This window comes from Deinococcus sp. YIM 77859 (genome assembly GCF_000745175.1).
GTDB lineage: Bacteria > Deinococcota > Deinococci > Deinococcales > Deinococcaceae > Deinococcus.
In genome coordinates, this window is the sequence record NZ_JQNI01000004.1 from 300,001 (window position 1) to 356,225 (window position 56,225).

Annotated in this window: 53 protein-coding genes and 1 pseudogene (2 of these 54 only partly in view); 21 read left to right on the forward strand and 33 right to left on the reverse strand. The window is 67.8% G+C overall.

What is annotated here, in order from left to right:
• The 8 genes from EI73_RS15735 to EI73_RS14615 all read left to right on the forward strand — a co-directional run.
• A protein-coding gene (locus EI73_RS15735; protein WP_051935660.1) for a GAF domain-containing protein crosses the window boundary here: on the forward strand, positions 1-2,276 show its 3' portion. The gene continues 496 nt to the left of window position 1, outside the view; 2,276 of the gene's 2,772 nt are visible here — the last part of the coding sequence; the start codon falls outside the window, past its left edge; its stop codon occupies positions 2,274-2,276.
• 86 nt (positions 2,277-2,362) lie between these two features.
• Positions 2,363-3,811 carry an NAD-dependent succinate-semialdehyde dehydrogenase gene (locus EI73_RS14585; protein WP_034388836.1) on the forward strand — a complete coding sequence of 483 codons (1,449 nt, stop codon included), beginning with the start codon at positions 2,363-2,365 and terminating at the stop codon, positions 3,809-3,811.
• A gap of 139 nt (positions 3,812-3,950) precedes the next feature.
• Complete coding sequence (locus EI73_RS14590; RefSeq protein ID WP_034388838.1) at positions 3,951-5,162, forward strand: 3-dehydroquinate synthase; 1,212 nt, start codon at positions 3,951-3,953, stop codon at positions 5,160-5,162.
• Positions 5,132-5,452, forward strand: a complete 321-nt coding sequence (locus EI73_RS14595; protein ID WP_034388840.1) for a hypothetical protein — start codon at positions 5,132-5,134, stop codon at positions 5,450-5,452. The genes EI73_RS14590 and EI73_RS14595 overlap by 31 nt, the downstream gene beginning before the upstream one ends.
• 136 nt (positions 5,453-5,588) lie before the next feature.
• Complete coding sequence (locus tag EI73_RS14600) at positions 5,589-6,425, forward strand: TatD family hydrolase (protein WP_034388842.1); 837 nt, start codon at positions 5,589-5,591, stop codon at positions 6,423-6,425.
• Positions 6,422-7,624, forward strand: a complete 1,203-nt coding sequence (eboE, locus tag EI73_RS14605; RefSeq protein WP_034388844.1) for a metabolite traffic protein EboE — start codon at positions 6,422-6,424, stop codon at positions 7,622-7,624. The genes EI73_RS14600 and eboE overlap by 4 nt, the downstream gene beginning before the upstream one ends.
• The gene (locus tag EI73_RS14610) at positions 7,614-8,483 is read left to right on the forward strand and encodes a UbiA family prenyltransferase (RefSeq protein WP_034388846.1); all 870 of its coding nucleotides are present in this window, start codon (positions 7,614-7,616) and stop codon (positions 8,481-8,483) included. Before eboE ends, EI73_RS14610 begins: the two co-directional genes overlap by 11 nt.
• 1 nt (position 8,484) lies before the next feature.
• On the forward strand, positions 8,485-9,945 hold the full coding sequence (locus tag EI73_RS14615) for an alkaline phosphatase family protein (RefSeq protein WP_051935661.1): 1,461 nt from the start codon (positions 8,485-8,487) through the stop codon (positions 9,943-9,945).
• On the opposite strand, the gene EI73_RS14620 is transcribed toward EI73_RS14615, so the two are convergent.
• Genes EI73_RS14620 through EI73_RS14630 form a run of 3 tightly spaced genes read right to left on the reverse strand, consistent with a single transcriptional unit; the run spans position 9,872 to position 12,230 of the window.
• Positions 9,872-11,092 carry a zinc-dependent alcohol dehydrogenase gene (locus EI73_RS14620; RefSeq protein WP_034388848.1) on the reverse strand — a complete coding sequence of 407 codons (1,221 nt, stop codon included), beginning with the start codon at positions 11,090-11,092 and terminating at the stop codon, positions 9,872-9,874. The two genes, EI73_RS14615 and EI73_RS14620, sit on opposite strands and share 74 nt — an antisense overlap.
• Entirely contained in the window at positions 11,089-11,829 is a 741-nt protein-coding gene (locus EI73_RS14625; protein ID WP_034388851.1) for an SRPBCC family protein, read from the reverse strand. Before EI73_RS14625 ends, EI73_RS14620 begins: the two co-directional genes overlap by 4 nt.
• Complete coding sequence (locus EI73_RS14630) at positions 11,829-12,230, reverse strand: hypothetical protein (protein WP_034388853.1); 402 nt, start codon at positions 12,228-12,230, stop codon at positions 11,829-11,831. Before EI73_RS14630 ends, EI73_RS14625 begins: the two co-directional genes overlap by 1 nt.
• A 337-nt stretch (positions 12,231-12,567) precedes the next feature.
• Between EI73_RS14630 and EI73_RS14635 the strand changes: the two genes are divergently transcribed.
• Both EI73_RS14635 and EI73_RS14640 read left to right on the forward strand, forming a co-directional pair.
• Positions 12,568-13,302, forward strand: coding sequence for an ABC transporter permease (locus tag EI73_RS14635; RefSeq protein ID WP_034388855.1), 735 nt, complete (start codon positions 12,568-12,570; stop codon positions 13,300-13,302).
• 31 nt (positions 13,303-13,333) lie between these two features.
• The gene (locus EI73_RS14640; RefSeq protein ID WP_034388857.1) at positions 13,334-13,960 is read left to right on the forward strand and encodes a DsbA family protein; all 627 of its coding nucleotides are present in this window, start codon (positions 13,334-13,336) and stop codon (positions 13,958-13,960) included.
• 72 nt (positions 13,961-14,032) lie between these two features.
• Here EI73_RS14640 and EI73_RS14645 read toward each other — a convergent pair whose 3' ends face one another.
• On the reverse strand, positions 14,033-15,451 hold the full coding sequence (locus EI73_RS14645) for a replication initiator protein A (protein ID WP_034388859.1): 1,419 nt from the start codon (positions 15,449-15,451) through the stop codon (positions 14,033-14,035).
• Between the two features lie 678 nt (positions 15,452-16,129).
• Between EI73_RS14645 and EI73_RS14650 the strand changes: the two genes are divergently transcribed.
• From EI73_RS14650 to EI73_RS14660, 3 genes are all read left to right on the forward strand, one after another.
• Complete coding sequence (locus tag EI73_RS14650) at positions 16,130-16,906, forward strand: ParA family protein (protein ID WP_034388861.1); 777 nt, start codon at positions 16,130-16,132, stop codon at positions 16,904-16,906.
• Positions 16,903-17,787 (forward strand): ParB/RepB/Spo0J family partition protein, encoded by an 885-nt coding sequence (locus EI73_RS14655; protein ID WP_034388862.1) that lies wholly within the window; start codon positions 16,903-16,905, stop codon positions 17,785-17,787. The genes EI73_RS14650 and EI73_RS14655 overlap by 4 nt, the downstream gene beginning before the upstream one ends.
• Positions 17,788-17,883: 96 nt before the next feature.
• Positions 17,884-19,032, forward strand: a complete 1,149-nt coding sequence (locus EI73_RS14660) for a diguanylate cyclase (RefSeq protein WP_051935662.1) — start codon at positions 17,884-17,886, stop codon at positions 19,030-19,032.
• A gap of 39 nt (positions 19,033-19,071) precedes the next feature.
• Here the strand turns inward: EI73_RS14660 and EI73_RS14665 are convergent, their stop codons facing one another.
• Both EI73_RS14665 and EI73_RS14670 read right to left on the reverse strand, forming a co-directional pair.
• Positions 19,072-19,764: an MBL fold metallo-hydrolase gene (locus EI73_RS14665; RefSeq protein WP_051935663.1), complete on the reverse strand. Its 693-nt coding sequence runs from the start codon at positions 19,762-19,764 to the stop codon at positions 19,072-19,074.
• A complete protein-coding gene (locus tag EI73_RS14670; RefSeq protein WP_034388864.1) occupies positions 19,761-20,471 on the reverse strand; it encodes a hypothetical protein in 711 nt (236 codons plus the stop codon). Before EI73_RS14670 ends, EI73_RS14665 begins: the two co-directional genes overlap by 4 nt.
• 114 nt (positions 20,472-20,585) lie before the next feature.
• On the opposite strand from EI73_RS14670, the gene EI73_RS14675 reads away from it, so the two are divergent.
• Positions 20,586-21,503 carry an SPFH domain-containing protein gene (locus EI73_RS14675; RefSeq protein ID WP_081909113.1) on the forward strand — a complete coding sequence of 306 codons (918 nt, stop codon included), beginning with the start codon at positions 20,586-20,588 and terminating at the stop codon, positions 21,501-21,503.
• Positions 21,504-21,521: 18 nt separating this feature from the next.
• Positions 21,522-21,713, forward strand: a complete 192-nt coding sequence (locus EI73_RS14680; RefSeq protein WP_034388866.1) for a hypothetical protein — start codon at positions 21,522-21,524, stop codon at positions 21,711-21,713.
• 41 nt (positions 21,714-21,754) lie between these two features.
• On the opposite strand, the gene hutH is transcribed toward EI73_RS14680, so the two are convergent.
• From hutH to hutU, 4 genes are read right to left on the reverse strand one after another with little or no spacing between them, the layout of a single operon-like run.
• Positions 21,755-23,263 (reverse strand): histidine ammonia-lyase, encoded by a 1,509-nt coding sequence (gene hutH / locus EI73_RS14685; RefSeq protein WP_034388868.1) that lies wholly within the window; start codon positions 23,261-23,263, stop codon positions 21,755-21,757.
• A complete protein-coding gene (gene hutI, locus EI73_RS14690) occupies positions 23,260-24,486 on the reverse strand; it encodes an imidazolonepropionase (RefSeq protein ID WP_034388870.1) in 1,227 nt (408 codons plus the stop codon). Before hutI ends, hutH begins: the two co-directional genes overlap by 4 nt.
• On the reverse strand, positions 24,479-25,405 hold the full coding sequence (locus EI73_RS14695; protein ID WP_034388872.1) for an arginase family protein: 927 nt from the start codon (positions 25,403-25,405) through the stop codon (positions 24,479-24,481). Before EI73_RS14695 ends, hutI begins: the two co-directional genes overlap by 8 nt.
• Positions 25,405-27,105, reverse strand: coding sequence for a urocanate hydratase (gene hutU / locus EI73_RS14700; RefSeq protein ID WP_034388874.1), 1,701 nt, complete (start codon positions 27,103-27,105; stop codon positions 25,405-25,407). Before hutU ends, EI73_RS14695 begins: the two co-directional genes overlap by 1 nt.
• A 112-nt stretch (positions 27,106-27,217) precedes the next feature.
• On the opposite strand from hutU, the gene EI73_RS14705 reads away from it, so the two are divergent.
• Positions 27,218-27,952, forward strand: a complete 735-nt coding sequence (locus EI73_RS14705) for an IclR family transcriptional regulator (RefSeq protein WP_034388876.1) — start codon at positions 27,218-27,220, stop codon at positions 27,950-27,952.
• Positions 27,953-28,003: 51 nt separating this feature from the next.
• Here EI73_RS14705 and hpaI read toward each other — a convergent pair whose 3' ends face one another.
• From hpaI to EI73_RS14750, 9 genes are read right to left on the reverse strand one after another with little or no spacing between them, the layout of a single operon-like run.
• Entirely contained in the window at positions 28,004-28,783 is a 780-nt protein-coding gene (hpaI, locus tag EI73_RS14710; RefSeq protein WP_034388879.1) for a 4-hydroxy-2-oxoheptanedioate aldolase, read from the reverse strand.
• A complete protein-coding gene (hpaH, locus tag EI73_RS14715) occupies positions 28,773-29,642 on the reverse strand; it encodes a 2-oxo-hept-4-ene-1,7-dioate hydratase (RefSeq protein ID WP_051935665.1) in 870 nt (289 codons plus the stop codon). The genes hpaI and hpaH overlap by 11 nt, the downstream gene beginning before the upstream one ends.
• Positions 29,632-30,609 (reverse strand): 3,4-dihydroxyphenylacetate 2,3-dioxygenase, encoded by a 978-nt coding sequence (gene hpaD, locus EI73_RS14720; protein ID WP_034388881.1) that lies wholly within the window; start codon positions 30,607-30,609, stop codon positions 29,632-29,634. The genes hpaH and hpaD overlap by 11 nt, the downstream gene beginning before the upstream one ends.
• Positions 30,606-32,093, reverse strand: a complete 1,488-nt coding sequence (hpaB, locus tag EI73_RS14725) for a 4-hydroxyphenylacetate 3-monooxygenase, oxygenase component (RefSeq protein WP_034388883.1) — start codon at positions 32,091-32,093, stop codon at positions 30,606-30,608. Before hpaB ends, hpaD begins: the two co-directional genes overlap by 4 nt.
• A gap of 11 nt (positions 32,094-32,104) precedes the next feature.
• Complete coding sequence (locus tag EI73_RS14730; RefSeq protein WP_034388885.1) at positions 32,105-32,647, reverse strand: hypothetical protein; 543 nt, start codon at positions 32,645-32,647, stop codon at positions 32,105-32,107.
• A complete protein-coding gene (locus EI73_RS14735) occupies positions 32,622-33,461 on the reverse strand; it encodes an NAD(P)-dependent oxidoreductase (RefSeq protein ID WP_034388887.1) in 840 nt (279 codons plus the stop codon). The genes EI73_RS14730 and EI73_RS14735 overlap by 26 nt, the downstream gene beginning before the upstream one ends.
• On the reverse strand, positions 33,458-35,014 hold the full coding sequence (gene hpaE / locus EI73_RS14740) for a 5-carboxymethyl-2-hydroxymuconate semialdehyde dehydrogenase (RefSeq protein ID WP_034388889.1): 1,557 nt from the start codon (positions 35,012-35,014) through the stop codon (positions 33,458-33,460). Before hpaE ends, EI73_RS14735 begins: the two co-directional genes overlap by 4 nt.
• Positions 35,011-35,808 carry a hypothetical protein gene (locus EI73_RS14745; protein ID WP_156103625.1) on the reverse strand — a complete coding sequence of 266 codons (798 nt, stop codon included), beginning with the start codon at positions 35,806-35,808 and terminating at the stop codon, positions 35,011-35,013. Before EI73_RS14745 ends, hpaE begins: the two co-directional genes overlap by 4 nt.
• Positions 35,809-35,861: 53 nt before the next feature.
• A complete protein-coding gene (locus EI73_RS14750; RefSeq protein ID WP_034389151.1) occupies positions 35,862-36,662 on the reverse strand; it encodes a fumarylacetoacetate hydrolase family protein in 801 nt (266 codons plus the stop codon).
• A gap of 184 nt (positions 36,663-36,846) precedes the next feature.
• Between EI73_RS14750 and EI73_RS14755 the strand changes: the two genes are divergently transcribed.
• Positions 36,847-37,803 carry a serine hydrolase gene (locus tag EI73_RS14755; protein WP_034388893.1) on the forward strand — a complete coding sequence of 319 codons (957 nt, stop codon included), beginning with the start codon at positions 36,847-36,849 and terminating at the stop codon, positions 37,801-37,803.
• A gap of 9 nt (positions 37,804-37,812) precedes the next feature.
• Here EI73_RS14755 and EI73_RS14760 read toward each other — a convergent pair whose 3' ends face one another.
• The 10 genes from EI73_RS14760 to EI73_RS14805 are packed head-to-tail and all read right to left on the reverse strand — an operon-like array spanning position 37,813 to position 47,838.
• Positions 37,813-38,883 (reverse strand): glycosyltransferase family 9 protein, encoded by a 1,071-nt coding sequence (locus EI73_RS14760; RefSeq protein WP_197050795.1) that lies wholly within the window; start codon positions 38,881-38,883, stop codon positions 37,813-37,815.
• On the reverse strand, positions 38,880-39,680 hold the full coding sequence (locus EI73_RS14765) for a glycosyltransferase family A protein (protein WP_034388895.1): 801 nt from the start codon (positions 39,678-39,680) through the stop codon (positions 38,880-38,882). The genes EI73_RS14760 and EI73_RS14765 overlap by 4 nt, the downstream gene beginning before the upstream one ends.
• A complete protein-coding gene (gene waaF / locus EI73_RS14770) occupies positions 39,677-40,759 on the reverse strand; it encodes a lipopolysaccharide heptosyltransferase II (protein ID WP_034388897.1) in 1,083 nt (360 codons plus the stop codon). Before waaF ends, EI73_RS14765 begins: the two co-directional genes overlap by 4 nt.
• The gene (gene rfaE2 / locus EI73_RS14775; protein ID WP_034388899.1) at positions 40,759-42,222 is read right to left on the reverse strand and encodes a D-glycero-beta-D-manno-heptose 1-phosphate adenylyltransferase; all 1,464 of its coding nucleotides are present in this window, start codon (positions 42,220-42,222) and stop codon (positions 40,759-40,761) included. Before rfaE2 ends, waaF begins: the two co-directional genes overlap by 1 nt.
• Positions 42,203-42,793: an HAD-IIIA family hydrolase gene (locus tag EI73_RS16610; RefSeq protein WP_034388901.1), complete on the reverse strand. Its 591-nt coding sequence runs from the start codon at positions 42,791-42,793 to the stop codon at positions 42,203-42,205. The genes rfaE2 and EI73_RS16610 overlap by 20 nt, the downstream gene beginning before the upstream one ends.
• A complete protein-coding gene (locus EI73_RS16615; RefSeq protein ID WP_081909114.1) occupies positions 42,790-43,560 on the reverse strand; it encodes an SDR family oxidoreductase in 771 nt (256 codons plus the stop codon). The genes EI73_RS16610 and EI73_RS16615 overlap by 4 nt, the downstream gene beginning before the upstream one ends.
• Positions 43,557-45,482: a glycosyltransferase gene (locus tag EI73_RS16090; RefSeq protein WP_081909115.1), complete on the reverse strand. Its 1,926-nt coding sequence runs from the start codon at positions 45,480-45,482 to the stop codon at positions 43,557-43,559. The genes EI73_RS16615 and EI73_RS16090 overlap by 4 nt, the downstream gene beginning before the upstream one ends.
• Positions 45,479-46,447: a glycosyltransferase gene (locus EI73_RS14795; RefSeq protein ID WP_034388903.1), complete on the reverse strand. Its 969-nt coding sequence runs from the start codon at positions 46,445-46,447 to the stop codon at positions 45,479-45,481. The genes EI73_RS16090 and EI73_RS14795 overlap by 4 nt, the downstream gene beginning before the upstream one ends.
• A gap of 1 nt (position 46,448) precedes the next feature.
• Entirely contained in the window at positions 46,449-46,853 is a 405-nt protein-coding gene (locus EI73_RS14800) for a hypothetical protein (RefSeq protein ID WP_034388905.1), read from the reverse strand.
• Complete coding sequence (locus EI73_RS14805; protein ID WP_034388906.1) at positions 46,843-47,838, reverse strand: glycosyltransferase family 9 protein; 996 nt, start codon at positions 47,836-47,838, stop codon at positions 46,843-46,845. Before EI73_RS14805 ends, EI73_RS14800 begins: the two co-directional genes overlap by 11 nt.
• A 479-nt stretch (positions 47,839-48,317) precedes the next feature.
• On the opposite strand from EI73_RS14805, the gene EI73_RS14815 reads away from it, so the two are divergent.
• Both EI73_RS14815 and EI73_RS14820 read left to right on the forward strand, forming a co-directional pair.
• Entirely contained in the window at positions 48,318-49,838 is a 1,521-nt protein-coding gene (locus tag EI73_RS14815) for an NAD(P)/FAD-dependent oxidoreductase (RefSeq protein WP_051935666.1), read from the forward strand.
• Positions 49,839-50,040: 202 nt separating this feature from the next.
• A pseudogene (locus EI73_RS14820) lies at positions 50,041-50,373 on the forward strand (transposase family protein); the annotation flags it as partial.
• Between the two features lie 29 nt (positions 50,374-50,402).
• Here EI73_RS14820 and EI73_RS16780 read toward each other — a convergent pair.
• Entirely contained in the window at positions 50,403-50,678 is a 276-nt protein-coding gene (locus EI73_RS16780; protein ID WP_231557373.1) for a hypothetical protein, read from the reverse strand.
• 30 nt (positions 50,679-50,708) lie between these two features.
• Positions 50,709-50,960, reverse strand: a complete 252-nt coding sequence (locus EI73_RS17025) for a globin domain-containing protein (protein WP_369699478.1) — start codon at positions 50,958-50,960, stop codon at positions 50,709-50,711.
• Between the two features lie 152 nt (positions 50,961-51,112).
• Between EI73_RS17025 and EI73_RS14830 the strand changes: the two genes are divergently transcribed.
• Positions 51,113-52,621, forward strand: coding sequence for a serine hydrolase (locus EI73_RS14830; RefSeq protein ID WP_034388909.1), 1,509 nt, complete (start codon positions 51,113-51,115; stop codon positions 52,619-52,621).
• Positions 52,622-52,623: 2 nt separating this feature from the next.
• Here EI73_RS14830 and EI73_RS14835 read toward each other — a convergent pair whose 3' ends face one another.
• The gene (locus EI73_RS14835; protein ID WP_051935667.1) at positions 52,624-54,612 is read right to left on the reverse strand and encodes a GMC family oxidoreductase; all 1,989 of its coding nucleotides are present in this window, start codon (positions 54,610-54,612) and stop codon (positions 52,624-52,626) included.
• Positions 54,613-54,729: 117 nt separating this feature from the next.
• On the reverse strand, positions 54,730-55,515 hold the full coding sequence (locus EI73_RS14840; protein WP_034388910.1) for a helix-turn-helix domain-containing protein: 786 nt from the start codon (positions 55,513-55,515) through the stop codon (positions 54,730-54,732).
• A 117-nt stretch (positions 55,516-55,632) separates the two neighbouring features.
• Here EI73_RS14840 and EI73_RS14845 point away from each other — a divergent pair, with 117 nt between their 5' ends.
• On the forward strand, positions 55,633-56,225 hold the 5' end (the start) of the coding sequence (locus EI73_RS14845) for a glycoside hydrolase family 2 protein (RefSeq protein WP_034388911.1). It continues 1,285 nt past the right edge of the window; 593 of the gene's 1,878 nt are visible here — the first part of the coding sequence; it begins with the start codon at positions 55,633-55,635; its stop codon lies off the right edge, out of view.

Below are 56,225 nucleotides of genomic sequence, written 5' to 3' on the forward strand. Positions count from 1 at the left end.
CGGCCCTGCACATCGGTGCGGCGGGCAGCCTTCAGGCCACACTGGAGGTCATCACCAAGCAGGCCCGCGACCTGATCGGCGCGCACCAGGCGGTTGTGAGCCTGACGGTCGGCGAGGACTGGGCGCAGGCGATTACCAGCGTCTCGCTGAGTGACCGGTACGCCGCGTGGCGAGAGTACGACGCGCTGCCGGACGGCAGCGGCATCTACGCGCTGGTGTGCCGTATGAACGCGCCCATGCGCCTGACCCAGGCCGAGCTGGAAGCGCACCCGGCGTGGCGCGGCTTCGGCCAGCAGGCGGGCAAGCACCCGCCCTTGCGCGGCTGGCTGGCCGTCCCGCTGGTGGGGGGCGACGGAACGAATATCGGCCTGATTCAACTCAGCGACAAGGAAGGGGGCGAATTCACCGCCGAGGACGAAAGCGTGTTGGTGCAGCTCGCGCAGTTCGCGGCGGGCAGCGTAGAAAAGGCGCGCCTGTACGAGACGGCCCAGACCGAGCTCGTGCAGCGCCAGCAGGCCGAGCGGGAGCTGCGCGAACTCAACGCCTCGCTCGAAACGCGGGTCGAGGAGCGCACCCGCGAGCTGGAGGCCGCTCGCTCGCGGGCCGAAGTGCTCGCCGCCCTGGGCGACGCCCTCCAGGGGGCCACGACGCCCGAGCAGGTCGCCGAGCTCGCCCTCGCCCGGCTGGGGGACGCGCTGGGGGCCAGCCGCGCGCTGGTTGTGCAGTGCTCGGGGGACGTCATCCGAATCCCCGTGGTCTGGGGCGAGGGGACAACTCCACTGCACCCCGTGCAGCCGCCGGGCGAGCGGCTGGAGGACTTTCCCCTCCTCGCCGAGTGCGTCCGCAGCGGAACAGCCGGGTACTACGCGGCCGACCCCACGGCACACGGCGATCCCCGGGAGCCTCCTGCCCGCGCCTTTGCCGTAGAACCCATCCGCACACCAGACGGCGAGCGGGCGGGCTTGTTGGCCGTGTGGCGCCCGGCGCGAGACGTGGCCTGGCCGGAGGGTGACCGGGACCTGCTGCGGCGGGCCGCGAGCACCCTGGGCCTGGCGCTTGAACGGGCCGCCACCACACAGGTGCTGCAGGAGCGAACAGCGGCCCTCGACGCGTTTGTCGCGTTCACCGAGCAGGTGGGCGGCGAGACGGATCCGCACGCTCTGGTGACCCGCGCCTTTGGCGTGCTCAGCGCCGTGCTCGGTGAGGTCAGCGTGGCGTACTACGAGCCGGAAGGCGACCGGTGGCAGGTGCGGGCGTGGGCCGGCAACATTCGGCCCGACTTCCTGGCCCGGATGCACGCGGGCTTTCCGCAGGACGCGCCGCCCCTGGCTGCGGCCATTCAGACGCGGCAGGCACACTTCGTGCAGCACTGGACCCCACCGCATCCGGCGTGCCCCGCGCTTCCCTACAGCGCGCTGGCCACCTACCCGTACCTCGAGGGCGACACGCCGCGCGGCCTGCTGTCGGTGGGATCAGTGCAGCAGCGGACCTGGACCGAACGCGAGCGGGCCGTAATCCGCGCGGTGGGCCGCAGCTTCGGCCTGGCGCTTGAACGGGCGCGGGGTGTCACCCAACTGGCCGAGGAGCAGCGCAAGCTGAGCGCTGCCAACGAGGAACTCGAAGCCTTTGCCTACAGCGTCTCGCATGACCTGCGCACACCGGTGCGGCATATTCGCAGCTTCAATCACCTTCTGCACAAGGAGCTGGGGGGTCACCTCGACGCCAAGGCCGCGCGTTACCTCAGGGTGGTGGACGAGGCAGCAGCGCGCATGAATACCCTGATCGACGCGATGCTCGACCTCTCGCGCACCTCCCGGCTGCCCCTGCACCCCGGCCCGCTGGATTTGGGTCTGTTGGTCGACAGCGTGCGTGCGGAGCTGGAGGCGGACGCGCTGGGCCGACACGTTGAATGGGTGATCGCGCCCCTCCCGCTGGTGACGGGCGACGCCGAGACGCTCCGTCAGGTGATGGTCAACCTCCTCGGCAACGCCCTGAAGTACACCCGGACCCGCGAGCAGGCCCGGATCGAGGTGTGGGCCGAGGAACGCCCCCAAGAGTGGGCCATTCTGGTCCGCGACAACGGGGTAGGTTTCGACCCGCGCTACGGGGGCAAATTGTTCGGCGTGTTCCAGCGCCTGCACCGCCACGACGAGTTCGAAGGAACTGGCGTGGGGCTGGCCAACGTGCGGCGCATCATCGCCCGGCACGGCGGCACGGTCTTTGCCCAGGGTGCGGTAGGCGAGGGGGCAACCTTCGGCTTCACGCTGCCGCGCTGAGCGCAAGCCCGCCTCATGAACGGAAAGCCTGCGGCCAGGGGCGCCCGTTCTCATGCCTCTGCACCGGTTCGCTGGAGAATCGGGCTATGACCGTCCACAACCCCCATCCCCACAAGACCGACAGCGACTCCGCCCACCGGCCCTTTGCGACCGTCAATCCCGCGACGGGCGAACAGCTGCGCGAGTTTCCCTTTCTCGACTCTTCCGAGGTCCCCGCGGTGATCGAGCGGGCGCACGAGGCGTTCGGGGCCTGGCGGCGGCGACCGGTCGAGGAGCGCGCAGCCGTCGTGCGCCGGGCCGGAGAGCTGCTGCTGGAGCGCCGTGACGAGTTCGCCCGGCTGGTCACGCTGGAGATGGGGAAGCTGATTCGCGAAAGCCATTTTGAGGTCAAGCTGGCCGCCAGCATCCTCACGTACTACGGAGAAAAGGGACCAGAACTGCTGGCCCCGCAACGCCTCCCGGTGAAGGGGGGCGAGGCTGTCCTCGTCAACGAGCCGCTGGGCGTCCTGCTGGGCATTCAGCCGTGGAACTTCCCGCTCTACCAGGTGGCCCGCTTTGCCGCGCCGTATCTGGTGGTTGGCAACAGCATCCTGCTCAAGCACGCCGAGATCTGCCCGCAGTCGGCCCTCGCGCTGGAGCAGCTCTTTCATGACGCGGGTGTGCCGGAAGGGGTATACACCAACGTCTTCCTCAAGATCGCGGATGTCGAAGGGGTGATCGCGCACCCCGCTGTGCAGGGCGTCTCGCTGACGGGGAGCGAGCGCGCGGGCGCCAGTGTCGCGCAGATCGCCGGGCGACACCTGAAACGCTGCGTCCTCGAACTGGGCGGCAGTGATCCCTTGATCATCCTCGACGCGCCGGACCTCGCCCAGACCATTCAGGCCGCCGCAACCGGCCGCCTGGCCAACACCGGGCAAAGCTGCGTGGCGGCCAAACGGTTGATCGTGCCGAACGAGCTGTACGAACCCTTCGTGGCTGGGCTGGCACAGGTCTTTGCGGGCCTGACGCCCGGTGACCCGATGGACCCGGCGACCACGCTGGGGCCACTCTCCTCCGAGCGAGCAGCGCGCGACCTCCTGGCGCAGGTGCAAGACGCCCTGGACAAGGGGGCTACGCTCATCACGGGGGGCGGGCGGCCGGACCTCCCCGGTGCCTTTGTAGACGCCACCATCCTGACGGACGTGAAGCCGGGCATGCGCGCCTACTCAGAGGAGCTGTTTGGGCCGGTCGCGGTCGTCTACCGCGTCTCCAGTGACGATGAGGCCGTTGCGCTCGCCAACTCGTCCCCCTACGGGCTGGGCGGAGCGGTGTTCTGTAGTGATCTTGAGCGGGCCCGTGCGGTGGCAGACCGGCTGGAGAGCGGGATGGTCTGGATCAACCACCCGACCTCCTCGCAAGCGGACCTACCGTTCGGCGGCATCAAACGCTCGGGCTTTGGCCGGGAACTGGGTCACCTGGGCCTCTTCGAGTTCACCAACCGCAAGCTCATCCGCACTCTGCCCGCGAAGACGGGGAGCGCCCAGGTGGCAGGCTAAACAGCCTGGAGATCAAGGGCTCGTGTTGCGGGTTCCGCGTTAGCGATCCGTTGATGCCCCCCGCTACAGACTGCCCCCATGACAGTCAGGCAGCGAAGCAAGGCGCGCAGTCCGCGCCTCCGCATCAAAGGGGGAAGCCGTGACCCGCGTGCTTGAGCAGACCGTTCCGGTCACGTTCCGCTACGCCGTTCACTTTACGCACGGGCTGTTTCAGGCGCACAACCCGGTGCTGTGCACGGCGCTGGCAAGCGCGACTGGAGAGCCCGCGAAAGTGCTGTGCGTCCTCGACGGGGGCGTCTCACAAGCGTTTCCTGACCTGGGGGCGCGGGTCGCAGCGTACTTCGCCGCGCACGCGGACGCGCTGCACCTTGTCGCGCCGCCCCTGACCGTGCCGGGCGGCGAGCGCGTCAAACAGGAGGCCGGATGGGTGCGGGCCGTGCAGGACGCCATTCACATGCACGGCATCGACCGGCATTCCTATGTGGTTGTGGTGGGCGGCGGCGCGGTGCTTGACATGGTGGGCTTTGCGGCGGCGACCGCGCACCGTGGCGTGCGGCTGGTGCGGGTCCCCACCACGGTTCTCGCACAGAACGACTCGGGCGTAGGCGTCAAAAACAGCGTGAACGCCTACGGCAAGAAGAACTGGCTGGGCACCTTTGCGCCGCCGTACGCGGTGCTCAATGATCTCACCTTTCTGACTGCCCTAGAGGACCGCGACTGGCTGGGTGGCCTGGCCGAGGCGGTCAAGGTGGCCCTTCTCAAGGACGCGGCCTTTTTCGCCTGGCTGGAAGAGCAGGCCGGAGCGCTGGTGGCCCGTGACCTGGAGGCGATGGAATACGCCGTGTACCGCTGCGCCGAGCTGCATCTGGCGCACATCGCGGGGGCGGGCGATCCCTTCGAGCTGGGGTCTTCCCGGCCACTTGACTTCGGGCACTGGGCGGCACACAAGCTCGAAAGCCTCACCGGCTACGCGCTGCGGCACGGGGAGGCAGTGGCCGTGGGGCTGGCACTCGACTGTACGTACGGGGCCCTCCAGGGCATGTTGCCGGAGACCGACTGGCAGCGTGTCCTGCGCCTGCTGCTCGCCCTGAAGCTGCCCGTCTACGTCCCCGAACTGGGCACCTCGGCCCAAGATCCGGCCGACCCGCGAGGCGTGCTGAGCGGGCTGAATGAGTTCCGCGAGCACCTGGGCGGACGCCTCACCATCCCGCTGCTGACGGCCATCGGCCACGCCACCGAAGTGCACGCGATGGACGCTGACGTGCTGCGCCGCAGCGTCGAGCTTCTGCGTGACCTCCACGACCAACCCCGAGGAGCATCATGGCTGCCCACACCAACACTGGCCTCCTGACCCAGACGCAACTGCTCGACCTTTACTTTATGGAGCACCGCGCGGGTCTGCTCGCGCTGGCGGCCTTTCTGGACCGGCTGGACCGAGCACAGGGAGCAGATCAGGCCGCAGAGGATTTTCGCCTGCGGGCCCTGCGCGAAGCCCTGCACGAGCTGACCTCGCCCGAGCCGGGGCGGGTGAAGCGCGCGCAGCTGCGGCTGAGTGACCAAACTCTGGACCTCCTCGACCTACGCGACTCGCAGAGTGCCTTTGGCGCGCCTGCGAGGCCGAAGGCGGAGGCGGAGCCATGAGACGGATGCCGCTTCATTCCGGACTTCCTGGGAAAACGCCCGAACGTCCTTTATTCCGCGAACCCCGTCCTCTTTCTCTCGCCTTCTCCCTCCGGTCAGGACAGAGCCGTGAGATGCGGCTCTTCGGGGAGGACCTGTGAACTACATCGACCTCCACGCGCACATGATCTCGCGCACCACCGACGACTACCACCGAATGGCGCTGACCGGTTGCCTCGCCGTCACCGAGCCGGCCTTTTGGTCGGGCCGGGACCGGCTGGGACCGCAGGCGTTCGCGGACTACTTCGACCACCTCACCACCTTTGAACCGGCGCGGGCAGCCCAGTACGGCATTGCCCACTACACCTGGCTGTGTCTGAACCCCAAGGAGGGCGAGGACCGCGAACTCGCCCGGCAGGTGCTCGCGCTTATTCCTGGCTTCCTCGACCGGCCCAACGTGCTGGGGATTGGGGAGATCGGCCTCAACCGCGTCACGCGCAACGAACTGGCCACCTTCCTCGACCATGTCGAACTCGCGCTGGAGCACAGCCAGCTCATCCACATCCACACGCCGCACCTCGAAGACAAGTACAAGGGCACGCGGGTGATCGTGGAGGCGCTGACCCAAGACCCGCGCATCGACCCGAACCGGGTGATGATCGACCACGCCGAGGAACATACGGTCGAAATGATCCTGGGAAACGGCTTTTGGACGGGCCTGACCCTCTACCCGAAGACCAAGGCGTCCCCCGCGCGGGCGATCGACATGATCGAGCTGCACGGCGCAGACCGGCTGATCGTCGCCTCTGCCTGCGACTGGGGTCCCAGCGACCCCCTGGCGGTGCCGGAATTCGTGCTCGAGGCCCGGCGGCGCGGCCACGACGACGCCCTGATTCAGCGGATTGTGCTGGACAACCCGGCGCAGTTCCTGGGTCAGTCACCCAAGTTCGTCCCTGTCAAGACGGGCCGCGCGCCCGTGGCGGCAGACGGATGAAGCTCGGCAGCGGCGTGCAGCTCACGTACTGCACCAATATTCACCCTTCCCGCGGCCTCGGGGAGGTGCGGGACAGCCTGGAGCGGTACGCCGTGCCGCTCAAAGCCCGGCTCTCTCCGGACGCCCCCTTCGGCATTGGCCTGCGGCTCTCTGGGCACGAGAGCGCAGAACTGCTCGAGGGAAGAGCCCTCGCGGACTTCCGGGCTCTATTGGAGGAACGGGGGCTCTACGTCTTCACCATGAACGGCTTTCCCTACGGTCCCTTTCACGGTCAGCCGGTCAAGGCCCAGGTTCACGCACCCGACTGGCGGGACGAGGAACGGGTGGCCTACACCCGGCGCCTGGCACAGATTCTGGCCTTTCTGCTGCCCCGGGGCGAAGAGGGCGGCATCTCGACCAGTCCGCTCTCGTACCGCGCCTGGGTGGATACCGGGGATGCACAGGCGTGGGCGCAGCTGACCCGCAACGTGGTGCGGGTGGTGAAGACGTTGGTGGACCTGCGGCGGACGCGGGGCCGGTTCATCCACCTCGACATCGAACCCGAGCCGGACGGGCTACTTCAGTGCAGTGACGACCTGGCGCGCTTCTTCAGAGAGCACCTGCAAGAGGGCGGCGCGCGGGAACTGGCGGCACGGCTGGGAGGAAGCGTGGAGGAGGCGCGGGAACTCCTGCGGGACCACGTGCAGGTCTGCTTCGATACCTGCCATGTCGCCGTGATGTACGAGGACCCGGCGCAAGCCCTGAACACCTACCGGCGGGCAGGAATGCGCATCGGCAAGATCCAGATCAGCTCGGCCCTGCGGGTGCTCCTGCCGCCCGATCCCGAGGCACGGCTCGACGTCGCCCGTGCCCTTGCCCCCTTCGCCGAGGAGACGTACCTGCATCAGGTGATCGCCCGGGGCGAGGGCGGACAGACCGTGCAGTACCCGGACCTGCCCCAGGCGCTGCCCCACGTCTCTGACCCACGGGTGAACGAGTGGCGGGTGCATTTTCACGTGCCCGTCTTTCTCGGGGAAGCGGGCCTCTTTGCCTCTACCCAGCGGGAGATCGTGCAGACACTCGCGCTGCTGCGCGAAGAGCCCTTCACCCGGCACCTGGAAATCGAAACGTACACCTGGGACGTGTTGCCAGACGAGCTGAAGCGGCCGCTCCTCGACTCCATCGAGCGGGAATACCGCTGGGTGCAGGATGTCCTCTAGTACGCTGCGTTCCCCGTGGTCCCGGCGCCTGCATGGCCACCTATCGCTCGCCCGTATCTCCAATAGTCCCACGGTCGTCAGCAACGTGCTCGCCGGGGCGGCGCTGGCGGGCGGAGGCGGCCCGGCCCTGCTGCCCCTCGCCGCGGCGATGGTGCTGTTCTACACGGCCGGGATGTACCTCAACGACCTGCTCGACCTCGGTGTAGACCGCCGCGAGCGCCCCGAGCGGCCCCTTCCCTCGGGCCTCATCCCCCTGGGTGAAGCCTGGGCCGTCGCCGTTGGGCTCTTCATCCTGGGCGGCCTGCTGCTCCTGCTCGCCGGAGGGGCGGCCTTTGTCAGCGGGCTGTTGCTGGTGGCCCTCATCGTCTTCTACGACGCCTGGCACAAGACCAATCCCCTCAGTCCGGTCGTCATGGCGGCGACACGGGCGATGGTGTACGTCACCGCCGCTGCGGCTTTTCTGCCGCACCTGACGGCACCGCTGCTGGTCTGGGCCGGGCTGCTCGCGCTCTATGTGACGGGGCTCACCTATGTCGCCAAGACCGAGAACCGCCGGGGCACGGCGCGCTTCTGGCCGGTCGTGCTGGTGCTTGCCCCCGCCGTCTGGGCACTCGCTGGCGGCTTCGGCTGGCCGGTGTGGCTGCTGGCCCTGCTGTTCGCCGCCTGGGTGGTCCGCAGCCTGAGCTTCGTGTACGGCGGCCGGCGCCACATCGGTGCCGCGGTGGGGCGGCTGATCGCCGGAATCTCCCTGCTCGACGCGCTGGCACTGGGGGTGGCAGGCGCGTGGTCCCTGCTGCCCTGGGCCTTTGCCGCCTTTCTCCTGACCTGCTGGTGGCAGGGGCACATCAAAGGAACCTGATATGCAACGCACCGCTGTGATCAACGTCGTCGGCCTCAGCCCAGAGCTTTTGGGGCCTCAGCTGCCGCGCCTCACCGCCTTTGCCACGCGGGGAAAGATGGTGCCCGTCCAGGCCATGCTGCCCGCCGTCACCTGCTCGGTGCAGGCCACCTACCTGACCGGCAAGTGGCCGAGCGAACACGGCATCGTGGGCAACGGCTGGTACTTCCGCGATGAGTGCGAGATCAAGTTCTGGCGGCAGTCCAACAGGTTGATCGAGGCGCCCAAGCTCTGGGACGTACTACACGCGCAGGACCCAGCGGCGACCGTCGCCAACATCTGCTGGTGGTACAACATGTACTCGGACGCCGACTTCACGGTCACCCCACGCCCGATGTACCCCGCCGACGGCCGCAAGCTGCCCGACTGCTACACGCAGCCTTCGGAGCTGCGAGACGAGCTCCAAGCCCGCTTCGGCACCTTTCCCCTCTTCACCTACTGGGGACCGAACGCGGGCATCACATCGAGCCGCTGGATCGCGAATGCCGCTCGGTACGTGGAAGAGAAACACGCCCCCACCTTGAACCTGGTGTACCTGCCCCACCTCGATTACGGCCTGCAAAAGTACGGCCCGGACCCGGGGGCGGTCGCCGCTGACCTCGCGGCCATCGACGAGGTGGCGGGAGAGTTGATCGACTTCTACGAGCGGCGCGGCGTGACTGTCCTTGTCGTCTCCGAGTACGGGATCGAGCGGGTCTGGCGGCCCGTTCACCTCAACCGCGTGCTGCGCGAAGCGGGCCTGCTCAAGGTGCGCGAGGAACTGGGCCGCGAACTGCTGGACGCGGGCGCGAGTGCCGCCTTTGCGGTGGCAGACCATCAGATCGCGCACGTGTATGTTCAGGACCGTACCCGAATGGATGAGGTACGGGCGCTGCTGGAGACCCTGCCCGGCGTCGCCGAGGTGCTCGGTGAGGAGGGCAAGCGCCGCCAGCATCTCGACCATCCCCGCGCGGGCGAGTTCGTGGTGGTGGCCGAGCCCGGCGCCTGGTTCACCTACTACCACTGGCTGGAGGACGAACGCGCTCCCGATTTCGCGCGAACGGTTGATATTCACCGCAAACCCGGCTACGACCCGGTGGAACTGTTCCTGGACCCCCACTCGCCCGCAAAGCTCAAGGCGGCCCGGGCCCTCATCAAAAAGAAGCTGGGCTTCCGCTCCCTTCTCGACGTCATCGGCTTGGATGCCAAGCTCGTCCGGGGCTCGCACGGCCGCATTCCCGACGGTCCCCACAGCGGCCCGCTGCTCATCACCTCGCAGCCGCAGTTGCTTGCGCAAGACTGGCTGGCTCCCACCGACGTCTTCGGGGTGATTCTGGGGCACGTCGGCGGGAAGACCCCTGCGGCGCAGATCAACCCTGAGCGGGGGACGCTTTCACCGGCTCGTGCGCCCGAGGATCGGCCCAAGGGTCGAGCACACACTTGATGCAGCCGTCGTGCTTGTGCTTAAAGATCTGGTAGGCGTGCGGAGCCTCGTCAAGGCTGAGGCGGTGGGTGATGATTCGGGTAGGGTCTAGCTCGCCGCGCTCGATGTGGCGGGTCAGCGTGTCGAGGTAGCGGTGTACATGCGTCTGCCCAGACTTCAGGGTGAGCGCCTTGTTCATCAAGGCCCCCACCGGGATCTTGTCGGCCAAGCCGCCATACACGCCGGGCACGCTCACGGTGCCGCCCTTGCGGCAGGCCATGATGGCCGAGCGGAGGGCATGCGGCCGGTCACTTTCCAACACGCGTGTGGTCTGCTTGACAGCGTCGGCAATTCCGCCTAGCCCAGTGCCGTGCGACTCGAGGCCCACGGCATCCACCACGCTGTCGGGGCCGCGTCCACCGGTGAGCTGCTTGAGGCGCTCGAAGACCTCTTCCTCCTCGTAGTTGACAGTCTCGGCCCCCAGTGCCCGGGCCAGGGCTAGGCGTTCGTCGAAGCGGTCGATGGCAATCACGCGTCCCGCGCCCAACAAAAAGGCACTCATGATGGTGAAGAGACCCACCGGTCCAGCCCCGAACACGGCGACCACGTCTTCCGGCCGAATGTCGCAGTGTTCGGCGGCCATGTATCCGGTCGGCAGGATATCCGTGAGGAACAGTACCTGCTCGTCGGTCAAGCCCTCGGGTACCCTATAGAGGTTGGTGTCCGCGAAGACCGTGCGAGCAAACTGCGCCTGCCCGCCCGCGTACCCGCCCGTGATGTGCGAGTAGCCATAGATGCCGGCCCCAGCGTAGCCCCACAGGGTTTCTGCCAGCTTGGGATTCGGGTTGGAGTTGTCACACAGTGAGGTCAGGCCCTGCTCGCAGTACCAGCATTTTCCGCAGGCGATGGGAAAGGGCACAATCACCCGGTCACCCACCTTCACCCTGCGAACTTCAGAACCGACCTCCACGACCTCGCCCATGAACTCGTGGCCCAAGATGTCCCCGTGGACCATGCTGGGCACGTACCCATCGAGCAGGTGCAGGTCTGAGCCGCAGATGGCTGTGGCAGTCACGCGCACGATGGCGTCGGTGGGCTGGAGAAGCTGCGGGTCGGGCACCTGTTCGACACTCACCCGGTTGATGCCCTGCCAAACGACGGCCTTCACGAGGTCCTCCGGTTGTCGTACATCTTCGCCTCCGCTTTGCCCAGCGCGCTCTTGCGGCCACTGGGCTGACCCTCGGTCGTGGGCTCCTGACCAACTTCCAGCAGGCGCTTGAGCCGGCGCAGATCCTCCGTCACCTGAGTGGCGGGCTCCTCACCCAGCAGTCGGGCGATGGCCGCGCCCAGCGTGCCCCCCGGCGGGCGGTAGGTGAGTGACACATGTACCTCGGTCCCCCGGTCGCCGGGCGCGGGGCGGAAGTCCACGTGGCCCTCATTCGGAATCTGCGAGCCTTCCAGGGTGCGCCAGGCGAGGCGCTCACCCGGCACGTCCTCGGTGATCTCGGCGTCCCACTCGACCTGCATTCCCGCGGGAGCTTTGGCGACCCAGTGGGAGCGGGCACCTCCCTCCTGCACGCGCACCTCCTGCAGGTGGTTCATGAAGCGCGGCAGGTTCTCGAAGTTGCGCCAGAAGTCATACAGTTCCCGCGCCGGTACACCGATGGTGATCGCCCGCTCCACCGCGATGGTGTCTTGGGGCGTGCGCTCTATACCGACGAGTGCGTCTCCCACCCCGCGCCCCATGGCAGCCCCCGCGAGGAGCAGGGCGCCGCCCGTACCCAACAGCACGCCGCCCTGTCCCCGCTGGCGCAGGCTCAGGAGAATCAGACCCAGGCCGATCCCGCCAAACAGCAGCCGCTCGTTGGGGCTGGCGTTTTGCGGGCTGAGTTCTTGTTCTGGCATCAGTGTCTCCCCTTTCCAAAACGGCGCCCTGCGAGGGTTGGCGGCTCTGCCAGAGCGAGCGCCCGCGCACACAGCACATCCACCACGGTGATCGCCGTGAGCATGGCCAGCGTATTGGCGGTGCGCTTGCGCCCGTCTGCCCCCTTCGGCCGCGCCCTGCCCAGCGTGCCCAGGTCGAGGACATCCCCCACCACCCGTGCCCAGACCCAACCCGCCGCTGCCCCCGGCTGCGTGAGCAGACCCAGACCGGTTAGGAGCTCGCGAACGCCGTAGGCCCGGACCAACGTGTCTTTTTCCTGCACCCCGAGAAAACGCGTCAGCCTGCTCGGCGCAGCCACCTCCAACACGCCGATTCCCAGGCTGAACCACCCCAGTCCACGCGCCACCTGTTGTGCCTTCATCTCTCGCCTCCCTGCCAGCGGGCAGTTCGCGTTTGGCTGCGTCCCTTTCACCAAGAACCTTTGGCTTCCCCAGATTGCCGAACGGCAGCGGCTTCCCCCTGTGAGATGCTTTAAGCCCGCTTCACGTAACCCCTGCCCCCCTGCTCGTCACGTGACGAGCAAGTCCTGATCCTCCTGACAGCGTTGACGCCCTGTTCGCAAGAGGCTAGGGTTCAGGCATGTCCTGGTCGCCGCGCTCGCCTGTGAAGGGGCAGCTCATCCTGCCGCAGTGGGGGTTCCTGTTCGCCCCGTAGCGCCTTCCCGTCCCCACCCGGTCCCGGTCACGCTCAGCCTGTTGATGGCGACTTTTCTGCTCCTCCCCGTGCTGGTGCTGCTCGGACGGGGCCTAGACACGCACGTTCTGGAGACCCTTCGTGCACCGGCGGTGCTCGCTGCCCTGCGGGTGAGTGCGGTCACCACGGGCACGGCCCTGACGGTTACCCTCCTGCTGGGCACGCCGGTGGCCTACCTGCTCGCGCGGCGGCGTTTTCCGGGACGTACCCTGCTGGACGCGCTGCTGGACCTGCCCATGGTGCTCCCCCCCGTCGTAGCGGGTGTGGCGCTCCTGCTGACTTTCGGCCGCACCGGCCTGCTGGGCCGCCCGCTGGAACTGGCCGGAATCGAACTCGCCTTTACACCCGCTGCGGTGGTCCTGGCACAGGTTTTTACCAGCGCACCCTTTTATGTGCGGGCCGCTAAGGCAGGCTTTCTCGCCTTTGACCCGGACGTGGAGGCCGCCGCGCGTGTCGACGGAGCGGGGTCGTGGCAGACCTTTAGGCGGGTCACGCTGCCGCTGGCGTTCCCCTTCCTGCTGGAGGGCGCCGTGCTGGCCTGGGCGCGCTCGCTGGGCGAATTCGGCGCCACGCTGCTGTTTGCCGGAAGTCTCCAGGGGGAGACGCGCACCGTGCCCCTGGCGATCTACAACGCGATGGAAAGCGCTCTCGCGCCCGCCCTGATCCTGAGCGCGATCATGGTGGTGCTGGCGTTCGGCGTGCTGCTCACCCTGCGCCTGATCGCGGGGCGGCGGCCCTAAGGGAGCGGGAGCAGCGTGCTAGCGTCCGGGCATGACCCTCCCCACGACGGACCTGTACCTCGACTTTCTGTGTCCCTTCGCCTGGCGCGGCGTGGAGCTTGCGGACGTGCTGCGCCGTGAGCGTGGTCTCCCCTTCCACCTGCGTCACTTCTCGCTCGTGCAGGGCAACCACCCAGAAAACGTCGACCGCAAAGCCCCTACCTGGTGGCTGCACGAGCAGGCGGCGGAGGCGGGGAACGCGCCCCAGCAGACCAGCCTGCGCGCCTTCCTCGCAGCGCAGGCGGCAGCCCGGCAGGGAGAGGAAGCCGCCTGGGCCTTCACGCTCGCCCTCTTTCGTGCCCGGCACGAGCGGAACGCTGAACTGAATAGCGCGACGATCAACGGAGCTGCCCAGGAGGCCCGACTGGACCTCACCCGCTTCGCAGCAGACCTCGCGAACGACCGAGAGTTGCGTGAACGCCTCGCCGCTGATCTGCGGGACGCCGCTGTCCTCGGCGTGTTCGGTACGCCGACCTTCGTCTTGCCGAGCGGGAACGCGGCCTATCTGCGCTTTTCACGCCTGATCCGTGACCCCGAAAAAGCGCAGGCCGTCTGGGAGCTCTATGGGAGCGTGTTGCACTCCGAAGCGGGCATCGAGACGATCAAGCGGCCGCGTTAAGGAGCCAGGAGGCGAGTACGTCCCCTCTCGAGGTCCGACTCACTCCTTTGATGAGTAAAATGAGAAAAGGGGTCACTCCTCTTGAGGAGGCGCGGGCACCAGGCTGAGGCGAGCGCGCAGGTCACGGATCATCGCGGCCTTTTGTCCGCTGCTGATCGCGCGCAGCACCCAGGCTTTGACGTCGAGGGGATCTTCTAGACCCTCGTCGAGGGCAAGCCGCAGCGTATCCAGTTCGGCAAGCTTCAAGTCGTTGCGAAGCAGGAAGGTGAGGGTCCGCATCACTTCCTCGACCCGCTGCTCGGGTGAGAGGGCCTGCAAGCCAGCATTCCCCTCTTCCCCTTCTTCGCTCTGTAAGGGCCGTGAAGGCCCCTCGGGACTCCTCCCCGCCCTCTTCCCCCTCTTAGAGGTCTGCAAAGCCTTCTTGGGGCCTTCTGAGGGCAAGGAGGCCCCTTCGGGCACCTGGTACTTGGTTGGGTTCTTCAAGAGATCCACAAAGAAGGCGGGACGGCTGCGGGGTTTGTAGCCACCCGCAATGATGCTCTGGTAACGCAGCAGCGTGTCCTCCACCAGAGCCTCACCATGTTCCCGAACGAGCTGCAGCACGCGGGTATAGGTGACTCCAATCTCCGCCAGGCGCTGTACCAGCAGCGGGTCGGGGGGAATAAAGGCTTCCCCGAAGGTGTAGCGCAGAACTTTTTTCTTGCCGCGCCCCAGATACTCGACACTCTTGAGAAACCCCTTGTCGAGGAGTTCCTCATGGGCAGCGTCTAGGGTGCGCTGCGCCAGGCTAGGCCGGTCGGTCACGATCTTGCAGGCTTCGGCCCATTCCATCAGGCCTACCTCGTACGACATCGCCACCACCTCCGGGTTCTCCGGGTCGCGGCGCTGTGAGTCAAGCAGGCGGTACAGGGCGCGGGTTGGCGGCCGCTTGAGGGTCTGCATAAAGCTCAGGTCCAGCGGCTTGATGTATCCAGAGCGAACGCTGCGTGCGATTTCTTGCGGCAGTGTGATTCTGAGGATGCTGCTCGCGTCCAGCCGCTCAGCCTCGCCGGAGGAGAACTCCAAGCGGTCGATGTACCGGAAATTCACGTTCGTCCAGCGTTTGCGGGGGTGGTCGCGCCAGCCCTCCGCAATGAAGTAGTTGGTGGTCAACAGGCGCTTGAGGCTCTCTTCCAACGCCGCGTAGTAGCGCCCGCTGGTATCCAGTCCTGCCATTCGGAGGAGCTGGTACGGCGTGCAGGTCACGCTGCCATCCAGCGGTGACCCCTGGTCGATGTACAGGTTCACCAAGGCCGCGCTGATGTCTGTGTCGATCCCGTGTGGTACCCCGTACTCAGGCATAGCCTGACACGTGACGCGGTACCGGCGGTCACCGTCTTCCAGTTCCACGCTCCATTCCCGGTAACCCTGGGGGATGCGTTCCTGAACGCTGATGAGGCTCAACCGAGCAATGTTGAGTTCGTCGAAGCGTTTGATCTCTTTTTCGGACACGGCCCCCCCTGTTGTTGTTTTTTTAGATCTTTTTATCTTTTAAAAGATATATGTTGATCAACAACACGCGGCGGCTCGGCGAGCGTGCTGGACGGTGTTTTCGCCCCCAAACGGCGCAAGTTGTCCGATAGTTTGGCGCAAGTTGTCCGATACTTTTGGGGGTCAAACGGCGCAAGTTGTCCGATAGCAGGGGGTCAAACGGCGCAAGTTGTCCGATAGTTTGGCGCAAGTTGTCCGATACTTTTGGGGGTCAAACGGCGCAAGTTGTCCGATACTCCTCGCCCCAAACGGCGCAAGTTGTCCGAGGATTTGCCCCCAAACGGCGCAAGTTGTCCGATACCCTCATGTGCCGAAGTCTGAAGCAAAAAAAGAGCGTCTAGGAAAGCCTCGTCGAAAAAACGGCGCAAGTTGTCCGATAGGGTGCCTGGCGAAAACGGCGCAAGTTGTCCGATAGTCGCTTTTTTCGCTAATTACAGAATAAAAGGCTTCTTTTATGCAAGAAGGAGACTAAAACTGACCCTCGGTCAGTCATCCTTGAGGAGGCGCAGGGAGGGCGGGTCGTCTTGGATGTTCAGCCGGATGGACTGCTCTGATCCCCAAACGGCACAAGTTGTCCGATACCAAATCTGCTCGTCATGTGACGAGCAAGTGGGGCCGCTTCGGGGTAGGCTAGGGGCAATGCGGACGCTGACGTTCTTCAACCACGCGGGCGGGGTGATGAAGTCTAGCCTCACTCGTGACGTGGGCCACACCTTCTCGCAGGCGGGGCTGCGTGTCTTGGTGATAGACCTTGACCCACAGGCGAATCTCACCGATTGGCTAGGCGTATCGGACGTCGCACCCGAGCAGACGGTGTACGGCACGGCCACGCGCGGCGAGCCTCTCCCCTCCCCTGCCTCGGCCCATGGTCTTCACCTCATTCCTAGCGACGTGTCGTTGGCACTGGCCGAGGGGCAGATGATGGGGGTGGTGGGAGCACACCTGCATCTGCGCCAGGCGCTTCAGGCAGTAACGGATCAGTACGATCTGGTGTTGATCGACAGCCCGCCGAGCCTAGGGCAGCTCTCCATTCTGGGTGCGCTCGCGGCCGATCACCTCATCGTGCCGGTGCCCACCCGTCAGAAAGGCATGAATGCCCTCGCCGGGCTGTCAGAGGCGATGGCGACCTACCGCAAGCTGCGCCCGGACCTCACGGTCGCCCTGTACGTCCCGACCCTCTATGACGCTCGGCGGTCCCATGATCGTGAGGCGCTCGCCGCGCTGCGGGGCATGTTGCGTCCCCTTGCCAGTCCCATTCCTGACCGTGGTGCCGTATGGAATGACAGCGCAAGCGCGGGTCAGCCGGTGGGCGTGTACGCTCCCGGCTCGCCTGTTCATCAGGACGTGCTGCGGGTCACGGCGGAGATCGCACGAGCCGTTCACCTGAACGTAGACCTTCCTGGGGTGAACGCATGACTCGCAAGGTACGTCCTGTCATCGGTGCCCGCCTGAGTGGACTGGTGGAAGGTGTGGAAGCCTTAGGGCAACCCGCTGCAACCACCCTGCCGGTACAAGACCTTCAGCCGGGGACATTTCAGCCGCGCGTCCACTTCGACCAGCAAGCCTTACAGGAGCTCGCCCACAGCATCCGTGAGCAGGGAGTTCTTCAGCCTCTGCTCGTGCGGCCGCTTGGAAATGGGCGGTACGAGATCGTGGCGGGCGAGCGCCGGTGGCGGGCGGCGCAGATGGCGGGTCTGACGGAAGTGCCCGTGCTGCTGCGCGAACTGACGGATGCGCAGGCGCAGCTTGCGGCCGCGGTCGAGAACCTGCAACGCGAGGACTTGAATGTTCTAGAGGAGGTGCGTGCCCGTCTCCAGGTGGTGGCCGCCACACTAGGGGTACCGCCTCAGGAGGCAGTCGCGCGGCTCTTTGCGCTGGACCGTCGCCCGGAGGACGACCCGGAGGCTGTCGCTCGCCTCGATGCTGTCTTTGGAGCGCTGGGCCGGGAAACGTGGCGCAGCTTTGTGAAGAACCGGGCCGCCCTGCTGAATCTGCCGCAGGACGTACAGGCCGCCGTTCAGCGGGGATTAGACTACCGCAAGGCCCTGGTCGTGGGGCGCCTGTCCGATCCGGAAGCGCGCGCAGAGCTGTTGCAGCTGGCCTGGAACGGAGCGACGGTCCAAGCCCTGCGTGAACGGGTGGCCCCAGCGCAGGGGAAAGCCCCCGATCCCGTACAGACCCTCGCTCGCCGGTTGGCTGACCGCCGAACCCTAGCCGCCCTCGATGCGGCACGCCGCCGCCGGGTGGAACGGTTGCTGCGTCAGATCGCCGAACTGCTGGACGAGACAGAGACCTAGGGCGGCCTGAGGTTTCCTTTCTCAAGGCTACCGTAGCGCTTGATAAAGCGGGAACCAGCGTTTCTTATGGCCGATCACGGTAGCGGGAAGCACCGGATGGACTACCCTGTGGTTCCCCACCTGGTCATGTCGACGGTCTTGCCGAGCTTCTCCATCTTCACGGAAGAGTATATCCGTTCACTCGTTCGTGTCTTCCGGCGCATCTGCCCTGCCATGGGACTGGCTGAGGTGATCCGCGCCGTGCTGGGGTGGCAGACCCATCCGCTCGACGCCCGGCTGAACGCAGCCTTTGCCCTGGTTTTTCTGACTGCGGCACTGGCCCTGTGGTGGGGGAGGCGGCCACTGTTGGTCATTCGTCTGGGGTTTCTGGCCGCAGCGCTCATCGCCCTGTGTTTTGACCTGTGGGCGTACGCACTGCTGCCCCCTGGCCTTTCCCCGGGCGACACGGCCTATATCGTGACAGGGCGCTCTATGTACCTGCCTTTTGTGCTGATGCTGCTGTCCTGGCTGCTCTTTCCAGCGCCCTGGGCAGGACGGCTTGCCCTGGGCATCTACCTGTTGAGTCTGGGCCTCGCGGTGCTCGCGGGTGGACAGGCGCTGGCGCAGGGCCGCAGCACCTGGGACGGCCTGCTCAACTTCTTTGTGCACCACGCGTTTGTTGGCGGAAGCTTCTACCTGTTGCTTCAGGTCTTTATGGCGGTCTATGCCCGGCAGGCCCACTTGGAACGCGAACGCGCGCAGTTTCAGCGGGATGCCCTCCATGACCCCCTGACCGGTCTGGCCAACCGCCGCGCGTTCGATGAGGTACTTGAACGGGAGATTGCCCAGGCGCACGCTTCCGGTCAGCTGCTCAGCCTGGTGGCCTTTGATCTGGACCACTTCAAGCGGGTGAACGACACGTACGGGCATGACCTGGGCGATCAGGTGCTTGTGCAGGTCGCTGCCTTGCTGCGAAACCTGAGCCGACCGGGTGACCTGCCGGCTCGTTGGGGCGGAGAGGAGTTCGTATGGTTGTTGCCGGGAACGTCCCTCCTCACCGCCAAAGGACTCGCCGAGGATCTGCGCTCGGCCGTCGAGACCTTTCCCTTCCCCGGCGGCTCCCTCACCATCAGTTTGGGGATAGCCGCTCTGACTCCAGGGGAGGATGCGAGCAGCCTGTTTGTTCGGGCTGACCAGGCGCTCTACTGGGCCAAGCGTGGGGGACGTAACCAGGTGCGGCTGGCCGAAACCCCGGCCCAGGGCTAGGGCAGATGCCGCGTGTCGCCCCACCCCCGCTTTCTAGGGCTAACGTGGCAACGGCTGGAGTTGCTCGTCACGTGACGAGCAGGTGAGGACGTTCCTTCCAGCCTCCTCACGCCGCGCTCTTCGCCAGACCTTTTCCGGGGTAAGCGGCTTGCCATGACCCGGCAGAACGGCCTTCAGGTCCATGTTGGCGATGGCATGCAACGTCTGCACGGCCGCCTGCTGGTCTTCGTTGTAGGCGGTCTTGGGGAGGTGAGCGCCATCTCTCCCGCCGATCAGCGCGTCACCAACAACCAGCACACCGTCTCGCAGCAGGCCGGTTTGCCCCAGCGTATGACCGGGAAGGGGAATGACTTCCCAGCCATAGACCCGCTCGCCGGGGAAGACGGGGTGCAGGGCGCGGGACTGTACCTTGGGGTGCAGGCGCGAGATCAGCTGGCCGACCTGCGGGTAGCCCGCCGGATAGGGGAGATGGTGTTTCTGCCCGGTGAGAAACGCATGCTCTAGCGGATGCGCGAGGATGGGGATCCCCAGCCTGCCCGCCAGAAAGGCCCCGCCGGTATGGTCAACGTGGTGGTGTGTCAGGAATAGGGCGTTCGGCTGGAAGGCTCGCAACAGGCGCAGGTACTGGCCTACGTGTGTCACCGCTCCTGCGTCCACCATCAGCCGTCCTTGGGGGGTCTGTAGGAGGTAGACATTCGCGTAGAGCGTCCTGACCCCGATGTTCAGCGTCATCTGTCCTCTCCCAGTTCTGCTTGGTCGAGAAAGGCCAGCGCCGCGCCCAGCACGGGTCCCTCACCGGGTGTGAGGGCGTAGTCACACAGCGCCAGAAAGGCTGCATCCGAGGCGAAAGCGCTCACGCCCAGCGTCAACTCCGGCTCCTGTAGGTGCTCCAGTACGTAGTGAACGGCGCTTTCGGGGTTCACCTCGCGGGGCAGCAGGGTCAGGCTGTCCCCGCGCTCGATCAGACGCAGTTGTCCCCGAAAGGGGCCCTCATCTAGCCAGGTGCGCCACTCCCGTGCCGCTGTCTCCAGGGGAGGCAGGAGACCGTGGGGATGCCGCAGGGTCACCATCAGGGGTAGACCTTGCCGCTCGTGCAACTCTGCCTCGGTGCCCAGTTGACCCAACCAGCCGATATGCTGCGCGGCCTGAAAGGCCAGCCGCAGGGCCTCGGCGCGTTCGTGCAGCGTTTCGCGGGTCAGGCGGCGCCACGCCGGGTCCTCCTCGCCGTCGGGATTCAGGACAACCGCGCCGTGACGCAGAATCTGCCAGGACGTGAACGCCGCTGGAACGTTGAGCAGCTCCTCCTCGTCTAGGCCGGTGACGGGGATCAGCTCGGCCGAGGCCAGCAGCGTCGAGAGCGCAACCTGTGCCGCCGCTGGGTCCTGTGCGGGGTCCTGGGGCATCAGCACGCCGCTCGGGTTAACGAAAGCTACGATCATGCCCGCACTCTAGAGCGTGTTTTGGGAGGTGGACGTGCTTTCGGCTGCTCTCCCCACCCTCTTCAAGCTTGATCGCCTGCTTTCAGAGTGATATCATTTTGATAGGAGGTTACTATGAGCAAGCTGGAAAAGGCTCCCATAACCGTCGGTCCGCAAGGCGGCGTTTCCCCCAGCAGCCGGGTGGCGAGCGTGGAGCGCGCGGCCTTTGGCCTGCCCGGTGTGCCTGCGGTCCTGCTCTGGCTGGTCGGCGCTGCCGCCGCAGGATGGCTGCTCTTTGGGGCGGGGCTGTTTGTCCCCGCTCTGCTCCTAGGAGGACTGCTTCTCTTTGCCCTGTTCGGGTTTTTCATCGTGCAGCCCAATCAGGCGAAGGTGCTCACACTGTTCGGGCGGTATGTGGGTACCGAGCGCCGCAACGGGTTCTACTGGACCAACCCCTTTACTGTGCGCCAGAACGTCTCTTTGCGCATCCGCAACTTCAACTCCGAACGGCTCAAGGTCAACGACCAGGCCGGAAATCCCATCGAGATCGCCGCCGTGATCGTGTGGCGTGTGGTGGACACGGCGCGTGCCGTCTTCGATGTGGAGGATTACGCCGAGTTTGTCGCCATCCAGGCCGAGACCGCCCTGCGTCACCTCGCCGCGCAGTACCCCTATGACGAGTACGATGGCCACGGCCTCTCCCTGCGCGGTCACCCGGATGAGGTGGCCGAGGCTCTGGCCCGGGAGCTGGCCGCTCGCCTGCAACATGCGGGCGTGGAGGTGCTCGAAGCCCGCCTCTCGCACCTCGCCTACTCTCCCGAGATCGCAGGGGCGATGCTGCAACGGCAGCAGGCGAGCGCGATCATCGCTGCTCGGCAGCAGATTGTGCAGGGCGCGGTGGGCATGGTGGAGATGGCCCTGACCCAGCTCTCCGAGCAGGACATCGTGCAGCTCGACGAGGAGCGCAAGGCGCAGATGGTGAGTAACCTTCTCGTCGTGCTGACCAGCGAGCGCGGCACCCAGCCCGTTCTCAATGCCGGCAGCCTGTACTGACGGCGAGCGCAAGAAGGTATGGCCCCCCGCAAGAACTATCCCCTGCGCATCAGCCCCGAGCTGTATGCCGCCCTAGAACGCTGGGCTGCCGACGAACTGCGCAGCGTCAACGCGCAGATCGAGTACCTCCTGACCCAGAGCGTTCGTCAGGCGGGCCGTCTGAAAACGGCATCAGAAGCGGCAGAAAGCGAGAAGGAAGAGAAGGACTGAATGTGCTCGTCACGTGACGAGCAGAGGGCGAAGGCTTGCCTTCAGGCCTCCCGTGCCACCCTCAGCAGTTCCCCGCTCACGACCAGCTCTTGCAGCGCCAGCAGATCGGGGCGGGAGTACCGGTCCTGCTCCAGGGGAGGAATGACCTCGCGGATGCGCTCATAGGCTGCCTGTACGCCCCGCCCAGCCCGCAGCGGCTGGAAGTCGAGCGCCTGGGCGGCGCACAGCAGCTCGATGCTCAGGACGTTCTGCACGTTCCTCAGGATCTGCCGCAGTTGCCGCGCCCCGTGTGCGCCCATGCTGACATGGTCCTCCTGATTGGCGCTGGTGGGGATAGAGTCCACACTGGCCGGGTGAGCCAACACCTTGTTCTCGCTCACGAGGGCGGCGGCGGTGTACTGCGCGATCATGTACCCGCTGTTGAGCCCCCCTTCGCGTGCCAAGAAAGCCGGGAGGCCCGACAGCGCCGGGTTGAGCAGTTGCTCGACGCGCCGCTCGCTGATGCTCGCGAGCTCTGCGACAGCAACCTTCAGCGTGTCTGCGATGAGGGCGAGCGGCTGCCCGTGGAAGTTCCCGCCCGAGATCACCTCGCCTTCCCCGCCGCCTCCGGGGAAGATCAGCGGGTTATCGGTGACCGAGGCGAACTCGACCGCCAACACACGCCCTGCCTGCGTCAACGCGTCCAGACTGGCCCCGTGGACCTGGGGCACGGCGCGCAGGCTGTAGGCGTCCTGCACCTTGCCGCAGCGGGCGTGGGCGGGGGCGATCTCGGAGCCGCGCAGGAAGTGGCGCAGGTCGCTGGCAACCACCAGGGCACCGGGGTGGGGCCGCAGGGACACGACGCCTTCCGAGAAGGGTCGGTGGCTGCCGGAGAGGGCCTCGACCGTCATGGCCGCAGCCAGGTTCGCTGTGTGCAGCAGCGTCAGGGCGTCATGCAGCGCAAGGGCCAGCAGGCTACCCATGAGCTGGGTCCCGTTGATGAGCGCCAGCCCTTCTTTCGCGGCCAGCGTGAGCGGCGTGAGGCCCAGTTCGGCCAGCACCTCGCGGGCAGGCCGAACTGCTCCCCGGAACTCGATCTCTCCCAGCCCGACCAGCGCCAGCGCGAGATGGGCGAGCGGGGCGAGGTCGCCCGATGCACCTACGCTGCCCTGCGCGGGCACGACGGGATGTGCCTCCGCGTTCAGCAGCGCCAGCAGCAGTTCGACGACCGCAGGCCGCACGCCGGAATGCCCGAGCGCGAGCGATTGCGCGCGCAGCAGCATCATCCCGCGCACCACCTCGGCGGGCAGCGCGTCCCCCACGCCGATTGCGTGGGAAACGATCAGGTTGTGTTGCAGCTGGGCCAGTGCCTCGCGGGGGATCCGTACGGCAGCGAACTTGCCAAAGCCGGTGTTCACGCCGTACACCGCCTCCTGGCCGTCCACGATGCGCTCGACCACCGCCCGCGCCTTCAGGATGCGTTCCCGCGCCGCTTCCGAGAGGATCACCGGTTCGCCGCCCCGCACCACACGGATGAACCCTTCAAGGGTCAATTGCCGGTCCAGAATCACGAGTGTATCTCCTTGAGGGCCTGCCCGCCCACGAACACAGTGCGAATGGGGTTGGCGCCAAGTGTGTATGCCAGGTCGCGCCAGTCTGCCGAGTGCAAGGCCAAGAAGTCCGCCCGTTGGCCCACGGCGAGGGCTCCCCGGTCCCTCAAGCCCAGGGCGGCGGCCGCATTCACGGTGCTGGCCGTCAGCGCCTCGGCGGGCGTCAGGCCGTTGAGCCGCACGGCGAGGGCCAGGGCGAGCGGCACGCTGAAGAGGGGAGAGCTGCCCGGGTTCAGGTCCGTTCCGATGGCCACGCACGCGCCCGCATCGATCAGGCTGCGGGCAGGCGCGGCGGGGAGGCCCAGGTGCAGCGTTACACCGGGAAGGACGGTCGCCACCGTGCTCGACGCGGCCAGCGCCTTGATCTGCGGCGCACCGCTCGCCTCCAGGTGATCCACGCTCAGCGCCCCGAGTTCGCAAGCGAGTTCGGTGCCCCCGATCGCGTGAAACTGGTCGGCGTGCACCTTCACCCGCAACCCATGTGCTCGGGCCGCCGTAAGAATGGCGCGGGCTTCTTCTCCCTGAAAGGCTTCGCGCTCGCAGAACACGTCCACGGCGGTGGCGAGCGGTGGCCGGGTGCGCGCAACCTTGGGAATCAGCTCCTCGCAAACGCCGCGCACATACGCTTCGCGGCCTTCCGTCGGCGGGACGTGAATCAGCAGGGTGGGGAGCAGCGTCACGGGCAGGAGCGTTTGCAACGTGCGCACTGCCTCCAGCATTCGCACCTCCGCCTCAAAGGCAAGCCCGTACCCGCTTTTGACCTCGATGGTGGTCGCCCCGCTTTGCGCCAGGGCCCACAGGCGCGGCCGAGCAAGGCGTACGAGTTCCGTCACGTCCGCCCCCGCTGTCGCCCGCATCGTGGAACGAATCCCGCCCCCCCGTGCCAGCATCTCCTCGTAGGGCACCCCTTCCACCCGCGCCTCGAAATCGGCCAGACGGTCACCCGCCCAGACCGCGTGGGTGTGCGGGTCGGTCAGGCCGGGAACGACCGCCACGCCGCCCAGGTCGTGCGTGTGCTCTGCTCGGGGGGCCTCCTTCTCGTGGCCCATCCACGCGATCACACCATCACGGACAAGAAGCGCCGCGTCCTTGAGCGCCGTCAGCTGCCGCATGGCCGCGCCGCGTTGCGGGCCAGGAGCGGGCGTCACCAGCTGGGCGATGCCCGTGAAGAGCGTCTCAGCCACCAAACACCTCCCCCAGCGTCTCCATGACCAGCCGCGCGCCGATCAGGCTGCTGCGGCCGGTCGGGTCGAGGTTTGGAGCGAGTTCCACCAGGTCCATCCCAACAAGCGAATGCCGCCGCACAACCTCACGAATGACCCGTAGGGCGAGGGCGTAGCTGAAGCCGTCTGGCTCGGGACTGCTGGTGCCCGGCAGCACGGCGGGGTCAAAGGCATCCGCGTCCACGCTGAGGTAGACCGAACTTCCGGGGGGCAGGGCCGTCACCGCCTCGCTCAGCCTTTCCTCCACCTCCTCCATGGGCACCAGGGTGTGCCCACGCGCTCGGGCCGCCGCCACCGCCTCCGGATCGAAACGCAGGCCGCGCAGGCCCAGCGTGGTGATGTGCACCAGGTTGGGAAGCTCTTCGGCTGCCCGGCGGAAGGGGCTGGAATTGCTGTAGCGGGTGTCGTTTCGCGCGTCGGTAAAATCCAGGTGCGCGTCAAGCTGGATGACGCGCAGCTTGGGCACATCGGCAAAGGCGCACAAAAGGGGATACGTGACGCTGTGGTCACCGCCCAGAAACACCGGGAGGCGAGAGCGTTCCCGGACCAGCCGGGCCGCCTGCGTGATGCGCTCGCGGGCGAGCTCAGGTTCAAGGCTGGGGAGCACCACGTCCCCCGCGTCCACGAGGGTCAAGTCTGCCAGCCGCGTTCGTCCCGAGAGGTCGGTGAAGGGCGGGATATAGCGCAGGCTGGCTTCTCGCAGCGCGCGGGGGGCGTAGCGGGCACCGGGCCGGAAGCCCAGGGCGATGTCGAAGGGAAGCCCCAGGACAGCCACGTCAGCCTGCCAGGCTGCGCCGGGCTCCACGATGGGCGCGCGGGCGAAGGTGGCGATACCAGAGTAGGGGAGATGGGCGGGGGAGGAAGCCGTATCCCCGGCCATCAGCCCTCCGCCTCCCGCGTGTCCTCCGTCCCCAGGCTCGGCAGATCGAGCCCGCGCGTCCGCGCCACGTCCAGCGCCTTTTCATATCCGGCGTCGGCATGGCGGATCACACCCAGCGCGGGGTCATTCGTCAGGCAGCGGCGGAGGCGCTCGGCGGCTTCGGGCGTACCGTCTGCGACCGCGACAAGGCCGCTATGCTGGCTGAAGCCCATTCCCACACCGCCCCCGTGGTGAAAGCTCATCCAGGCGGCGCCCGACGCGATGCCCACGCCAAAATTGAGCAGCGCCCAGTCGGAGACGGCGTCACTGCCGTCCTTCATCGCCTCTGTCTCCCGGTAGGGGCTCGCGACGCTGCCCGCGTCGAGGTGGTCACGGCCGATCACGATGGGGGCCCTCAGGCGACCGTCCGCGACCATCTCGTTAAACAGCAGGGCCGCTTGGTCGCGTTCGCGGTAGCCCAGCCAGCAGATGCGCGCGGGGAGGCCCTGGAAGGCGATCTGATCGGCGGCGTAGGTGAGCCAGGATTGTAGCCGCTCATCGTCGGGGAAGAGTTCGAGAAGGGCTTGATCGGTCGCGCGGATGTCCGCGGGATCGCCGCTGAGGGCCACCCAACGGAAGGGGCCACGGCCCTCGCAGAAGGAGTCGCGGATGAAGGCGGGCACGAAGCCGGGGTAGTCAAAGGCGTTGTTCACGCCCGCCTCAAAGGCCCGCTGCCGCAGGTTGTTGCCGTAATCAAAGGCGATGGCCCCGCGCTTTTGCAGCTCGAGGATGGCCCGGACATGCTCTGCCATCGCCGCATAGGCCCGCTGGCGGTACGCCTCCGGCTGCTCAGCGCGCAGCTTGTTCGCGTCCTCGTCGGGGGCGAGCGGCGGGATATAGCCCCACAGCGGATCGTGGGCACTCGTCTGATCGGTGATCAGGTCCGGCGTCCAGTTCATCTCCACCAGTTGCGGCAGCACTTCGGCGGCATTGCCCAGCAGGCCGATGGAGCGGGCAAGGCCCTGCGCCCTGTACTTCTCGGCCCGTGCGATCGCGTCTTGAAGGTGAGTCGCCACCTCGTCCAGATAGCGGGTGTCCAGGCGCTTTTGAATGCGCGTCGGGTCAATCTCGATGGTGATGCTCACGCCGCCCGCCAGTTTCACCGCGAGGGGCTGCGCACCGCCCATTCCACCCAAGCCCGCCGTGACGGTGATCGTGCCCGCCAGGCTGCCACCGAAGTGCTTTTTGGCTGCGCCCGCAAAAGTCTCGTAGGTGCCCTGAAGGATGCCCTGGGTGCCGATGTAGATCCAGCTTCCAGCGGTCATCTGGCCGTACATCATCAACCCCGCCTGATCGAGCCGGTCAAAGGTTTCCCAGTTCGCCCAGTGCGGCACCAGATTGGAGTTGGCGAGGATGACGCGCGGAGCCCACTCGTTCGTCCTGAGCACGGCGACCGGCTTGCCGGACTGAATCAGCAGCGTTTCAAAGTTCTCCAGGCGGTCAAGCGTCTCGACAATCTTGTAAAACGCCTCCCAGTTGCGGGCAGCCTTGCCGCGCCCACCGTACACGACGAGGGTGTCTGGGTGCTCGGCCACCTCAGGGTCGAGGTTATTCATCAGCATGCGCTTGGCGGCCTCCTGGATCCAGCCTTTGGCCGTTTTGTGGGGGCCGCGCGGGGCCCGGATGACGGGGGCCGTCTTGGGGGTGAGGGATGGGGTCATGGGCATTCCTTTCGCGGCAAAGAGACGTCTGAAGTGCTCCTATCGTCCTTCAGCCCCCGGGCACCCACAACACGTTTTTCCGACTATTCCAGAAAAGGAGTACCCTCGGTTCATGCCCCGTACCCTTTCCACCGTGGACCGTGCGGTGCGCGTGCTGGAAGCCTTTGACGCCGACCATACCGAGTGGACGCTCTCGGAGCTGGCCGAGCACCTCGGACAACCGACCTCCACCCTGCACGAGCAGCTCACGACGCTCGTGGGAAGCGGCTTGCTGGTCAGGGTGGCGCGTGGCCGCTACCGGCTGGGCTGGCGGCTGCTGAAGCTCTCCAGTGCCCTGTACGGCAGCGTTCCGTGGTACGCGCCCGCCCACGACGCGATGAACGCTCTGGCGCGCGGCACGCACCTGCTCGCCTTTCTGTGTGTGCTGCAGGGGAACCAGGTGCTGTGTATTGCCCGCTCGGTGCAGGGACGGGACGGCCCGCCGGTAGCGGGCGAGACGGCATTCATCCTCCCGCCCCACGCCAGCGCGAGCGGCAAGCTGCTGTACGCCCTGCATGGTCTGGAGCTGCCCGCCGGTGCTCCCCGGTACACCGCCTACACCCTTGCAACCGCTTGGGAACAAGAGGCGCAAGCCATTCGTGCCGCTCGCCTGGCCACCACGCGGGACGAATGGGCGATGGGCACGAGTGGTCTGGCCGTGCCGCTTCTGGGCGCGGAGGGGAAAGTCCTCGCCGCCCTGGGCGTGAGCCTTCCCACCAGCAGATGGCGCGAGCAAGAACAGCTCAGCCGCCGCCTGCGCGATGCGGCCGATAACGTGGCCTGGACGCTGGGTTACCGCCCGACGTGAGGGCGAGAAGCGGACTTCGAGATGTGCTCGTCATGTGACGAGCAGGTCCTCTCACCCCCGAAAGCGGGCGGCCAACGCCGTGGTGCCCTGCGCCAGCAGCAGCACGTCAACCCCCACAGCGACAAAGGTGTAGCCCCACCCCAGGTAGCGCCGCGCGCTGGCCTCGTCGGTGGCGAGGATGCCCGCCGCCCTGCCCGCCCCGCGAATCCGCCCCGCCGCGTCCTGGATGGCGGCCTGCACGTCGGGATGTCCCGGGTTGCCCAGGTGACCCATACTCGCCGCCAGGTCGGCGGGACCGACAAACACGCCGTCCACGCCCTCCACCGCCGCGATCTCGTCCAGCACGGTGAGGGCCGCAGCCGACTCCACCTGGAGGAGGAGACAGATGCCCTGGTCGGCGTACCTGAGGTACTCGGTGTCTCGCGAGAAGCGGCTGGCCCGCACCAGCGCGCTGGCCACACCCCGCCCCCCACGCGGCGGGTAGCGGGTGGCGGCGACCAGCTCCCGCGCCTGCGCCGCCGTCTCCACCATCGGAATGAGCAGGTTGCGGGCGCCGATATCGAGCAGCTGCTTGATCAGGACCGGGTCGCCCACGGGCGGGCGCACCACCGGGGCCGAGGGATACGGGGCGACGGCCTGAAGCTGGCGCAGGACCGAGCGCACGTCGTTCGGCGCGTGTTCGCCGTCGATCACCAGCCAGTCGAAGCCCGCCCCAGCGCAGATCTCGGCGCTGTAGGCATCGGCCAGCGCCAGCCAGAAGCCGTAGAGGGTGTCACCCCGAAGAAGGGCGGTTTTGAACCCGTTCTCGGGGCCTGCCGTCTCAACCGCCACGTGCGACCCCCGCAAAACGGCACGAGAAGGTGCCCAGCGGTCCGTAATCGAAGGTGAACACGTCGCCGGACGCGATATCGACCGGGCGGGTAAACGAGCCTGCCAGCACCACCTCTCCCGCCCTGAGCCCCTCGCCGTGCGGCGCGAGGCGGTTGGCGAGCCAGGCGATACCCGTCGCCGGATGCCCCAGCACGCCCGCCGCCACCCCGGTTTCCTCGATCACGCCGTTGCGGATGCACAGGGCGGCGGCCCAGCGCAGGTCCAGGTCATCGGGCCGCATGGCGCGCCCCCCCAGGATCACCCCGGCATTGGCGGCGTTGTCGCTGATGGTGTCGGTCACGCGGCGGGGCCTTCCCGTTTCCCGGCTCACCCGCACAATCCGCGCGTCGATGATCTCGGCGGCGGGGGTGACGTATTCGGTGGCCCGCAGCACGTCGAACAGGGTCACGCCGGGCCCGCGCAGGTCCGCCCGGAGGACAAAAGCGAGCTCGACCTCCACCTTCGGCGCGACGAAGCGCGACAGCGGAATGTCCCCGTTGGGCTCGAAGAACATGTCATCAAGCAGCGCCCCGTAGTCCGGCTCATGGATCTGTGAGGCCAGCTGCATCGCCCGCGACGTGAGGCCGATCTTGTGCCCCAAGACGCGCCGCCCGCTCTGCACCTTGCGGGTCACCCAGGCCCGCTGCACCGCGTAGGCGTCCCCGACCGTCATCCCTGGAAAGCGCTCAGAAAAGGGGGCGAGCTGCACGCCCGTGGCCTCGGCCCCGTCCAGCTCGGCAGCCAGGCCGGAAAGGGCCTCCTGGGGGATGACGCGAAGATCCGGCTGCTGGCCGCTGGCCGCTCCTCTCTCAGATGACATGAGCCGGCAACCCCTTCAACTCACCCTCGGTCGGCGTCACCCAGCCCCCCCCAAAGGCTTCCAGCCGCGAGCCCTCCTCGAACCAGCTCCGCGGGGTCTTGGCCCCCCAGAGTGTTTGTCGCCGCGGGTCGTTGAGCTGCCAGCGGATGGGCTGGAAGTCGGGGTCTACCGTGATGTAGTCACTCGTGTACAGCTCGATGCGGTGGCCGTCCGGATCGCGGATGTACAGAAAAAAGGCGTTGGAGATGCCGTGCCGTCCCGGTCCGCGCTCGATGCGCTCGGGCTGCCGCGCCCCCGCCAGGATGTCGCAGGTGCGGATAATGCTCATCGCGTCGGGCATCCAGTAGGCCCAGTGGTGTAGCCGCGGCCCCGCGCCGTTTGTCAGGGCGAGGTCGTGCACGCCGCCCCGCCGCTGAATCCAGGCGGCCCAGATGCGCCCCGTCTCGTCCTCGGTGTACTCGGACGTGCGGAACCCCAGTTCGCCCGTGTACCAGTTCATCATGCCTTCCACGTCCGGCGTCATCACATTCACGTGGTCCACCCGTTGCAGGCCCGGCCCGCGGTGTAGGTGGTAGTCCTGCAACAACCAGGGATAGGTCCTGCTCTCGTGGTAAAAGGCGACGGGCACACCGAAGGGATCCTGCATCCGCAGCATTCGGGGCCGGTCGAGTTCCTCCTCCCAGCGGGAGGGGAGGCCCTCGCGCTCGGCCAGAGCGGCGAGGGCGTCGAGGTCGGCGTCCCTCCGCACGCGGTAGGCGATCTGCCGCACCCCGGCCTCCGGGCGCTCTTCGAGCTTCAGTGTCCACTCGCGGTCCTCCACGCCGCGCAGGTAGAGCGCGCCGGGCTCCTCGTGCAGCACGTTCAGTCCGAGCAGGTTGACGTAGAACTCTCGCGAGGCGCTGAGGTCTGTGACCGTAAAGACGGTGTGGGCGATGCGGATGACGTCGGGCCGAGCGGGGGCCGTCATACCGTCACCTCTTCTGGTTTCTCGCTGCGCTGCAAAAACGCCCGAACCCGCTCCACCGCCGGTTCCTTGTCGTACACCTCGTACAGGGCGGAGTGCATCCGCACCGGGTCACCGAAGAAGAACTTCTCGTAGAGGGCCTGCCTGCCGCCAAAGCTGCTCATGGACATGTCCCAGGCGAGGCGGAAGAGCCGCAGCCGGTCTTCGGCGCTCGCGTTCGCGGCTTGCAGGTACCTGCTGATCTGCGGCCCCAACGGTCCCTCGCGGTCGGCCTTGCTCGGCATCATGATGATGCCGGACGCGCCCAGCAGTTGCAGCAGCTCGGGCAGGCGGGCGTACACGCCGGGGTAGTAGTTGCGGGCGGCGTCCAGGGGCCCCCGCGCCGGGGTCATCACACCGTACTCGTTCAGCGTCGCGCCCTCGCGGGCAGCCACCTCCAGCGCCCGCATGATCTCCAGCGTGATGATGATCTCGGCCACCTTGCTCTGCACGTGCTGGAACCCCCCGCTGCCGATCGCGTTGACGATGCTCTGCGCAGTTCCCAAAAAGGCCTCTGTCTTGGCGACCTTGAGGTTCACGACCTGGTAGGCCATGTGCAGCACGGCGCTCGTCGCCGCGTAGGCCCGGTTCGCCAGCTCCACGTCATACAGCAGGAAGACCCGCTCCCAGGGCACAAGCACATCGTCGAAGATCACAAAGGCGTCCTGCTCGTCGAAGCGGCTGCCCAGGGGATGGTCTTCCGGGTCGCGGCCGATGTCAAAGGGCTCGCGGCACTGGAAACTCAGGCCAGGTGTGTTCGTGGGGATGGCAAAGCCCATCGCGTAGCGGCTCTTGTCGGCGTTTTCCTTGAGCACCGTCGAGGGGAAGATCAGGAGTTCGTCCGCGATGGGAAGCGTGGCCATCATCCTGGCCCCCCGCACGATGATGCCCTCCTCGCGCTCCTCCACCACACCCAGCGCGATATAGGGGTCAGGAAGCTCGGAAGCGAGCTTCGCCCGGTTCACCTGCGGGTTGGTCAGCGCGTGTGTGAGGCAGAGGTCATGCTCGCGCACGTACTCGAAGTAGCGGCGCATGTTGGCGGCAAAGTCGCGCTTCTCGCTGCCCGGCACGCTCGCGCTGCACCGACCAAAGTACTCGGCTCCCGCGCCCGCCGCCATCACGTTCGCGTTCATGTAGTCAGGCGCGCGGCCCAGAAAGCCCAGCGAGTAGTTCGCGCGGATCCGGTGCGCCTCCCCGATCCGCGCCAGGTCTTCTTTGGTGCGGGGCACGAGCAGGCTCATGGGGTAGCGCTGGCCGTTCTCCTCGTAGGTGAGCTTCTCGCGCCACTGCGGATCATGCTGGAGGTCGTACAGCCCGGCGAGCGAGTGCGCCATGTTGCGCGTCGCGGGGTGGGTGGTGGGGTCTTCCACCCGTTCCCCTTCGATGTAGAGGGTGGGCGGATTCTGACGCAGGCGGTCGAGGAACTGCTGTCCGGTGATGGCTGCCATGGGGGAACCTCCTAAAGGGTTTCCGTGTCGTTCAAGGCCTGGTCGAACACCACGTCGCGATACGCCGGGTTGCGGGCAGCCTCGTAGACGGCGGGCTTGTGATGGCGCCGAAAGGTGGATTTCGACTGGCGGGAAATTTCGGCTCGGGCGGCCTCTGCCCAAGCCTGAAGCAACGTTTCGTCACGCCGCAGGGCGGAGAGGTGGCGCACGAGGCCCCAGGCCGGTGGGGGCTCATGGTCTCTGGGCATGGTGCCAAAGTGCCCGGTGAACTCGCACAGCGGATGCCCACGCTCGTAGTGCCGGGGCAGGATGATGAAGGCCGACTCGTCCCTACGGGCAAAAGCCAGCACAAAGCGCATCCCGATGGTGACGGGCATCAGATGGATATCGTTCGGCTTGCGTGTGTTGGTAACCAGCCGAGGGTCACCGTTGGGCAGAGCGACGGCCTCCAAAATAAAGTCCATCAACTCCAGGTACTGCCGGATGGTGTTCACGTCGCCCCATTTGCGAACGAGGCGGGTGAGCTCCTCATGGCCGTCGGGCAACCAGCGCACTGTCCTGCTCCTTTCCCGCCAGCCCCGTGTACTCGGGATCCACAAAAATCCCGCCCTGCCGCTGCTCGGTGAGGCTCTGCGGGTCGCCGTGGATGTGTTCGACCTCGGCGGCGTAGGCTTCGGCGTTGTCCTGCGGAACGTAGCCCAGCACCTCCCAGCCGTCTTCGGTCATCCAGCGCCGGGTGTTGCCGCTGATGCCCGCGACGATCAGGAAGCCCACGCCCGGCGCGGTCACGGCCTTTTCAAAGAGCTGCACGGCGTCACGCGGGCTCAGCCAGGTGGAGAGGTGGCGGGCGTCTTTGGGCCTCGGCTGGAAGGAGCAGATGCGGACGCCCACGAACGCCAGCCCGTAGCGTTCCCAGTACATTCGCCCGAGCGCCTCCCCGAACACCTTGCTGACCCCGTAGGACGTGTCGGGGCGGACGGGCATGTCAGGGCTGACCTTTTCCGAGCGGGGATAGAAGCCAACCGTGTGGATGGAGGAGGCAAAGGCCACCCGCCTCACACCCGCCTGCCGCGCCGCCTCCAGCACGTGGTAGGTGCCGTCCATGTTCACCCGGCGAATCTGCTCGTAGGTGTGCTCGTTCGCGATCCCGCCGAGGTGAATAACGGCGTCCACGCCCTCCATCGCCGCGCGCACCTCGGCCATCTCGGTCAGGTCAGCCCGCACGATCTCCTCGCCCTCCTGTGCCTCGCCGAGGTCGCGGTGATCGGTCAGGCGGATGACGGGGAAGCGCCCGCGCAGGCCCTCGCGCAGGGCCGACCCCACCTCTCCGGCGGCCCCGGTGATGAGGAGGCGTTGGAGGGCGCTCACCCCTCCACCTCGCTCTTGTCCACCTTCGCGGGCCCGCCCACGCCCAGCCGCGCCGTCTTGTGGGTGCCCAGCGAGATGGCGATGTTTTTCGTCTCCATGTAGAAGTCGAAAGAGTAGTCACCGCCGTCGCGCCCGATGCCGCTCGCCTTCATCCCGCCGAAGGGGGTGGGCAGGTGGCGCACGTTCTCGGAATTCACCCAGACCATCCCGGCCTCCAGGGCCTGCGCGAAGCGGTGCGCGCGGGTGAGGTCCCGGGTCCAGAGATATCCGGCCAGCCCGTACTTCACGTCGTTGGCGAGGGCCAGGGCTTCGGCCTCGTCACGGAAGGGGATGGCGGTGAGCACGGGGCCGAAGATTTCCTCCTGGCTGATGCGCATCTCGTTGCGGGCGCCCGTCAAGAGGGTGGGGGAGACGTAGTTTCCCTCTGTGCCGATGCGCTCGCCGCCCGCCGCGACGGTGGCCCCCTCCTCGCGGGCCCGGTCGAAGTAGCTCAGCACCTTTTCGCAGTGCCGGGGGTGGATGAGCGGCCCGACTTCGGTGTTTGGATCGAGGGGATCACCCACGCGGATGTTGCGGGCGCGCTCGGCGATGCGGGCGGTGAACTCGTCGTAGATCCCCTCCTGAATGAGCACGCGGCTGCTGCTTGTGCAGCGTTCGCCGTTGAGGGAGTAGATCATGAAGACCACGGCGTCAAGGGCCCCCTCCAGGTCAGCGTCCTCAAAGACCACCACCGGATTTTTGCCGCCCAGCTCGAAATGCACGCGCTTCAAGGTGTCCGCGCCCTGCCGCATGATGTGGCTGCCCGTGACCGTCTCGCCTACAAAGGCGATCGCCTTGATCAGCGGATGCTCGGTCAGCGCCCTGCCCGCCGTCTCCCCGAAGCCGTGGACAAGATTCACCACGCCCTGGGGGATCCCCGCCTCGTCCATGATCTCCGCGAGCAGCGTGGCCGTCACCGGGCTCCATTCGGCGGGCTTGTGGACGACCGTGCAGCCCGCCGCGAGGGCCGGGGCGATTTTCCAGGTGGAGAGCATAAAGGGCGTATTCCAGGGCGTGATCACCCCGACCGGGCCGATGGGCTGGCGCAGGGTGTAGTTCAGGAAGCCGGGCGCGGGGAGGCTTTGCCCGTCCGCCGCACCGGGCGCGCGGTCGGCATAGAAGCGGAAGTTCTCCGCGCCGCGCACCGCCGCCGACTTCATGAAGCGGATGGCCTGCCCCGTGTCGATGCTCTCCAGCACGGCGATGTCCTGGGCGCGGACCTCGATCAGGTCGGCAATCTTGTGCAGGATTTTGCGGCGCTCGGCCCCGCTGACCTCGCGCCACGTCTGGAAGGCGTCGTGCGCGGCGCGGGCGGCCCGGTCGATGTCCCGCGCGTCCCCGCTCGCCACGGTCGCCAGCGGGGAGTTGTCGGTGGGCGTGTGGGTCTGGAACGTCTCGCCGCCCTGCGAGTCCACCCACTCGCCGCCGATGAAGTGGCGCAGGCCGGCTTTCAGACGGCTCTCGCGGAGTTGCGTGGCGAGGGCGTGGTTAGGCGTGCTGGCCGTCTGGGTCATGGTTGCTCCTTGGATGGAAGACGGATTGAGTAGGCGAGGAGAGGCTCTGTTTGGAGCGTCCTTCCGTTCTTCTGCACGGTGAGGACGCTGCCACCGTTGCCAACGTCAACCCGGTAGGTAGAACTGTCTGGTGTACTCCACCAGTACGAGCGGTCAAAGGCCACTATCTGGCCGGCTTGTCGGGTGAAGGAGGAATAACCGGCCTGCCCATTCCTGAGCACCACACCCTCGCTCCCGTCGAAATTGCGCGTGGCATACGTCGCCTTGCAGAACACGCTGACGCTGCAAACCTCTTCCCACACAATGACCGTGCGCTTCGCGGTCACGCCCAGAAAGGCCGCCTGCGGAACCGAGCGGCAACGGTAGGTCACGTCGCTGAGCTGGAACTCGCTCGCCTGCACCGTGCGCGGGGCCATGGCCTGTGCGTCTTTGCCATCCTTGAGGCGCAGGTGCCCCTGAACCGTGGCCGCACCGTTTTTCCAGAACAGGGGCAAGAAGCCCGGCTCATGGTTGGGATGGGTGCGGCCCAGCGTGGCCTCGAAGCGCGAAAAATCGGTGAGCCCTGCACGGCTTTTCCCCCAGACGAGCAATTGTGTCCGTGGGGGTCCGTCCTCGTTGGGCCCCGGCCACTGCAACTCCGTGAGGGCGATGACCGCCTCGGGCGCGTCGCACCACGCAAAAACAGGCTGCACCTTCCCACCCACGTTCACGTAAGACCGCACTTCAGACTGTCCCGGTGCAGCGAGGGCCAGCGTGGGGAGATTCAGGGCCAGCAGAAAGGAAAAGCGCCTCATACCCTCAGCTTTCACCAGGGCCATGAACGTTTTCCCCGCTGCTGCCGTGTCCTTCACCGCCCGTCCCATTCTCCCTCCCTCGCCTCCTGGCCGGTGATGGGCTCGGCGGCCTCGTCCTCCTCCTGGATGTCGTTTTCCAGCACGCCCAGGCCCTCGACCGAGAGATGCATCACGTCGCCGGGGTGCACGTGGGAGATGCCCTTGGGGGTGCCGGTCAGGATCACGTCGTCCTTTTGCAGGGTCATGAAGCGGCTGATGTGTTCGATCAGTTCGGGGATGGAAAAGATCATGTCGCGCGTGGAGCCCTGCTGCCGCAGCTCGCCGTTCACGTGCGCGGTGAGCGTGAGGTCGTGCGGGTCCGCGATCTCGTCGGCGGTCACGTAGTAGGGCCCCAGCGGCCCGAAAGTGTCCCAGCCCTTGCCGCGCAGGGGCGGGCGGAAGGTGTTCGTCACGTAGTCGCGCACCACCAGGTCATTCCCGATGGTATAGCCGCCCACGTAGTCGAGCGCGTCTCGTGCCTTTACCCGGCGAGCGTCGCGGCCGATGATCACGCCGAGTTCAACCTCGTAGTGCATGAACTGGGCGCCGCGCGGATAGATCACGGTACCCCGGTGCGGGAGCAACGTGGTGTTGGGCTTCCAGAAGAGGGCGGGTTCTTTGGGCTGCGTCAGGCCGAGTTCACCCGCGTGATCGTGATAGTTCAGGGCGAGGGCGATCACTTTGGGAGGGTCGACGGGCAAGCGAAACTGGACGGCCTCAGGGTCGTGGGCGACACCGGCGGCGTCGATGAGCTGGCCGTCTTGCAGGTGGCCACTCAACGAGCGCCCCCCAGCGATAAAGCGGGCGAGTTTCAAGGGTGGACTCCGTTCATGTGACCTCCGGAAAGGGAGGAAGAGCTCTTGGGTTGTCGGCGCCTCAGCATAGGCCACCCGGTTCAGGAGGAAAATGGTGTGCGGGTGCATCCAGCCTCGCGCGCCTGTACTTTTGAACAAAGCCCCGCTCCGGAATGGGGGGGCCAGCATCTGGCAGGATGATGGGATGTCCGGCGACTTTCCTGCCACGTCACCCGAGGCGGTCGGCCTCGACGGGGACCAGCTCCTCGCCGCCGATGAGCGCATTCGGCGCGAGCTGCCGCACGTCACCAGCCTGCTTGTGGCCCGCCGCGGCCGCCTGGCCTTTGAGCGGTACTACGGTCCCGGTGCGGCGCGGCGGCAGGACACCCAGTCGGTGACCAAGAGTGTCCTGGCGCTGCTGACCGGGATCGCTCTGGAACGGGGCCTCCTGGCGGGGCTCGATCAGCCGGTGTTGCCGCCGGGGACGGCGGTGCGTGACCTGCGCTGGCACGAGGTGACCCTGCGGCAACTGCTCACCATGACGGCGGGCCTGCCCTCCGAACTGACCGACCCGGCCTACGACGAGGCATGGATGGCGAGCGCCGACCCCGTTCGCTTCGCGCTCGAGCAGGTTCTGGTGGACGGACCGGGCCGCGCCTTTCGCTATTCCAACGCGGGGGCGCACGTTCTCGGCGCGGTCCTGGCGCGGGCTGCCGGGCAGGACCTGGCAGCGTTTGCGCAGGCGGTTCTGTTCGGGCCGCTCGGCCTCGCGCCGCCCGCCTGGGCACGTGACCCCCAGGGGCGGCCTTTTGGGAATGGTGGTCTGCACCTGACCCCCCGCGAACTGCTCTGTCTGGGCCAACTGGTGCTGGGCCGGGGGGAGTGGCGGGGGCAGCGGCTGCTTCCGGAGGGCTGGGTGGAGGAGGCAACACGCGCGCACGTGGAGGGCTATGCGTGGATGGAGGGCCTCCCCGGCTACGGCTTCCTGTGGTGGACGGCCCGTGAGGGAGACACCGAGGGCTGGTACGCGACCGGCTACGGCGGGCAGTACGTGGCCGTCTTTCCCGAACTGGACCTCGTGGCGGTGATGACGGGGAGGGTGGAGCCCCACCCGAGCCACCGGCACATCATCGCGGGCGACGTGCGGGAAGCGGCGCGCTGAGACGGGCCGTCAGCTCACGGCAAAACCACTTGCGGCGCTCTGTTGGCCAAGAAGCGCCAACCCCGCTTCTGCCACCTCCTCGGGCGCGATGTCCAGGCACTCCAGGTGGAAGGGGCACTGAAAGGCGTAGCAGGGGTGGCACGGCGTGGGGCGGCGCAGCAGGAGGGCGGGCGTGCGGCGGGGCCGCCACTGTGACTCGTAGTCCGTGCCGGAGTAGGTGACCAGCACGGGCGTCCGGACGGCATCCGCGAGGTGCAGGGCGGAGGTGTTGTTCGTGAGCACCAGCCGCGCCTCAGCGATCAGGGCGGCAAAGGTGGGGAGGTCCGTCTTGCCCAGCAGGTCCACGCCCAGCTCACCCAGCTCGGCCAGCAGAGCCTGACGGCGTTCGCGGTCCTTGGCCACGCCGGTAACGACCACCCGCAGCCCCGCTCTTTCGGCGATCAGCCGGGCGGCGCGCGCCGCGCGCTCGGGCGGGTAGGTGCGGGCCGAGCAGCTGGCAAAGGGGTTGAGCAGCAGGGAGGGTCCGGGAAGGAGGGCCGCGGCCTGACGGCGAGCCTCCTGCGGGATGTGGACCTCGAGTGACCGGTCCCGTACGGGGAGGCCGACCGCCTCCAGCAGACGCAGGTTCCGTTCGACCTGATGCTCCGCTTCCGGGGTGGGAGAGGCCGGCTCGTGGGTGAGGAGGCCGGGTGCGCGCTCCTTTGCTTCGCCCAGGCGCAGCGGGATCCCCGCGAGGAGGCAGGCGAGGGCCGCCGGGTGCGGCGTCTGACTGAAGGAGGTCAGCAGCACCGCCGCGTCAAAGCGCCGCTCGCGCAGCAGCCCGATCAGCTCCAGCTCGCGTGCCGGGTCGCACCTGCCGCCGCCCAGTTGCTGCCACATCGCCCGCCACACGATCACGTCGTCCACCCAGGGGAGCAGCGGCACCGCGTTCGCGCCCGCCGGGCTGACCATCAGTGTGAGGCGAACGCCGGGCAGGGCTTCCTTGAGTGCCCGCAGGACGGGGGCGGTCATCACCACGTCGCCGATGTTGTCTAGGCGCATCACCAGCAGGTTCTTCAGGTTGGCCCAGGCCCCGTTCATACCTCCAGCACCTTTGGCGCGTCCACCTCACGGTTGGGGAGGGTGGTCGGAAGTTCGAGGTGGTAGACGCCGGAGGGCATCACGCCGCAGCCGCCGAAGCGGGCCATCACCCGCCCCTGTGCGAGGACGTCTTCCCCCGCGTGTTCCTCGGGCAGCTCGCGCCAGAAGCCGAAGCCACCCACGGCCTCCAGGCACGCGCGGTCGTAGAGGACGCAGCCACCGACCCACGCCACCTTGTAGAGGCGGGTCTGCTCGGGCGTGGGGGCAAACCGCTCCTGCACGTGCAGCAGGTTCGCCGCGTTGTGCAGTTGATAGCGTTCCCAGGCGGGAGTACCGGGCCGCACCGTTTCCGGCGTGACGGGGCCCTCCCAGAACTCCACCGCCTGCTGATGGGGGCGCACGTCCGCGCGGTAGCTCAGCCCGATCACCGCGCTGCCGACAAAACCGCACCGCTCGCGCCGAATGGCCCCGAGCAGCTGCTTCACCACCCAGGTTTCTAGAATGAGGTCGTCGTCGAGGAACAGCACGTAGGGCGCGCGTCCCTGTTCCAGCAGGAACTGGCGCTGTTCGGCCATCCCGCGCCGGGGGAGATGCCGGTGAACCTCCACCGGGCAGCCGTGCAGGTCCAGCACCCGCAGGGCGGTCTGCACCTCGGGCCGTTCCGTCGCGGCCCGCTCGCCCTGATCGGAAATCACCACCCGGAAGGGCTGCGCGGTCTGCGCGGTCAGGCTGGTCAGCGTGGCGGCAAGCGCCCCCGGACGGTCACAGGTTGGAATCAGAATGTCCAGGGTGGTCATGGGACGCGCTCCAGCGGGGTAGGCGTCAGCAGGTCCAGCGCCGCCGCGACGACCTCCTCCGGCGTCACGCCGCGCAGACAGAGGTGGTGGCCGGTGCGGCAGACCGAGCTGTAGCACCACCGGCAGGGCACGTCGTGCGAGAGGACACGCGACGGCACCTGCCAGGGCGTGTGCTGCGGGTTGGTGAGGGCGTAGAGGTCCACGACGGGTGTGCCCAGCGCGGCGGCCATATGCGCCGGGCCGGTGTTGTTCGTGATCAGGAGGGGTGCGCGCGCGATCAGGGCGGCCAGTTCCTCCAGCCCCAGGTCCCCGGCGAGCGAGTGCCCCACCCCACCCGCCATCCGCCGGATGTCCGCGATCAGCTCGGCTTCGCCGCCGCTTCCGGTCAAGAGGAGGGTGAGGCCGCGCCCCGCCAGGCGCCGCGCGACCTCCGCAAAGGACTCCGGCGGGTAGCGCCGTGAGGGGGCGGTGGCTCCCGGATGAATCACGGCCCAGGGCCGGGCGAGATTCACGCCCAGCGCGGCCAGCCGCTCGTCCACCCGCAGTGCCGCCCCGGGCGAGAACCTCAGGGAGAGACGCGTGTCGGGCGTGACGGCCCCTATGCTCGCCACCAGATCAAGCTGGCGCTGAACCTCGTGACGAGTCCCCCCTTCAGGTTCGGTTTCGCGCACCCAGTTCGTCAGCAGCCCATAGGGGTTCTCGCGGCAGTGGGCCAGCCGCAGCGGGATGTCCGCCAGAAAACACAGCAGCGCCGAGGGCAGCGGGTTTTGGCTGTACACCGTGAAGATGGCGGCGGCTTCGAAGTCCTGACCCCGCAGCCGGTGGATCATCTCTAGGTCCGGCGCGCTGCTTGCGCGGGGTGGCGTGGCCTTGAGCCAGGGGGCCTCGTACACAATCACCTCGTCGATTTCGGGCACCAGGCGGGCGACGGCGGCGCCGGGGGGCGAGGTGAGCAGGGTGACGCGGCGCCCCCGCGCGCTGGCCTTTAGCGCCCGCAGGGCCGGGGTGGTCATCAGCACGTCGCCCAGGGTGTCCAGGCGTACGGCGAGGACGTTCCGAGCGTCTGACCAGTCCGTCATCAGTCTCCCGTCGCGTAGGCCCGCCGCACCCGCTCGATGATGCCAGTGGTGGAGCGGTCCTCCAGGTAGGGGAGGAGCCGCACCTCGCCGCCCAGCGACTCCACCAGCGGGGCTTCCGGCAGCGTCTCGCGGGTGTAATCGCCGCCTTTGACGTACACGTCGGGGCGCAGTGCCTCGATCAGCCGCGCCGGGGTGTCCTCGCTGAAGGTGACGATGTAATCCACGCCGCTCAGTGCGGCGAGCACCTGCGCGCGGTCCTCGGCGGGGTTGATGGGACGGCTCGGGCCCTTTAGGCGGCGCACGCTGTCGTCGTCGTTCAGACCGACCACCAGCACGTCCCCCAGCGCCTTGGCCTGGTTGAGGTACGTGATGTGCCCGCGGTGCAGCAGGTCGAAGCAGCCGTTGGTAAAGACGATGCGGCGCCCCTCCCCGCGCAGCGCCTGGATACGGGCCACGAGCGCTTCCCGGTCCAGTACCTTGCTCTCGGCGGTCAGGAAGTCGCGCAGTTCGGCGACTGTGCAGGCGGTGGTCCCGCCCCGTCCCACCACCACCGTTGCGGCGGCGGAGGCGAGGTCGGCCGCCGCGGGTGTGTCGGCCCCGGCAGCAAGCGCGAGCGCGAGTGCACTCACGAAGGTATCCCCGGCCCCGGTCGCGTTCGCGTTTGGGTGCGGCTGGGTAAAGGTGCGGTAGGCAGGTTGTCCCCGCTCGAACACCAGCGCTCCCTCCACGTCCAGCGTCACGGCCACGATGCGCGCCCCCGTCTTTTCCAGTACGGCTTCCTCCCAGCTCGCCACCTGTGCCAGCCGTTCTTCCGGAGGGTACCGCGGAGGTTCGTGCAGCAGTGCCAGGGCCTCCCCGTAGTTGGGTTTTGCGGCGGTCACCCCCACATCCCGGTAGCGTCCGAGTTCCTTGGCGTCGGCCACCAGCACCCGGGGGGCACGCGCCTGTTCCTCCGCGAGCGCCCCGATCACCCGTGGCGTGAGGATGCCGTACCCGTAGTCGGAGACGATCACGGCGTCAGCACGGCGGAAGGCGGCGCGCAGGCGCTCGAGCAGGGCTTCCTCGTCCGCTCCGGTCACGCCCTGCTCGGTGCCCCGGTCAAGCCGCAGCAGGATCTGCGAGGCGGCCATCACCCGCTGCTTGACCAGCGTTTCGCGCTTGGCCGAGCGCACCACGCCGGAGGTGTCCACTCCGGCTGCGGCAAGGCGCGCCAGCAGGAGGTCACCTTCTGTGTCCGCCCCGACCACCGACAGGAATTCGACGGCCGCGCCCAGCGTCTGGGCGTTCACCGCCGCGTTGGCGGCCCCGCCGGGTACGTCATGTCGCCCGTGCAGCGCCACGATGGGTACCGGGGCCTCGCGGCAGAGGCGGTCGGCAGTGCCGTACAGGTAGCTGTCCAGCATCGCCTCACCGATCACGGCCACCCGCAGGTGGCGGAACTCCTCAAGGTGTTCTAAGAGCATCGGCCCTCCCTTCCTCCTGTGCAGTCAGAATCGCGGTCGCCACTTCCGGCCAGGTGCTCGCGTGGGCGTGCGGCGTTCGCTCCGGCCCCGGCACCCACTGGGTCTCGCCGCCCGTGTCGAGCAGCACCGTGCGGCACCCGGCCCGCCGCCCCGCCTCCACGTCGTTCAGGATGTCCCCCACCATCCACGAGGCACCCAGGTCGAGGTCCAGCTCAGCGGCGGCGCGGCGCAGCAGTCCCGGCCGCGGCTTGCGGCAGTCGCAGTCCCGCGCGTACTCCGCGACCGCGCCCCCCGGATGGTGCGGGCAGGCGTAGAAGCCTGCGAGGGGCACCCCCTCGGCGGCGAGCAGCTCGCGCAACCGCGCCTCCACACCTTCCAGCGCCGACGCGGGAAAGAGGCCGCGCGCCACGCCCGACTGGTTGGTCACGACGACCAGCGCGAAGCCTGCCCCGTGCAGCGCCCGCAGCGCCTTCCCCACGCCGGGACTCAAACGGATCAGCGCCGGGTCCACGTTGTAGGGCACGTCCGGGATCAGCGTGCCGTCTTTATCCAGGAAGACAGCCCGCCTCACGGCCAGGAAGTCTCGCGCAGGGGGATGACGGTCATCTCGGGAACGACGGTGCCTTCGGGCTGGAGCAGCACGTAGCGCACGGCCTCGGCCACATTGCGCGGGTCTTGCAGGTTCTCCAGCGGCGTGTCGGGGAAGCGTTCGAGGATAAAGGGCGTCTGCATCCCGCCCACCACCATCGCGGTGACCCGGACGCCGTGGGGCCGGGCCTCGACGTGCAGCGCGTGGCTGAAGCCCAACAGGCCCCACTTGCTCGCGTGGTAGGCCGTCGCGTTCGGCCAGGCGCGTTTGGCGGCGGTGGAGGTGATGTTCACGATGGCCCCGCGCCCACGCGCCTTCATGGCCGGGAGCGCGGCCCGCGACAGCAGGAACGGCCCGCGTAGGTTGACGTCCAGCACCCGGTCGATGTCCGCCACGCTGAGTTCCTCGATGGCGACAGTCACGTCGGTTCCGGCATTGTTGATCAGGATGTCGAGGTGACCGCATTCCTCTTCGAGCTGCTGAACGGCCCGTTCTAGGGCGTTCTCGTCGCGCACGTCGAGCGGGATGGCGCGGACCTGGTGCCCGGCTTGGGTCAGCTCATTCGCCAGCTGCTCGGCCTGGGGAAGCTGAATGTCGGCGGCGAATACCTGCGCACCCGACTCGGCGAGGACGCGGCAGATGGCGGCGCCGAGGCCACTGCCGCCCCCGGTCACGAGGGCGACCTGACCGGCGAGGGACCGGCTGAAGTCGGCGTGGGGTTGGGTCTGTGGATGCTGGGTCTGGGTCATACATTCGCTCCTTTGCGGGCGCCAAGCGGGGCGGCGATGAGGGGTGAGGTGGGCGGACTGAGGCGCGCGGTGGCCGGCAGCTGAGCGGCAAGCGCTGCGCCCAGTCTCTCCTCCACGCGTTCGCAGATCAGGTGCAGCGCGAGGATGTGGACCTCCTGAATGCGCGGCGTGTCGCTGCTCGCGACCATAAGGGGCAGGTCGGCCAGGGCGAGCGCGTCCCCGCCCCGCCCGCCCAGCAGCGCGACAGTGGTCAGGCCCCGAGCACGGGCGGCCTGAAGCGCCGCGACCACGTTGGGTGACCGTCCGCTCGTGCTGATCGCGAGCAGCAGGTCGCCCTCGCCGCCGAACGCTTCCACCTGCCGGGCGAACACGTCGTCAAAGCCCACGTCGTTCGCCCAGGCGGTGAGCATGGCGGTGTCGGCGGTGAGGGCCAGCACGGGCAGCCCCCGGCGTCCGTCCACCCGGAAGCGCCCCACCAGTTCAGCGGCAAAGTGCTGCGCGTCGGCGGCGCTTCCGCCGTTGCCGCACACCAAGACCTTGCCTCCACGCCCAAAGCATTCGCTGATCGCTTCCGCCGCTGCCTCGATCTGCGGTCCCAGCTCCTGGCGCGAGTGGGTCAGGGCCGTGATCAGCTCCTGGAAGCCCCGCTCGACGGTGCTGGACACGCTCGGCAGGCCCTGGGGTGTTCGCCCCGCTTCCCGCCCGACCTCGCGGTACACCTCGGCGAGCTGCCGCGCCACGCCCTCCCAGGTGAAGTGGGTTCGCACCCGCAAGAGGGCCGCTTCGCCCATCCGTTCTCGCAGCGGCGCATCGGCCAACAGCTCGGCCAGCCGCCGCCCCAGCGCGTCCGGGTCGCGCGGTGGCACGAGGTAGCCCGTCTCGCCGTCAACCACGGTGTGCTGAATGCCGCCCACCCGGGCGCCCAGCACCGGCGTGCCGCAGGCCATCGCCTCCAGCGGCGTGATGCCAAAGGGCTCGTACCACGGAACGCTGATAAACACGTCGGCCGCGCTGTAGTAGTCGCGCAGGGCCGAGCGGTCCCGGCTCCCGGTGAAGATCACCCGGTCCGCCACTCCCTCCTCCCGGGCGACGGCCTGGAGGCGGCCCAGTTCGGGCGTAAGCCGGGGATCAGGGTCAGGGCTGTTGCCGCCGACAACGAGCAGGCGGGCAGGCTGCTGGAGCTGCCGCATCGCCCGCGCAAAGCCCCGGATCGCGTCGTCCACGCCCTTGCGCGGCACCATACGGCCCAGTTGCAGCACGGTGAGCTCATCGGGGTCTAGACCCAGCCGCCTGCGCGCCTCGCGGCGGCCCTGCGGGCTGAACTCGCTGGGGTCAAAGCCGCAGGGGACCGTAACGATGCGGGCAGGGTCCGCCCCGTACAGCTCACGGAGGTCCGCCTCATCCTGCGGGCACTCCGCGACGATCCGGTTGGCCTCGCGGACCAGCCGCTCCTCGATGGCAAAGCGGTCGTCCGGGAAGCCGTCCGCCTCGCCCTGGTGGAGCCGGCGCACCTTGCCCAGCGCGTGAAAGGTGATCACGAAGGGCAGGCCCAGCTGCCGCCCCAGGTCGGCGGCCACCAGGCCCGACATCCAAAAGTTGGCGTGCAGCAGGTCGTACCCACCCTCCCGGGTCAGAAAGTCGGCCATCAAGCGCGTGAAGTCGGGCATCAGCGGGAGGAGGTGTTCCTTGGGAATTGCCGCCGCCGGACCCGCCGGAACGTGCACCACCCGTACGCCCGGCACCCACTCCAGCACTTCTGGCAGATGGGGGGCGTCGCGGCGCGTGAACACGTCCACCGCGTACCCCAGCCGCGCGAGGTGCCGCGCGACCTGCGCCACGTACACGTTCTGCCCACCCGCGTCGGTCCCGCCCAGGGCGGCCAGCGGTGAGGCGTGCTCGCTGATGAGGGCGATCCGGTTCACCGAGCACCTCCCACCAGCGCCCTGCGCCCGGCCACCTCACGGAAGGTCGTGTCCCAGTCGCGGGCAAAGCGTTCGATCGAGAAACGTTCGCGGGCGACTTCCCGCGCCCCTGCGCTCAGCCGCCGCGCCTCCCCGGGGTCTTCGAGCAGCTGCCGCATGCGCTCAATCAGCCGCCGCACGTCGGTGTCCACGTAGCCGTTCACGCCGTTCTGCACGGCGGTGGCCATCTCGGTGGTCGCCAGGCCGATGATGGGCAGGCCCAGCATCATCGCCTCGCAGACCGCCAGGCCCAGACTCGTGTAGCGGATCGGGTTGAAGAAGAAGCGGTAGGGAGCTGAGAAGGCGGGGAGGTCGTTCAGCGGGATGTTCCCCAAGCCGCCCACCGCCTGTGAGTCCATACCCACCAGGTCGAGCGGAATGTCCTGCCGCACCCGCTCGAACACGTCCGCGCCCAGGCGCCGCCCGCGCTTTTGCAAGCCGTTGACCACCGTCAGGCCGCGCGCTTTTTCCCCCGTCCACTTCGGGCCGGGGTCAGTCACGCCGTGCTCGATCACCCGGGTCGGCGTGCGCCCGCTGTCCCACATCAGGTCGTTAAAGGGCGTCACGTGGACGAGCAGCATCTCGGGGTCATCCACCGGATGCCGGGTGTCGGTGGGCGTCTCGCGCGGCGGATCGTGTTCGAGATAGATCCGGGGCAGTCGGCGCTGTTCGGGCGAGAGGAGCTCGAACTGATCCTCGAGGTAGTTCTTGCGCGACTGGAAGAGAATGGCGTCAAACTGCCCCCGCGGCACCTCTTCCGCCGGAACGTCGTGTACGTTCTCGCCCCAGCGAAAGTTGCCCGCGCGTCCGCCGTACCCCTCGGGGCGGCCCGGCTTGACGGGAAGGTAGAACTCGTGCGGCGCTTGCGTGAGGTAGTACAGGTAACTCCCGTGAACGTGCCAGGTCAGAATCCTCAGGGGGCGCATCTCAGCTCCTTTCGTGGATGAGGGCTTGGAGGAGGTCCGTTCCCGCTTTGATCCAGTGCGTGAGGGTCTGTCCGCCGAACTCGGCCGACACCCCAACCCGCACCGGTATTCCGGCCAGCGCACACAGGTACCCCAGCCCGTGCGGCGAGTCGCCGGGCTGACCGAGGATGAGGGCCGCGTCGAAGCGGGCGGCATGCAGCAGCGGGGGCAGCTCGGCCGTCCAAAAGGTTTCGGGGGCCAGGACTCCAGCGGCCCACTCCGGCACGTTGTGCCGTTCAGGGGCAGGCACGAGCAGCGTGAGTTCTGCTCGCGGCCAGGTGGCCCGGCAGGCCCTCAGTGTGGGCCGCAGGGCGGTGAGATCGCCCGTGCAGGCGAGGAGCACCCGCTGCCAGGACTCAGGCAACACAGCTCGGCTCCCCGCGCAGCACCTCGTCCATTGACGTCAGGACAGCGTCCAGATCGTCCCCGACAATCACGCGGTGCCGCTCGCGGTCAAGGGGTGCCCAGCGCGCGGGGTCCGAAGCGAGGAACACGACGACGCTGGGCGTGCGGGTGGCAGCCGCAAGGTGCGAGACACCCGTATCACCGCTCACCAGCAGCCTGGCCCCCGCGAGCAGGGCGGCCAGGCTGCCCAGGTCTGTCTGTCCGGTCAGGTCCAGCATGTCTCCTGTGAGCGCCTCCCGCACCGCCCGCGTCAGTGCGGCCTCGCCGGCGGTTCCGGTCAGCACCACGCGCAGCCCTTGCCCGGCTAGCCGTTCGGCCACCGCCGCAAACCGCTGGGGGGGCCAGCGTCGCTCGGGTCGGCTGGCCCCCGGGTGCAAGACGGCGTAGTGGCCAGGCTCTAGGGTGTGTGCCTCCGGCAGGGCCCGTAGCGCCGCTTGGTCCGCCTCGTGAATGGGAAACGTGAGCTCTTCTCCCCGAGCGGGATAGCCCAGAAACTCCAGCAGCCGCAGCCACACGAGTGGTTCGGGCTGGCCCTCCTCCCAGGGCAGGAAGTGCCCGGGGTCGGGGCACCACTGACCCGGCAGGAAGCGTCCGGCCACCTGCCGGGCCCCCAGCAGCGACACCAGGACGTTGCTGATCGGGCCGCTGCCGTGCAGTTGCAGGGCCAGGTCATACTTCCCCTGTACCGTCGTGAGGAGGGTCAGCAGTTCCGCCTGCTGTACGGGCTGCTCGGGCAGGCCGGGAAAGCCGGGGAAGGGCAGCAGGTGGTCAATAAGCTCTGGAAAGCGCTTCACAACCGGTGCTGCCTGGGGCAGGCCGAGCAGCGTGATCTCGGCCTCCGGCCTGCCGGCCCTGAGCGCCCGCAGCGCCGGAACCAGACACAGCAGGTCACCCAAGCCGGGCAGGGCGCGGAAGACGAGCACACGTTGGACCAGACGTTCGGCCATAGCAAAGCCTCCGTAGGCAGGGCCAAAGGACCCTGTCCGGAAGGGTGAACCTCAAACCACTTCGGGAGAAGAAAGACGAGATGGGGCGAAAGAAAGTCACTCACGCAGAAGCGGGGCCGCTGGCCTCGTTCTCGTGGGTAGGGGCAAAGGGCTTCGTTCTCTGCCGGGCATCATAAAAGTTCCCCCCCAACGCTGCATGGTGCAGATGCACAAGACAGCTTGGGAGGGGCCTTGCTTTTTGGGCATATGCACAACGGCAAGGCGGCACCCACTCTTATTTCAACGCTCCAGACGGCAAAAAGCTGTACTCTAGAGGGAGGGAAGCTGAAGCTTATCTTCTTCTTCATCCAGGTGCTGAGCGCGGGGAGGCGGGGGCGAACGCGCGTTGCGGCCACCCCTGACACCGGCCACCTGCCCCAACTGGAACGGGCCGAAGAGGTGGGCCAGCTGCTGTCGAACTTTCTTCAGGAGCTTCCTCTATGACCAGCCATCACCAGATCGCCATCATCGGCACGGGCTTCGCGGGCCTGGGCATGGCCGCCACCCTACTCCAGCAGGGCATCACCGAGTTTGTGATGTTCGAGCGGGCGGGGGAGGTTGGCGGCACCTGGCGCGACAACACCTATCCGGGCTGCGCCTGTGACGTGAAGAGTGACCTCTACTCCTTCTCCTTTGCGCCCAATCCCGACTGGAGCCACCGCTACGCCCGCCAACCCGAAATTCTCGCTTACCTCCGCTGTGTGGCGGACGAATTCGGCCTTCGTCCCCATATCCGCTTCGGTCACGAGGTCGAGGAAGCCCGCTGGGACAATGCAGAAGCCCTGTGGCGCATCCGTACAAGCGGGGGCACGTCCACGGCCCGCATCCTGATCTCCGGACACGGCCCGCTGCTCCAGCCGCGCTGGCCGCAGCTCCCCGGTCTGGAGACATTCGCGGGCCCGCGCTTCCACTCTGCGCGCTGGGACCACGGCGTGGACCTGAGCGGCAAGCGCGTGGGCGTGATCGGCACCGGAGCCTCGGCCATCCAGTTCATTCCCGAGGTGCAGAAGGTGGCTGCTCGACTCACCGTCTTTCAGCGTTCGGCCCCCTGGATCATGCCCCGGATGGACGCGCCCACCAGCCCGCGGCGCCGCGCCCTGTACCGCCGATATCCGGTGTTGCAACGCCTCTCCCGGCAGTGGATTTTCGGGGTGGCCGAGGCCCGTTTTCTCACCTTCTCCAACGAGCGCTTCCGCCGCCTGGCCGAGGAGCTGGGGCGCCAGCACCTGGCAGCGCAGGTGCCTGACCCCGCTCTGCGCGCGAGGCTCACGCCGGATTACCGCCTGGGCTGCAAGCGCGTCCTCGTCTCCGACGACTTTTACCCAGCGATGACCCAGCCCAACGTGGACCTGGTGACTGCGCGCATCACCGCGGTGCGCGGTTCCTCCGTGGTGACGGACGACGGGCAGGAGCACGAACTGGACGTGCTGATCGCCGGTACCGGCTTCGACGCCACGCACCCGGCCATCTTCCGCGTGCTGCACGGGCGGGACGGGCGCTCCCTCGCCGAGTGCTGGCAGCCCATGCAGGCGCTGCACGGCACCACTGTGGCGGGGTTTCCCAACCTGTTTCTGATCGTGGGGCCCAACACCGGGCTGGGCCACAACAGCATGGTCTACATCATGGAAGCGCAGATCGGGTACATCATGCAGGCGCTCTCGTATCTGGAACGCGGTCACCTGCTGGCCCTGGAGCCCCACCCGGAAGCGCAGGCGGCCTACAACGCGGCCTTGCAGAAAAAGCTGCGCGAGGCGGTCTGGAGCCAGGGCGGCTGCACGAGCTGGTACCTCGACGAGAACGGTCACAATGGGACCCTCTGGCCGGAGCGGGCCGTGAACTTCCGGCGGACCCTGCGCCGCTTTGACCCCGCGCTCTACCACGCCCGCCTGAGCCCCCGGCCCCTCCCGGCCCTGAGGGTCTGTTTCAAAAGGGTATGCGGGGTAAGTAGGTCGCGGGTGTAGAATAGATCATCAGACGCCTGGATCCCCAACTGACCGAGCAGGACGCCGCCACCCTTCAGGGGAAGCTGTTTGCCGCTGACGTGCTGCCAAGTGAACGCAAACGGTACTTCGCCCTCTGGTACGCCCATCTGGGGTACTCCTCGTATCAAATTGCTGAAGACCTGTTGCGCAGTAGAGGCGGAAGCGGTGAGGTTCAGGGGTGTTGCGGCTGGAGAAGCTGAAGTCTCGAGCGTGTTCCTTCGAGCGGTTGGTCGGACTGAGTCCCACAGAGTTCGACCAGCTCCTGACGGAACTGGAGCCGTTATGGGAGCAGGCTCACCGCCGCTCCCTGCTCCGCGCCGGACGGGTCCGGGGCATTGGTGCGGGCAACACCTTCAAACTGAACTTGGCCCAGCGGTTGCTCGTCACACTGCTCTATCGGCGCCAGTACTTCACCATGCACGTCCTGGGCCTCCTGTTTGACCTGGACGCCGCGAACGTCTGCCGGAATATCCACGCCTTACTGCCCGTCCTGGAGCAGGCAACGCCTGCTCCAGACACAAGCCCCCGCCTTTAGACGCGGGGTCATGACGCTGACGCGGTACGTGCGGCCGTTCGGCGCGTCCGAGAGGCTGTACCGCCGGATCTGGAAGGTGCCTTGGCCCGGCCCTGCACCTTCAGGCTGAGGTACTGCCCCGGCCGGAAGGGCGGGAGCGGCTGGCCGTCCACCGGCTCCAGCACCAGCGACGCGATGACGCGGCTCTCCTGCACCTTGCGGACCACCCGGAAGGGCTTGAAGTCGCGCCAGCCGCCGGGCTGCCCCGCCGCCGCGCCGTACATCTGCCCTTCCACGCTGATCATGATCTCGGCCAGTTGCCCGTAGGCCGCCGCCTAGGCGTCCAGAATCTCGGGCGTGGCCGCCTCGCCCAGCACGGCCGCGATCGCCTTCAGCAGGTGCTCGCCCACGATGGGGTAATGCTCGGGCAGGACTTCCAGGCTGACATGCTTGTGCGCGATGCGCTCCACCATGCCGCCCAGCAGCTCGGGCCGGTCGATGTTCGCGGCGTACGCGAGGACGGAGGCGGCCAGGCGGCGCGCCTGACGGCCGGTCTTCTGGTTGGCCGGGTTGAAGATGTTCAGCAGCTCGGGAACGTTGCTTTGACGATGGCCAGTTGGTTGGGCGTCAACATATCTTCCTCATACAGAAAATATGCCTCCCAGAAGTAGTTAGAAGGACGGGCGTCCCATGCGGTATTCCCGCCCCAACCCCCGCCCCTTCTCTGGTACGGTCAGGTATGCGCCTTCACCTGCTGGCCCCCCTAACATTAAGCCTGCTTGCCCCCACTGCCGCGCAGAGCGGCGAGGTCCGCACGCAGACGGAAGCCCTGACACGGCTGCTGAGGGCCGAGCGGCCCCGGGCCGAGTGGTTCGCGCCGGAGTTCCTGGCGCAGGTGCCGTTCGAAACCATCGCCGGACAACTCGCCGCCATTCGGCAGGCGTACGGGGCCTTTCAGCGCCTCGACACGCTTCAGGGCCGCCCCCTGGCCGTCTACGAGCGCGGCACGCTGCTCATCACGGTCGCCCCGGTGGACGCGCAGGGCCGCCTGACCAGCTTCGGCGCGGTGCCCGGCCCGGTCCCGCAGGGCGCGCCGCAGTCCGCTGCACCGACCGAGGCGGAGCGGGACGCCATCCTCCAGACCCTGACCCGTGTGTTCCAGCCCGAGACGCTGGCCCCGGCCCTCTTCGCCCCCGAGTTCCTGGCTGCAGTGCCGGTGACGGCCGTTCAGGAGCAACTGGCGGCGGTTCGCGCCCAGTTCGGCCCCTTCGTGCGAATTGACCTTTCGGGGCAGGTGCCGCAGGTGGTCTATGAACGTGGGGCGCTGGACGTGACGACGTTCGCCGTGGACGCCCAGGGCCGGATCACGGCGCTGGTCATCGCCCCGGCCACACCCGAGGTCAGCTTCACCTCGCTGGAGGAAGCCCAGGCCGCTTTTGCCGCGCTGCCCGGTCAGGTCAGCCTGCTGGTGCGCGACCTGGACACGGGCCGGACGCTGGCGGCCCTCCAGCCCTCCCGCCTGCTGGCCGTCGGTTCGACCTTCAAGCTGGCGATCCTGGGCGAGCTGCAAGCCCAAGTGGCACGCGGCGAGCGGGCCTGGACGGACGAGGTGACACTGACGGATGCGGACAAGAGCCTCCCCAGCGGCACCCTGCAAGACGCCCCGGCGGGCAGCCGCTACACCCTGCGCGACCTCGCCGCCCGCATGATCCGCGAGAGTGACAACACCGCCACCGACCTGCTGCTGCGCGTGGTGGGCCGTTCGGGCGTGGAGGCGCGGCTGGGGCAGACGGCCATGCCCAGCACGCGGGAAGCCTTCGCCCTGAAGAACCCCGCCAATATCGAACTCCTGCGCGCCTACCGTTCGGCGGGCCTGGACCGGGACGCCCGGCGGGCCGTGCTGGCCCAGGCCGATACCGCGCCCCTGCCGAATGCCGCGCTGTTCGTTCGGGGTCCCGTCGCCCGGGACGTGGAGTGGTTCGTCAGCACCGAGCGGCTCTGCGCGCTGATGGGGGACGTGGCGGCCCTGCCGGAGACCACCCTGAACCCCGGCGTGGCGAATGCGGGCGACTTCGCGCGCGTCAGCTACAAGGGCGGCAGCGAGCCGGGCGTGCTGAACCTCACGACGCAGGTGACGACCAAAACGGGCCGCCACCTCTGCGTGAGCGCCACCTGGAACGACGCCCGTACCCTGAACGAGACGCAGTTCATCGCCCTTTACGGCGGTGTGCTGAAGCTGCTGCGCTGACCTCAGTCCGCGCTGAGAGGACGCCGCGCCTCCGCCGCCTGCGCCACGAAGCGGGCGGTGCGGCGGGCCAGCGCCATGCAGGTGATCATCGGATTGGCCCCCGAGGAGGTCGGAAAGGCGCTCGTGTCCCCGATCCAGACGCCGGGCGCGTCGTGCAGCTCGCCCTGCGGGGTGGCGGCGCTCGTCTGCGGGTCCGTGCCCATGCGGGCCGTGCCCATCTGGTGCGCGCTGAAGACCGCGTGCCCCCCACGCCCGATGGGCTGCGTCCGCCACTCGGCAATCCGCGCCTCGAGGTCCTCGCCACGTGTCCAGGGCTGGGCGCTTTCGGAAAGCGGAAGGATCGCCTCCGCACCCGCCGCCGCCAGGAGACGGGCCACCGTCCCCTGCCCGTGCCAGTAGTTTTCGACGTCCACCGGGTCGGTGACGGCGTACGTCACGCGGGCCTGCCCCGCCCCGTCCAGGCTGACCTGACCGTGTCCCCGGTCGCGGGTGAGGTGGATCAGGGTGACGCTACGGCTGTGCCCGGCCATCAGGTCCCGGTGGGCTTCGGCCCCCTGCCACACCGCTGCCGAGGCGAAAAGGCCGGTCGTGTACTGGGTCGTCTCGATCAGGTACCCGTAGCCGCCTGCGCGCCCCTGAAACTCGTCCACGATGGCCGCCTGCGCCGGTCCCCACCAGTTGCGCTGGTCCTCGGCGAAGACGCCGGTCAGCGCGCCGCAGGGGTGCAGCCGCAGGAAGTCACCCACGGCCGGGCCCCCCAACCCCGAGCGCAGCAGCAGCGCGGGCGTCTCCAGCGCGCCGCAGGCCACGACCACCTGGGGCGCGCGCACCGTGATCCGCCTCTGACGGCCGTCCTCCCCCCGCACGGTGGCCGTCACGCCCGCAGCGCGGCCCCCCTCGGTAAGAATGCGGTCGGCAGTGGCCTGCTCGATCACCCGCGCACCGTGCAAGACGGCGTCTTTGAGGAAGGTCTTGAGGGTGCTTTGTTTGCTGCCCGTCGCGTCCCCGAAGCCGATGTGCCCGGCGTGCTCGGGATCGTGCCGAGCGGGATCGGCGTTGCGGAAAGCCCGCTTGGTGTGGTAGCCGAGCCGCTCGGCGCCCTCCAGCATGCGCTGATGGGTGCCGTTGTACTCGCTGCACCGGTCGTTGGCTCCAATCCGGTTCATGACCGCCTCGATATCGGCGTCAAATTCGGGGGCATCCACGCCCGTGAGGCCCAGCTCGGCCCACTCGCCCCGCACCTCGTCGGGCGTGCGGACACAGTTCATCCAGTTGACGGTGGTGCCGCCGCCCAAGGTCTGCCCGGCGATCAGCGACACGTTGCCGTCGGCCGTGGGGGTAAAGCCCCCGCGCCAGTACAGGTTCTGGTAGGCCCACAGCTCCGAGCGGCCCAGCTCAGCGTCCGCGAACTGCCTGCCCGCCTCCAACACGACCACTCGCAGCCCCTGCCCGCTCAGCTCGCCTGCGATCACGCCGCCGCCCGCCCCGGACCCAACCACCACGACATCCGCCGTCAGCGTCTCGCCGTCTCCGGGCTGTACGGTCGGCAGCTCGCGCTCCGTCGCCGCGCCCCTAAAGGTCAGGCCCGCGTAGCCGAACTGTTTCCAGAAGGGATTGGGCGCGTCGGGACCAAACAGGGTATAGGTCAGCATCAGGCACAGCCGCCGCAGCGCCGTCACCCCCTCTGCGGCCTCGGGGCTGCTCGCCGAAACCGCCGCCAGAATGGCTTCGCGCTGCGCCTGGGGCGTTTCGGGCCGCATCCCCAGCGCGGCCAGAGCCCCGAGCAGTTGCCCCAGGCCCGCCTGATCCTGTGGCGGCAGGCTGGCGAGATACGCTTCCGCCGCCTGGTGCGCCCCGGTCGCGCTGCCGGGCGTGGCGTAGAAGCGGTGAGGGTCTTCTTCCCGCTCCAGGGCGGGCACAAAGGTATCGACCAGGGCAAGCAGGGCTTGACGCTGGGCGTCGTCGAGGGTCGCAACCGGGGACGGGTTCATGGTCTTCCTCCGGAAAAAAATGGTGTGCGGTGCCTCTACCCTAGGGAGCCGGACGGGAAAGCGCGAGGCAACTGGTTGCTCCCCCACCCTCGGCGGTCTGGCAGGTGGGTCAACTTTTTATGGGAGGCGGTCTTCGCGAGCAGCTTGGAAGAGCCGGGCAGCAGCCTCATCGGCGGGCAGGAAGACGCTGCCCCACAGTTCCGGCGTGTTCAAGAACTGCATCCGCACCACCTCGAGATGCAAGGTGCCGTAGGGCGGCTGGGTAAAGGCGATGGCCATGACCGGTACAGCGGCGGCAGCAGCGTCCACGTGTCGCCACAGCCGCACAAAATCCGGCTGGGGCCGCAACCGAGCCAGCAGGCCGTGAAAGGCGGCGTCCCGCCGCCAGGGTTGGCTGTCGCGCTTAAACTGCGCGAGCATCGTTCGTGCCCAGCTTTCCCAGACGGGAAAGTGCCGGCGGTACACCGGGTCGAACACCAGTTCCAGGAGGGAGAGCCCCGGTTCCAGCGCTCGCCCCGTTCCGGCAAAAAGGCGCATAGCCGGTACATTGGCGTGCTGTACGGTCCAGAGGCTGTCGTGCAGGATGCCGGGGAAGGGCAGGCCGTTCAGCAGGGTCTCCGCCCTTGCCGCCACGGTTCCGCTCACCGGGAGGGGCTCGGGTTCCGTTTCCGGATGGCCGCTGGCCGTCAGGAAGGCTCGGCGGTCATCACCGTGCAGGTGCAGGGCGTGCGCGAGGCGCAGGGCCAGCTCGCGCGAGGGGCGGCGGCGTTCCCCGCGTTCAAGTTGGGTGACGTACTGGCGCGTGCACCCCGCTCGGACCGCCAGTTGCTCCTGGCTGAGGCCCCTTTCTCGGCGCCACCGTGCCAAAAGGGTGGCCAGGTCGCTGCCCGCTGTCTTCCTCATCCCGCCCTATCATGCCTGTACGCCCGCTGAACGTCAGGGGACTGGCAGTCCGCCTGCCCGCACACCAGACTGGAGCGCGTTCGCTGTCTCTTCCCGCCCCTCTGGTCCCAAGGAGCCATGTTGCGTCACTCCACTCACCCCACGCCGCTGCTCGAGCGCGACCACTGGCGCGACCTCAGTGGTCCCTGGCGTTTTGCTTTCGATGACCTCAGCCGCTGGACTCATCCCGACGAGGTGGTTTTTGACCGCGAGATCCTGGTGCCGTATCCCCCCGAGAGCCGGCGCAGTGGCCTGCATGACGAGAATTTCCATCCGGTGGTGTGGTACGGGCTGACCCTCACGCTCAGCCCTCAGGAGCGCGAGGGCCGGCTGCTGCTGCACTTCGGCGCGGTGGACTATCTCGCTACCGTCTGGGCGAACGGCGAACTCGTCGCGGAGCACGAGGGCGGTCATACGCCCTTTACCGCTGACCTCACCCGGCAGGCGCGGGCAGGGGAGACGATTGAGCTCGTCGTACGCGCTCAGGACGATCCCCACGATCTCGCCAAGCCGCGCGGCAAGCAGGACTGGCAGCGCTCGCCCCATTCGATTTGGTACCCCCGCACCACCGGCATCTGGCAGACGGTGTGGCTGGAGCGCGTCCCCGAAACCTACCTGAAGCGGCTCACCTGGCAAAGCGAGATGGACCGCTGGCAGATCAGCGCCAGGAT

Coding starts and splice junctions, on each gene's coding strand:
- EI73_RS14585 (WP_034388836.1), top strand. CDS start 2,363: ATGACCGTCCACAACCCCCATCCCCACAAGACCGACAGCGACTCCGCC.
- EI73_RS14595 (WP_034388840.1), top strand. CDS start 5,132: ATGGCTGCCCACACCAACACTGGCCTCCTGACCCAGACGCAACTGCTC.
- eboE (WP_034388844.1), top strand. CDS start 6,422: ATGAAGCTCGGCAGCGGCGTGCAGCTCACGTACTGCACCAATATTCAC.
- EI73_RS14610 (WP_034388846.1), top strand. CDS start 7,614: ATGTCCTCTAGTACGCTGCGTTCCCCGTGGTCCCGGCGCCTGCATGGC.
- EI73_RS14615 (WP_051935661.1), top strand. CDS start 8,485: ATGCAACGCACCGCTGTGATCAACGTCGTCGGCCTCAGCCCAGAGCTT.
- EI73_RS14625 (WP_034388851.1), bottom strand. CDS start 11,829: ATGCCAGAACAAGAACTCAGCCCGCAAAACGCCAGCCCCAACGAGCGG.
- EI73_RS14630 (WP_034388853.1), bottom strand. CDS start 12,230: ATGAAGGCACAACAGGTGGCGCGTGGACTGGGGTGGTTCAGCCTGGGA.
- EI73_RS14635 (WP_034388855.1), top strand. CDS start 12,568: ATGGCGACTTTTCTGCTCCTCCCCGTGCTGGTGCTGCTCGGACGGGGC.
- EI73_RS14640 (WP_034388857.1), top strand. CDS start 13,334: ATGACCCTCCCCACGACGGACCTGTACCTCGACTTTCTGTGTCCCTTC.
- EI73_RS14650 (WP_034388861.1), top strand. CDS start 16,130: ATGCGGACGCTGACGTTCTTCAACCACGCGGGCGGGGTGATGAAGTCT.
- EI73_RS14655 (WP_034388862.1), top strand. CDS start 16,903: ATGACTCGCAAGGTACGTCCTGTCATCGGTGCCCGCCTGAGTGGACTG.
- EI73_RS14660 (WP_051935662.1), top strand. CDS start 17,884: ATGGACTACCCTGTGGTTCCCCACCTGGTCATGTCGACGGTCTTGCCG.
- EI73_RS14665 (WP_051935663.1), bottom strand. CDS start 19,764: ATGACGCTGAACATCGGGGTCAGGACGCTCTACGCGAATGTCTACCTC.
- EI73_RS14670 (WP_034388864.1), bottom strand. CDS start 20,471: ATGATCGTAGCTTTCGTTAACCCGAGCGGCGTGCTGATGCCCCAGGAC.
- EI73_RS14675 (WP_081909113.1), top strand. CDS start 20,586: ATGAGCAAGCTGGAAAAGGCTCCCATAACCGTCGGTCCGCAAGGCGGC.
- EI73_RS14680 (WP_034388866.1), top strand. CDS start 21,522: ATGGCCCCCCGCAAGAACTATCCCCTGCGCATCAGCCCCGAGCTGTAT.
- EI73_RS14695 (WP_034388872.1), bottom strand. CDS start 25,405: ATGGCCGGGGATACGGCTTCCTCCCCCGCCCATCTCCCCTACTCTGGT.
- hutU (WP_034388874.1), bottom strand. CDS start 27,105: ATGACCCCATCCCTCACCCCCAAGACGGCCCCCGTCATCCGGGCCCCG.
- EI73_RS14705 (WP_034388876.1), top strand. CDS start 27,218: ATGCCCCGTACCCTTTCCACCGTGGACCGTGCGGTGCGCGTGCTGGAA.
- hpaH (WP_051935665.1), bottom strand. CDS start 29,642: ATGTCATCTGAGAGAGGAGCGGCCAGCGGCCAGCAGCCGGATCTTCGC.
- hpaD (WP_034388881.1), bottom strand. CDS start 30,609: ATGACGGCCCCCGCTCGGCCCGACGTCATCCGCATCGCCCACACCGTC.
- hpaB (WP_034388883.1), bottom strand. CDS start 32,093: ATGGCAGCCATCACCGGACAGCAGTTCCTCGACCGCCTGCGTCAGAAT.
- hpaE (WP_034388889.1), bottom strand. CDS start 35,014: ATGACCCAGACGGCCAGCACGCCTAACCACGCCCTCGCCACGCAACTC.
- EI73_RS14745 (WP_156103625.1), bottom strand. CDS start 35,808: ATGAGGCGCTTTTCCTTTCTGCTGGCCCTGAATCTCCCCACGCTGGCC.
- EI73_RS14755 (WP_034388893.1), top strand. CDS start 36,847: ATGTCCGGCGACTTTCCTGCCACGTCACCCGAGGCGGTCGGCCTCGAC.
- EI73_RS14760 (WP_197050795.1), bottom strand. CDS start 38,883: ATGAACGGGGCCTGGGCCAACCTGAAGAACCTGCTGGTGATGCGCCTA.
- EI73_RS14765 (WP_034388895.1), bottom strand. CDS start 39,680: ATGACCACCCTGGACATTCTGATTCCAACCTGTGACCGTCCGGGGGCG.
- waaF (WP_034388897.1), bottom strand. CDS start 40,759: ATGACGGACTGGTCAGACGCTCGGAACGTCCTCGCCGTACGCCTGGAC.
- rfaE2 (WP_034388899.1), bottom strand. CDS start 42,222: ATGCTCTTAGAACACCTTGAGGAGTTCCGCCACCTGCGGGTGGCCGTG.
- EI73_RS16615 (WP_081909114.1), bottom strand. CDS start 43,560: ATGACCCAGACCCAGCATCCACAGACCCAACCCCACGCCGACTTCAGC.
- EI73_RS14795 (WP_034388903.1), bottom strand. CDS start 46,447: ATGCGCCCCCTGAGGATTCTGACCTGGCACGTTCACGGGAGTTACCTG.
- EI73_RS14805 (WP_034388906.1), bottom strand. CDS start 47,838: ATGGCCGAACGTCTGGTCCAACGTGTGCTCGTCTTCCGCGCCCTGCCC.
- EI73_RS14815 (WP_051935666.1), top strand. CDS start 48,318: ATGACCAGCCATCACCAGATCGCCATCATCGGCACGGGCTTCGCGGGC.
- EI73_RS16780 (WP_231557373.1), bottom strand. CDS start 50,678: ATGATCAGCGTGGAAGGGCAGATGTACGGCGCGGCGGCGGGGCAGCCC.
- EI73_RS14830 (WP_034388909.1), top strand. CDS start 51,113: ATGCGCCTTCACCTGCTGGCCCCCCTAACATTAAGCCTGCTTGCCCCC.
- EI73_RS14835 (WP_051935667.1), bottom strand. CDS start 54,612: ATGAACCCGTCCCCGGTTGCGACCCTCGACGACGCCCAGCGTCAAGCC.
- EI73_RS14840 (WP_034388910.1), bottom strand. CDS start 55,515: ATGAGGAAGACAGCGGGCAGCGACCTGGCCACCCTTTTGGCACGGTGG.